The organism is Staphylococcus auricularis (genome assembly GCF_051172115.1).
GTDB lineage: Bacteria > Bacillota > Bacilli > Staphylococcales > Staphylococcaceae > Staphylococcus > Staphylococcus auricularis_A.
Window position 1 is genome coordinate 1 of record NZ_JBPIZN010000003.1, and the last position, 57671, is coordinate 57671.

Annotated in this window: 66 protein-coding genes and 2 pseudogenes (1 of these 68 running past the window's edge); 7 read left to right on the forward strand and 61 right to left on the reverse strand. The window is 37.3% G+C overall.

Translation table 11 applies throughout. From position 1 onward, the window contains the following. Positions 1-573: 573 nt before the first annotated feature. The 7 genes from ACSBRB_RS06370 to ACSBRB_RS06400 all read right to left on the reverse strand — a co-directional run bounded on the left by ACSBRB_RS06370 (position 574) and on the right by ACSBRB_RS06400 (position 8171). The gene (locus ACSBRB_RS06370; RefSeq protein WP_435032104.1) at positions 574-1638 is read right to left on the reverse strand and encodes an Mrp/NBP35 family ATP-binding protein; all 1065 of its coding nucleotides are present in this window, start codon (positions 1636-1638) and stop codon (positions 574-576) included. A 200-nt stretch (positions 1639-1838) separates the two neighbouring features. Beyond that, positions 1839-3284 carry an MDR family MFS transporter gene (locus ACSBRB_RS06375; protein ID WP_435032106.1) on the reverse strand — a complete coding sequence of 482 codons (1446 nt, stop codon included), beginning with the start codon at positions 3282-3284 and terminating at the stop codon, positions 1839-1841. A gap of 80 nt (positions 3285-3364) precedes the next feature. Next, a complete protein-coding gene (locus ACSBRB_RS06380) occupies positions 3365-3817 on the reverse strand; it encodes a SepA family multidrug efflux transporter (protein WP_435032107.1) in 453 nt (150 codons plus the stop codon). A 72-nt stretch (positions 3818-3889) separates the two neighbouring features. Next, complete coding sequence (gene sdrM, locus ACSBRB_RS06385; RefSeq protein WP_435032108.1) at positions 3890-5251, reverse strand: multidrug efflux MFS transporter SdrM; 1362 nt, start codon at positions 5249-5251, stop codon at positions 3890-3892. Positions 5252-5498: 247 nt separating this feature from the next. After that, positions 5499-6188, reverse strand: a complete 690-nt coding sequence (trhA, locus tag ACSBRB_RS06390; protein WP_435032109.1) for a PAQR family membrane homeostasis protein TrhA — start codon at positions 6186-6188, stop codon at positions 5499-5501. Between the two features lie 15 nt (positions 6189-6203). Beyond that, on the reverse strand, positions 6204-7328 hold the full coding sequence (locus tag ACSBRB_RS06395; protein ID WP_435032343.1) for a UTP--glucose-1-phosphate uridylyltransferase: 1125 nt from the start codon (positions 7326-7328) through the stop codon (positions 6204-6206). A gap of 336 nt (positions 7329-7664) precedes the next feature. Next, entirely contained in the window at positions 7665-8171 is a 507-nt protein-coding gene (locus tag ACSBRB_RS06400) for a metal-dependent hydrolase (protein ID WP_435032110.1), read from the reverse strand. A gap of 174 nt (positions 8172-8345) precedes the next feature. Here ACSBRB_RS06400 and ACSBRB_RS06405 point away from each other — a divergent pair, with 174 nt between their 5' ends. Continuing rightward, entirely contained in the window at positions 8346-8606 is a 261-nt protein-coding gene (locus ACSBRB_RS06405; protein WP_435032111.1) for a SunI/YnzG family protein, read from the forward strand. A gap of 219 nt (positions 8607-8825) precedes the next feature. Here the strand turns inward: ACSBRB_RS06405 and ACSBRB_RS06410 are convergent, their stop codons facing one another. From ACSBRB_RS06410 to ACSBRB_RS06440, 7 genes and pseudogenes are all read right to left on the reverse strand, one after another. Beyond that, positions 8826-10199: a YjiH family protein gene (locus ACSBRB_RS06410; RefSeq protein WP_435032112.1), complete on the reverse strand. Its 1374-nt coding sequence runs from the start codon at positions 10197-10199 to the stop codon at positions 8826-8828. 220 nt (positions 10200-10419) lie between these two features. Next, the gene (locus tag ACSBRB_RS06415; RefSeq protein ID WP_059107609.1) at positions 10420-11382 is read right to left on the reverse strand and encodes a FecCD family ABC transporter permease; all 963 of its coding nucleotides are present in this window, start codon (positions 11380-11382) and stop codon (positions 10420-10422) included. Next, entirely contained in the window at positions 11379-12407 is a 1029-nt protein-coding gene (locus tag ACSBRB_RS06420) for a FecCD family ABC transporter permease (protein ID WP_435032113.1), read from the reverse strand. Before ACSBRB_RS06420 ends, ACSBRB_RS06415 begins: the two co-directional genes overlap by 4 nt. A 13-nt stretch (positions 12408-12420) precedes the next feature. Beyond that, a complete protein-coding gene (locus tag ACSBRB_RS06425; protein WP_435032114.1) occupies positions 12421-13434 on the reverse strand; it encodes an ABC transporter substrate-binding protein in 1014 nt (337 codons plus the stop codon). 78 nt (positions 13435-13512) lie between these two features. Beyond that, complete coding sequence (locus ACSBRB_RS06430; protein WP_435032115.1) at positions 13513-14586, reverse strand: alanine racemase; 1074 nt, start codon at positions 14584-14586, stop codon at positions 13513-13515. Between the two features lie 4 nt (positions 14587-14590). Further along, a pseudogene (locus ACSBRB_RS06435) lies at positions 14591-16345 on the reverse strand (IucA/IucC family protein). Beyond that, a pseudogene (locus ACSBRB_RS06440) lies at positions 16335-17474 on the reverse strand (MFS transporter). The pseudogenes ACSBRB_RS06435 and ACSBRB_RS06440 overlap by 11 nt, the downstream one beginning before the upstream one ends. Positions 17475-17626: 152 nt before the next feature. Here ACSBRB_RS06440 and ACSBRB_RS06445 point away from each other — a divergent pair. Then, on the forward strand, positions 17627-19588 hold the full coding sequence (locus tag ACSBRB_RS06445; protein ID WP_435032116.1) for an IucA/IucC family protein: 1962 nt from the start codon (positions 17627-17629) through the stop codon (positions 19586-19588). A gap of 147 nt (positions 19589-19735) precedes the next feature. On the opposite strand, the gene ACSBRB_RS06450 is transcribed toward ACSBRB_RS06445, so the two are convergent. The 6 genes from ACSBRB_RS06450 to ACSBRB_RS06475 form a co-directional block, all read right to left on the reverse strand. Beyond that, entirely contained in the window at positions 19736-20236 is a 501-nt protein-coding gene (locus ACSBRB_RS06450) for an Asp23/Gls24 family envelope stress response protein (protein ID WP_435032117.1), read from the reverse strand. Between the two features lie 49 nt (positions 20237-20285). Beyond that, the gene (locus ACSBRB_RS06455) at positions 20286-20525 is read right to left on the reverse strand and encodes a DUF2273 domain-containing protein (RefSeq protein ID WP_059107601.1); all 240 of its coding nucleotides are present in this window, start codon (positions 20523-20525) and stop codon (positions 20286-20288) included. 12 nt (positions 20526-20537) lie between these two features. Continuing rightward, a complete protein-coding gene (amaP, locus tag ACSBRB_RS06460; RefSeq protein WP_435032118.1) occupies positions 20538-21074 on the reverse strand; it encodes an alkaline shock response membrane anchor protein AmaP in 537 nt (178 codons plus the stop codon). Positions 21075-21238: 164 nt separating this feature from the next. Continuing rightward, on the reverse strand, positions 21239-22774 hold the full coding sequence (locus ACSBRB_RS06465) for a BCCT family transporter (protein WP_435032119.1): 1536 nt from the start codon (positions 22772-22774) through the stop codon (positions 21239-21241). Positions 22775-23004: 230 nt separating this feature from the next. Continuing rightward, positions 23005-24021, reverse strand: a complete 1017-nt coding sequence (locus ACSBRB_RS06470) for a zinc-binding alcohol dehydrogenase family protein (protein ID WP_435032120.1) — start codon at positions 24019-24021, stop codon at positions 23005-23007. A 21-nt stretch (positions 24022-24042) separates the two neighbouring features. Then, positions 24043-25050, reverse strand: coding sequence for an NADP-dependent oxidoreductase (locus ACSBRB_RS06475; protein WP_435032121.1), 1008 nt, complete (start codon positions 25048-25050; stop codon positions 24043-24045). 272 nt (positions 25051-25322) lie between these two features. On the opposite strand from ACSBRB_RS06475, the gene ACSBRB_RS06480 reads away from it, so the two are divergent. Then, positions 25323-26327: an LLM class flavin-dependent oxidoreductase gene (locus ACSBRB_RS06480; RefSeq protein WP_435032344.1), complete on the forward strand. Its 1005-nt coding sequence runs from the start codon at positions 25323-25325 to the stop codon at positions 26325-26327. A gap of 74 nt (positions 26328-26401) precedes the next feature. Here ACSBRB_RS06480 and rpsI read toward each other — a convergent pair whose 3' ends face one another. From rpsI to rpsJ, 35 genes are all read right to left on the reverse strand, one after another. Further along, positions 26402-26794 (reverse strand): 30S ribosomal protein S9, encoded by a 393-nt coding sequence (rpsI, locus tag ACSBRB_RS06485; protein WP_059107596.1) that lies wholly within the window; start codon positions 26792-26794, stop codon positions 26402-26404. Between the two features lie 19 nt (positions 26795-26813). Continuing rightward, a complete protein-coding gene (gene rplM, locus ACSBRB_RS06490) occupies positions 26814-27251 on the reverse strand; it encodes a 50S ribosomal protein L13 (protein ID WP_059107595.1) in 438 nt (145 codons plus the stop codon). A 204-nt stretch (positions 27252-27455) separates the two neighbouring features. Next, a complete protein-coding gene (truA, locus tag ACSBRB_RS06495) occupies positions 27456-28259 on the reverse strand; it encodes a tRNA pseudouridine(38-40) synthase TruA (protein ID WP_435032122.1) in 804 nt (267 codons plus the stop codon). 6 nt (positions 28260-28265) lie between these two features. Further along, positions 28266-29072, reverse strand: coding sequence for an energy-coupling factor transporter transmembrane component T family protein (locus ACSBRB_RS06500; protein ID WP_435032123.1), 807 nt, complete (start codon positions 29070-29072; stop codon positions 28266-28268). Beyond that, on the reverse strand, positions 29062-29925 hold the full coding sequence (locus ACSBRB_RS06505; protein WP_435032124.1) for an energy-coupling factor transporter ATPase: 864 nt from the start codon (positions 29923-29925) through the stop codon (positions 29062-29064). The genes ACSBRB_RS06500 and ACSBRB_RS06505 overlap by 11 nt, the downstream gene beginning before the upstream one ends. Beyond that, a complete protein-coding gene (locus ACSBRB_RS06510; RefSeq protein WP_435032125.1) occupies positions 29922-30731 on the reverse strand; it encodes an energy-coupling factor transporter ATPase in 810 nt (269 codons plus the stop codon). Before ACSBRB_RS06510 ends, ACSBRB_RS06505 begins: the two co-directional genes overlap by 4 nt. Before the next feature lie 308 nt (positions 30732-31039). Continuing rightward, entirely contained in the window at positions 31040-31408 is a 369-nt protein-coding gene (rplQ, locus tag ACSBRB_RS06515; RefSeq protein ID WP_059107590.1) for a 50S ribosomal protein L17, read from the reverse strand. A gap of 21 nt (positions 31409-31429) precedes the next feature. After that, positions 31430-32374, reverse strand: coding sequence for a DNA-directed RNA polymerase subunit alpha (locus tag ACSBRB_RS06520; protein ID WP_059107589.1), 945 nt, complete (start codon positions 32372-32374; stop codon positions 31430-31432). Between the two features lie 82 nt (positions 32375-32456). Further along, positions 32457-32846, reverse strand: a complete 390-nt coding sequence (gene rpsK, locus ACSBRB_RS06525) for a 30S ribosomal protein S11 (RefSeq protein WP_059107588.1) — start codon at positions 32844-32846, stop codon at positions 32457-32459. Between the two features lie 23 nt (positions 32847-32869). After that, the gene (rpsM, locus tag ACSBRB_RS06530; RefSeq protein ID WP_059107587.1) at positions 32870-33235 is read right to left on the reverse strand and encodes a 30S ribosomal protein S13; all 366 of its coding nucleotides are present in this window, start codon (positions 33233-33235) and stop codon (positions 32870-32872) included. A gap of 22 nt (positions 33236-33257) precedes the next feature. Beyond that, the gene (rpmJ, locus tag ACSBRB_RS06535; RefSeq protein ID WP_059107586.1) at positions 33258-33371 is read right to left on the reverse strand and encodes a 50S ribosomal protein L36; all 114 of its coding nucleotides are present in this window, start codon (positions 33369-33371) and stop codon (positions 33258-33260) included. 32 nt (positions 33372-33403) lie between these two features. Then, on the reverse strand, positions 33404-33622 hold the full coding sequence (gene infA, locus ACSBRB_RS06540; protein ID WP_059107585.1) for a translation initiation factor IF-1: 219 nt from the start codon (positions 33620-33622) through the stop codon (positions 33404-33406). A gap of 99 nt (positions 33623-33721) precedes the next feature. Next, positions 33722-34372 carry an adenylate kinase gene (locus tag ACSBRB_RS06545; RefSeq protein WP_059107584.1) on the reverse strand — a complete coding sequence of 217 codons (651 nt, stop codon included), beginning with the start codon at positions 34370-34372 and terminating at the stop codon, positions 33722-33724. A gap of 17 nt (positions 34373-34389) precedes the next feature. Beyond that, positions 34390-35682 carry a preprotein translocase subunit SecY gene (secY, locus tag ACSBRB_RS06550; protein WP_059107583.1) on the reverse strand — a complete coding sequence of 431 codons (1293 nt, stop codon included), beginning with the start codon at positions 35680-35682 and terminating at the stop codon, positions 34390-34392. Continuing rightward, on the reverse strand, positions 35682-36122 hold the full coding sequence (gene rplO / locus ACSBRB_RS06555; protein WP_059107582.1) for a 50S ribosomal protein L15: 441 nt from the start codon (positions 36120-36122) through the stop codon (positions 35682-35684). Before rplO ends, secY begins: the two co-directional genes overlap by 1 nt. Before the next feature lie 21 nt (positions 36123-36143). Continuing rightward, positions 36144-36323, reverse strand: a complete 180-nt coding sequence (rpmD, locus tag ACSBRB_RS06560; RefSeq protein ID WP_435032128.1) for a 50S ribosomal protein L30 — start codon at positions 36321-36323, stop codon at positions 36144-36146. Between the two features lie 16 nt (positions 36324-36339). Then, positions 36340-36840, reverse strand: a complete 501-nt coding sequence (gene rpsE, locus ACSBRB_RS06565) for a 30S ribosomal protein S5 (protein ID WP_435032129.1) — start codon at positions 36838-36840, stop codon at positions 36340-36342. A gap of 21 nt (positions 36841-36861) precedes the next feature. Beyond that, on the reverse strand, positions 36862-37224 hold the full coding sequence (rplR, locus tag ACSBRB_RS06570; RefSeq protein ID WP_059107579.1) for a 50S ribosomal protein L18: 363 nt from the start codon (positions 37222-37224) through the stop codon (positions 36862-36864). 31 nt (positions 37225-37255) lie between these two features. Continuing rightward, entirely contained in the window at positions 37256-37792 is a 537-nt protein-coding gene (rplF, locus tag ACSBRB_RS06575) for a 50S ribosomal protein L6 (RefSeq protein WP_059107578.1), read from the reverse strand. A 24-nt stretch (positions 37793-37816) separates the two neighbouring features. Then, entirely contained in the window at positions 37817-38215 is a 399-nt protein-coding gene (gene rpsH / locus ACSBRB_RS06580) for a 30S ribosomal protein S8 (RefSeq protein WP_059107577.1), read from the reverse strand. A gap of 30 nt (positions 38216-38245) precedes the next feature. Next, on the reverse strand, positions 38246-38431 hold the full coding sequence (locus ACSBRB_RS06585) for a type Z 30S ribosomal protein S14 (RefSeq protein ID WP_059107576.1): 186 nt from the start codon (positions 38429-38431) through the stop codon (positions 38246-38248). Positions 38432-38454: 23 nt separating this feature from the next. Beyond that, positions 38455-38994, reverse strand: a complete 540-nt coding sequence (gene rplE, locus ACSBRB_RS06590) for a 50S ribosomal protein L5 (RefSeq protein WP_059107575.1) — start codon at positions 38992-38994, stop codon at positions 38455-38457. Between the two features lie 24 nt (positions 38995-39018). Next, the gene (rplX, locus tag ACSBRB_RS06595) at positions 39019-39336 is read right to left on the reverse strand and encodes a 50S ribosomal protein L24 (protein ID WP_107392551.1); all 318 of its coding nucleotides are present in this window, start codon (positions 39334-39336) and stop codon (positions 39019-39021) included. A gap of 38 nt (positions 39337-39374) precedes the next feature. Next, entirely contained in the window at positions 39375-39743 is a 369-nt protein-coding gene (rplN, locus tag ACSBRB_RS06600) for a 50S ribosomal protein L14 (protein ID WP_059107573.1), read from the reverse strand. Positions 39744-39771: 28 nt separating this feature from the next. Next, positions 39772-40035, reverse strand: a complete 264-nt coding sequence (rpsQ, locus tag ACSBRB_RS06605; protein ID WP_002509268.1) for a 30S ribosomal protein S17 — start codon at positions 40033-40035, stop codon at positions 39772-39774. A 25-nt stretch (positions 40036-40060) separates the two neighbouring features. After that, positions 40061-40270 carry a 50S ribosomal protein L29 gene (rpmC, locus tag ACSBRB_RS06610; RefSeq protein ID WP_059107572.1) on the reverse strand — a complete coding sequence of 70 codons (210 nt, stop codon included), beginning with the start codon at positions 40268-40270 and terminating at the stop codon, positions 40061-40063. Then, positions 40260-40694, reverse strand: coding sequence for a 50S ribosomal protein L16 (gene rplP, locus ACSBRB_RS06615; protein WP_107392552.1), 435 nt, complete (start codon positions 40692-40694; stop codon positions 40260-40262). Before rplP ends, rpmC begins: the two co-directional genes overlap by 11 nt. Before the next feature lie 2 nt (positions 40695-40696). Continuing rightward, the gene (rpsC, locus tag ACSBRB_RS06620; RefSeq protein WP_059107570.1) at positions 40697-41350 is read right to left on the reverse strand and encodes a 30S ribosomal protein S3; all 654 of its coding nucleotides are present in this window, start codon (positions 41348-41350) and stop codon (positions 40697-40699) included. 23 nt (positions 41351-41373) lie between these two features. Continuing rightward, positions 41374-41730 carry a 50S ribosomal protein L22 gene (gene rplV, locus ACSBRB_RS06625; protein ID WP_059107569.1) on the reverse strand — a complete coding sequence of 119 codons (357 nt, stop codon included), beginning with the start codon at positions 41728-41730 and terminating at the stop codon, positions 41374-41376. 32 nt (positions 41731-41762) lie between these two features. Continuing rightward, complete coding sequence (gene rpsS, locus ACSBRB_RS06630; protein WP_435032130.1) at positions 41763-42041, reverse strand: 30S ribosomal protein S19; 279 nt, start codon at positions 42039-42041, stop codon at positions 41763-41765. Between the two features lie 67 nt (positions 42042-42108). Next, the gene (gene rplB, locus ACSBRB_RS06635) at positions 42109-42942 is read right to left on the reverse strand and encodes a 50S ribosomal protein L2 (protein WP_059107567.1); all 834 of its coding nucleotides are present in this window, start codon (positions 42940-42942) and stop codon (positions 42109-42111) included. Between the two features lie 32 nt (positions 42943-42974). Continuing rightward, positions 42975-43250, reverse strand: a complete 276-nt coding sequence (gene rplW / locus ACSBRB_RS06640; RefSeq protein WP_059107566.1) for a 50S ribosomal protein L23 — start codon at positions 43248-43250, stop codon at positions 42975-42977. Continuing rightward, the gene (gene rplD, locus ACSBRB_RS06645; RefSeq protein ID WP_435032131.1) at positions 43250-43873 is read right to left on the reverse strand and encodes a 50S ribosomal protein L4; all 624 of its coding nucleotides are present in this window, start codon (positions 43871-43873) and stop codon (positions 43250-43252) included. Before rplD ends, rplW begins: the two co-directional genes overlap by 1 nt. 26 nt (positions 43874-43899) lie before the next feature. Continuing rightward, entirely contained in the window at positions 43900-44562 is a 663-nt protein-coding gene (rplC, locus tag ACSBRB_RS06650) for a 50S ribosomal protein L3 (protein WP_435032132.1), read from the reverse strand. A gap of 27 nt (positions 44563-44589) precedes the next feature. After that, a complete protein-coding gene (gene rpsJ, locus ACSBRB_RS06655; RefSeq protein ID WP_059107563.1) occupies positions 44590-44898 on the reverse strand; it encodes a 30S ribosomal protein S10 in 309 nt (102 codons plus the stop codon). A 381-nt stretch (positions 44899-45279) separates the two neighbouring features. Here rpsJ and ACSBRB_RS06660 point away from each other — a divergent pair, with 381 nt between their 5' ends. Further along, positions 45280-45669 carry a hypothetical protein gene (locus tag ACSBRB_RS06660; protein WP_435032133.1) on the forward strand — a complete coding sequence of 130 codons (390 nt, stop codon included), beginning with the start codon at positions 45280-45282 and terminating at the stop codon, positions 45667-45669. A gap of 98 nt (positions 45670-45767) precedes the next feature. Here ACSBRB_RS06660 and ACSBRB_RS06665 read toward each other — a convergent pair whose 3' ends face one another. Both ACSBRB_RS06665 and ACSBRB_RS06670 read right to left on the reverse strand, forming a co-directional pair. Next, positions 45768-47102, reverse strand: coding sequence for an NCS2 family permease (locus ACSBRB_RS06665; RefSeq protein WP_435032134.1), 1335 nt, complete (start codon positions 47100-47102; stop codon positions 45768-45770). Between the two features lie 107 nt (positions 47103-47209). Next, positions 47210-49345, reverse strand: a complete 2136-nt coding sequence (locus ACSBRB_RS06670; protein WP_435032135.1) for a DNA topoisomerase III — start codon at positions 49343-49345, stop codon at positions 47210-47212. Positions 49346-49466: 121 nt separating this feature from the next. Between ACSBRB_RS06670 and ACSBRB_RS06675 the strand changes: the two genes are divergently transcribed. Then, positions 49467-50345, forward strand: coding sequence for a GNAT family N-acetyltransferase (locus ACSBRB_RS06675; protein ID WP_435032136.1), 879 nt, complete (start codon positions 49467-49469; stop codon positions 50343-50345). A gap of 59 nt (positions 50346-50404) precedes the next feature. Here ACSBRB_RS06675 and ACSBRB_RS06680 read toward each other — a convergent pair whose 3' ends face one another. Beyond that, positions 50405-51313 (reverse strand): AEC family transporter, encoded by a 909-nt coding sequence (locus ACSBRB_RS06680; protein ID WP_435032137.1) that lies wholly within the window; start codon positions 51311-51313, stop codon positions 50405-50407. A 137-nt stretch (positions 51314-51450) separates the two neighbouring features. On the opposite strand from ACSBRB_RS06680, the gene ACSBRB_RS06685 reads away from it, so the two are divergent. Beyond that, the gene (locus tag ACSBRB_RS06685; RefSeq protein ID WP_435032138.1) at positions 51451-51630 is read left to right on the forward strand and encodes an SE1832 family protein; all 180 of its coding nucleotides are present in this window, start codon (positions 51451-51453) and stop codon (positions 51628-51630) included. Positions 51631-51689: 59 nt separating this feature from the next. Continuing rightward, entirely contained in the window at positions 51690-52007 is a 318-nt protein-coding gene (gene mspA / locus ACSBRB_RS06690; RefSeq protein WP_059107557.1) for a membrane stabilizing protein MspA, read from the forward strand. A gap of 203 nt (positions 52008-52210) precedes the next feature. Here mspA and ACSBRB_RS06695 read toward each other — a convergent pair whose 3' ends face one another. The 3 genes from ACSBRB_RS06695 to ACSBRB_RS06705 all read right to left on the reverse strand — a co-directional run. After that, entirely contained in the window at positions 52211-55405 is a 3195-nt protein-coding gene (locus ACSBRB_RS06695) for an efflux RND transporter permease subunit (protein ID WP_435032139.1), read from the reverse strand. 178 nt (positions 55406-55583) lie between these two features. Next, a complete protein-coding gene (locus tag ACSBRB_RS06700) occupies positions 55584-56840 on the reverse strand; it encodes a lipid II:glycine glycyltransferase FemX (RefSeq protein WP_435032140.1) in 1257 nt (418 codons plus the stop codon). A 176-nt stretch (positions 56841-57016) separates the two neighbouring features. Then, a protein-coding gene (locus ACSBRB_RS06705; RefSeq protein ID WP_435032345.1) for a VOC family protein crosses the window boundary here: on the reverse strand, positions 57017-57671 show its 3' portion. Its footprint extends 101 nt past the window's final position; 655 of the gene's 756 nt are visible here — the last part of the coding sequence; its start codon lies beyond the right edge, outside the window — the gene reads right to left on this strand; the stop codon is at positions 57017-57019.

Sequence of the window (57671 nt, forward strand, 5' to 3'; positions counted from 1 at the left end):
TAGGCACGCCGCCAGCGTTCATCCTGAGCCAGGATCAAACTCTCCATATAAAATATATGATGTTTGATTAGCTCATATTTGCTAAATGTGTTTCTTCAACACTTGTTCAATCAACGATTGAATCGTTGTTTATTGGAATTAACGTTGACATATCGTCATTCAGTTTTCAATGTTCATTTCTTCAAGAAATCGCTAATTCATTTTAACACATCGTTTATGTCATGTCAACAAAAACTTTATGTTCTTAACAATCAATTAACAATACTTTAATAATGATAAATTATTAATCAAAAATTATCAAGTATAACTTTTACACTTTATAATTATTATTTAATAATGCATCGCCGTTTAAAAACGACATGCTATATCATATCAACTCTCTAACCCTTTGTCAATACTCTTTTTTACTTAATGTGCAAAACAGTATTCTGAAGTTTTATCTGTTTTGCTCACAAAATATTATTCTACCATCTTATCTCTAAAATGCAAGAGAAAACGCACAAAAAATCTAATTTTTGTGCGTTTAAAAATGGATGATTTACACATTCATATTACTTTATACTTTAGATAGTATTATTTACTCGTTTTATCTATAATTTGTTGCGCCATAGATTGATAGATTTTACCTAAACGATCATCAGGTTGATAGATTGAAGGAGAAAAGTCTTTAGGGTCCCATGAAGGTTGTTCTAAAGGTAACTCGCCTAATAGATCGGTACCGAGTTCTTGAGCGAGTTTCGCACCGCCACCTTTACCGAATACATATTCTTTGTTACCTGTTTCTTTGCTTTCAAAGTAAGACATATTTTCAATAACACCTAAAATAGAATGCTCTGTATGTTTGGCCATCGCCCCAGCACGAGCAGCGACAAATGCAGCTGTCGGATGCGGTGTTGTTACAATTAATTCTTTACTTGAAGGTAACATCGTATGTACGTCTAGCGCTACATCACCTGTACCAGGTGGTAAATCAAGAATTAAGTAGTCTAATTCTCCCCATCTCACTTCTACAAAGAAATTGTTAAGCATTTTTCCTAACATAGGACCACGCCAAATAACCGGTGCATTTTCCTCTACAAAGAATGCCATAGAAATGACTTTAACACCGTGACGTTCTACAGGAATAATTTCTTTACCTTCTACTCCTGGTTTGACATCGATGCCCATCATATCTGGGACACTGAATCCATAAATATCAGCATCTACCAATCCTACTTTTTTACCTTCTCTTGCTAATGATACGGCAAGGTTAACCGCTACAGTAGATTTACCTACCCCACCTTTACCAGAGGCGATAGCGATAAATTCTACTGGATTATCTTTAGAGAGTAACCCTTCGATTGTTTGAGGTTTTTTCTTTTGTGGACCTCTATATTTTTCAATCACGCTCGGTGGTAATTCTTCAAAACGGATACCTACTGTATGTGCCCCATTATCTTTTAATTTTTGAACAACAGCCATTTGTAAATCGAGTTGAGGTTTTCCTCCAAGTTGTGCCATCGCAAGTTTTACGCTGACATGATCGATTTCTTCTTTTATGGAAACATTAACGATACCGTTTGTTTCTTTTAGTGGTGCATCGATAATTGGATCTTTGATCTCACCTAATAATTCTTTTACTTCTTCTATCGATAACACGACGAATCCCCCTCAGTTATGCTTATTATTTATCAATAATCGTAAATTTCGCTCTTCTTTCACTTACTTTTAAAGATAGTATACGTTTTATTATAATACAAAAAAAGAAGTTAGCTCAATGACTACATGAGCAAACTTCTCTATTATCAGAGCCGTTTAGCCTTTTTATTTTAAAATTACAGATACGTACCACAAATAATTCATAGTTCGCGTGCGTTGGGTTGTTTCGGGCTGCGTTGTTCTTTAATAAATAATGCGACGATAAATGCTATGGTCACTAATACTGAAACGACCATAAATGACAGGTCTACACCATTCGCAGTAGCTTGGCGTTCTACCATTGTCGCGCTCGCATGCTGATTGGGATCTGGTTTAAATAATTCTGAACCAATCGTCATTAATGTAACCATTAACGCTGTACCTAATGAGCCTGCAGTCACACGAGCAAAGTTACCGATAGCTGTTCCATGAGAAATATTTTCATTCGATAACGCATTGATACCCGCTGTATTTAACGGCATCATGATGAACGATATTGATACCATTCTTAATGTGTAAATCACAAGTAAATACCAATAAGGTGTATCGGCACGTAAGAAACATAGCGCAACAGTAAATGTGATTAACATCGTGAAACCAACTAAAATGAGTGGTTTCACCCCATAGTTATCAAAAATTTTACCTGTAACGACCGACATCATCCCATTAAGTAACGCCCCGGGCATGATCACTAAACCTGACAACAACGCAGATAAACCTAATACATGTTGGACGTAAATCGGAATAATCAATGCTGGGCCGACCATTGATAACATGACTAGCATGGTTGAAATAGTGGTTAACGCAAACACTTTATTTTTAAATACGACTAAATTCAATAAAGGGTTCGGAATTGTTAATTGACGACGAATAAATGCGGCGATGATAAACAAGCTGACGATAAGTGCAATAATGACGATTGGATGTGAAAAACCGACGCTACCTGCACTACTAAATGCATATAACATTAACCCGAATCCTAATGTTGAATAAATCACAGAACGAATATCTAGTTTCGTATCTTTAGTTTCGTTGTAACTTTCTATGTGTCTCATTCCAAAAATAAAGACAACAGAAGCCACGGCTACGATGATGAAGAACGGTACTCTCCAACTTGCGATATCCACCACAAATCCTGAAATCGTTGGACCGATCGCAGGTGCAAACTGAATGACTAATCCAGCTAATCCCATCGCAAAACCACGTTCACCTTTCGGGAAAAGCATGAACAAAGTGAACTGCATGAGTGGCATGATAATCCCTGCACCCATCGCTTGAACGACACGCGCAAACATTAATAAACCGAAGTTCGGGGACAGTGCCGCGATGATGGAACCCACTAAAAAGATTCCCATAGCCATGAGGTATAACGGTCTTGTTTTAATTCGCTCAATTAAAAATGCAGTCAACGGTATCATCACACCATTGACTAACATAAAACCGGTAACTAACCATTGAGATGTATTCTCTGTAATATTTAAGCCTTCCATGATTGAGGGTAAGGCTGTATTTAATAATGTTTGATTTAAGATTGCCATGAAAGCACTAATTAACATAGTTACGACAATCATCATTTTCGTTGATTTTGGAACGACGCTTTCAGACATGAAGCCACTTCCTTTAGTTGTAGTAACACATTATTAAACCAAAGCACGTACATCAAAGCAAATATATTGCCTATAATATTTTATTTTTTGTTTAAATTTTCACCGTCTGGATAGAACACTTCTTTACATACATAGAGCACCACAACAATCAACATAACGACCCAAAAGTCGATTTTAATATTCGTAAAATGTATATGTACGATGCTATAAAAGAGTAATACAGTGATACCACAAGAAATTAAATGATACGTCATCCCATTAAAATACGCGTTATTGGGCACCTTTTTACGTAAAAAGTCCATTGTATGTTCAACGAAAAATAGCACGAAATACCCTAAGATAATATAGCTGCCATAATAAACTAAATTATTAAAAAAGCCTTTATCATAGGTGAAATCTGCTAAATTTAAATACAGTAAGATTCTACTTAACCCGTATAAACCAAAACCAAGAAACACGAGGAATGTGGCACCGGATAAAATAAAAATTGAGAGTACAATAAATCTTGTTAAAATATATCTGACATATTTCACTGCTTATTTAACCTCCCAATTTATATATTTATGATTTCACTGTGTACTAATAATCTTATCTTAAGGATAACATCATCTTTCCGTGTTACTAAATATACCCGTATGTTTGAAACGAATCAGCCATAACACGATCAATAATGTAAGCATAATGAACGTCATTAATACGATATTTTGTATTTCTGAAGACGTAAATACGACAGAAAGTGTATAGATATAGCCCATAACTGTAGCACCTACCGAGCTGCCTAAACTTTTTGTGAGGGCATAGAGAGACATCATCCGCTTCATGTTCGCCTCTGAAGATTCTTCTTGTATAATCACACTGTCTTTCGTATAAATCGTACCAAAGCTAAAGCCTGCCAATAATAAACTCAACGCGATAAATAATGGCGCTGTTGCACCGATAAATACGAGTGCCCCACATACATAAAGCAGTGTGAATGCAAAGATATAAATCCCTTTGCGTGTAAAATGAACCTCTATCTTGTCGAGCGTCATATTTAAAATGAGCCATGCGAATGAGAGTGGAAAGACGGTGAGACCACTTTGAAGTGGAGATAATCCGATTTCCTCCTGAAGATACACATGCATATATAAGTTATAACCCATCAACATGAAAGCATAACAAAAATCAGTGAAAAATATTAAAGTCGCTGTTTTGTTAAATTCAACAACCGGTATAAAGGGTTTAGTCTGACGATGTTCAAAGCGATATAAAATATATCCGACCACGAACATGAGTATCAATGCTATAACATTGATTACCAAGTGTATCTGATTCATGACCGCAAACAAGAAGCATGCAATCATAAGATAGAATAACATCATACCACGCATATCTAGTTTTGATTCTGCTGTGGTAGATTCATTTTCAAAATGGAACGTCGCAAAAACAAGAATCAATGCGAGCATCGCAATAGGTACATTGACAAAAAAAAGCCAATGCCAAGTCGCAAATTCTAAAATGCCACCACCAAGGAGTGGTCCGATAATACTAGCTATACCCCATACACTACCGACAATACCCATCACTTTGTATCTGAGAGGAATTTCAAATGCCAGTTTAGGCACAATCTGTCCGAGCGCCATCAAAACACCTGCACCTAACCCTTGAAGGAAGCGTGAAATGATCAATATCGTGAAAGTTGGACTCAAGCCAGAAAACAAGCTCCCTATCGTAAATAAGATCAATCCAATAACTGATAGATAGATAATTTTCGTGCGTTCTAACAATTCACCTACTATAGGCGTCGCAATAACGATTGCAATGAAATAGACAGAGAAAATAAGTGAAACTGAGCCTTTCACATGCAAATCATCGCTAATCGTTGGAATGGCTAACGACACAATAGAAGACTCAATCGCTGCCATAAACATGCTTAATACAAGTGCAGTAACAATCCCTATCTCTTTTAACCCGAGTCTATTCGTCATGTTATGTATAACCTCCTCTAACATCATTATCTGTATATATGGTTTTTGTACGGAAGCTCTCATGGATCATATCAAATCTATCAGACCATTTTTATATGTATATGGATTTAATTGAAATGATAAAAGACTGCGACGTTTCTCCTGTCCCAGTCTCATTGCATCATTCCTCATTGCGCCACATATCACTATACAACAGTATTTACCGCTTCAGGGGTTGATCTAACCCCCTACACCTTCATTCTGTAGGTTAATAGATGAAATAAACGATAGCGATAAAATGACATATAGAAGCACCGATAATAAACAAGTGCCATATCATGTGGAAATACGGTTTATGTTTTTGTGCATAGAACCACGCCCCTATGGTATACGCCACGCCACCGAGTACGATAAATAGTATAAAAGCAAATGACGTATCTCTAATAATAATAGGCACAAATAGCACACCTATCCAGCCCATAACTAGATACATGACGAGGCTCAATTTAGGGTTAACATTTTTCGATAATGCTTTATATAAAATACCCCATATCGTAATCCCCCACAGTAATATCATGGTGCCCCATCCGATCCAGCCACCAACAACAATCATACACACCGGTGTATATGTCCCGGAGATTGCTATATAAATCATGCTGTGATCAAGGATCCTTAAGATGTATTTATGCGCTGATTGATTCGCCATTGAGTGATAAACCGTCGATGTAATAAACATCATAAAGATACTGATCACAAAGATGGATACACTAATGGATGCCATTGCGCCCCCATGGATAAAGCTGTAGACGGCCGCATAGGGCAGTGCACACAACGCTAAAAATGCTGCTGCGCCGTGTGAAACTGCATTCCCGATTTCTTCTCCAAAAGATAACGGAATGATTTCTTTAAACGAATGTACGATATGCTTCTTATTATTCACACCTTGGGCATGGCTCATAAACAACCTCCATCTTTAGATTAAATTCATGCGTTTTAGATCAGCTGTTGCTGTTTCGACGCTATCTTTACCTTCTTTATTCTTGAGTGGTGAAAACTCTTCTTCTCTATCGACTTGGAGTGTGATAAAGCTTGATGCGCATTGGAAAATATCGAAATAAAAAAGTTCGAATTTCAATGTAGGTCTTTCGATCACACCAAAATCATCATCTAATTGTTTCATTGTTTTAACAGCCAAGTGATATGACAACGGTTCATTGACCACTTTTCTAATAAAGGAAAGTTTAAAGGCATGAATACCAATATTTGCGTTATGGAATTGGTTCGCTGTTGCTTCTTCTAGCTCAGAATATTCGAGCACTGTATCTTTTTCATCTTTGCTTACGAGTCTGCCTACACTCTCTCCTTCATTTGGTTCGATTGATTTTGTTGTCACGTCTTTACTATGGTGGTATGTAAATCCTGCAAACATTAAATCTAACACTTTGACGAGCACATTATCGACGTTATTTAAGAAAATGTACTCTACCCCATTGTCTTCCATTTGTTCTAAATAACCGGCGTCATCCAACGCTTTAAAAACACCACCGTTACCGTTTGGAATTTCAAGAATATTACTATCTTGATCTAAAACAAGTCTGCCTTCTTCATTTAACGCAACCATGTTTTCTTGATTGAAGAAATGAATGTGTGAAGCGTCATAGCCAAAGTAATCTTTTTCTTCAAAGTACAATTCTGTTTCTCGCTGATTGATATCACTCGTCATGATATACCAATCGACGGGCTGACCAGTCAGTTCTTTCAATTGAAGGAGTTGTTTGGCTTGGAGTTCAAACAAACTCGTTTCTTCAATTTCGAACGTTCCTTTTGGACCTTTGAAACCTAGACGTGTCCCTTGACCTCCAGCTAATAAAACCACCGCGAATTTTCCTTTTTCTATCGCTTCTAGACCAATCTTTTCATATCGCTCTATGTCTTCATCTGACTTGTCTCTTTTGACTTCATAATTAATTTCTTGTACATCTGGTACTTCCGACATTTTTTCTTTATTCACATATAAATCTTGATAAAGATTATGGATGGCTTCGAGATCTAACGTTTTAAGTTTTTCTTCGAGTTCTTCTTTTTCGTTCGTACTCATTAACTTCTTAAATTCTATAAGATGATGCTGATTATATTTCTCTAATTCTTTATTATTCAATGTAATTCTCTCCTTAATATTCAAAGAATTAACTTTTGTTCGTGCTTTGTCCCATTTATATATATAGGAAACGGTATGATTCACGTTCAACGATGACCACTTATTTTAGCTCGATATCAGTTTCTTTAATCAACACGAGCCAGCAATAACCTTTACATATTCATCATGAACGTCGAATGTTTTCCTTATTTACTACCCCAAAATTTAATACTTACTATGTACGCTGTTCACTTTTCTATACTGTGAAGCGTTATAAGGATATATCATATTCTCCATTTAATTTACTATATAATCAACAATACGTACAATATAAGGCTGAAAAAGTACATAAATCGCACCGATGAATAAAGCTGAAGCTAGCGACAAATCAACCATACCACCCGTTTTAAAATGAATTGGAAAGCGAATCGTTATCGGCAACGGATATAAGAACTTCACGCCTCGGGGTGTCAACATATCAAGTATAACATGTGACAACATCGCAAGGATAATCACAGTAAAATAAGGTATAGGTGTTTGTATAAAATATAATAAAATAGCTATTAATACCATGAATATGAGTGAGTGGGTAAATGTCCTATGTCCAAATAAAATACGTACGATCCAACTCACGACTTTAAACCGCCGCCCGAATTTACTTTTCGTATGACATATATCAGGTAGTAAACTTGCCATAACGGCTAAAATAATGACCGTGATTGAAGTGAACAAGTCGGTTTGATAATAATCTGTACATAATGTCCCAATCAGTAACCCGCACGTTGCATGTGTCTTACCAATCATAATATTACTCCTTTATGTAATGCCCATATTCTAGCACATTCTAACTAAAAACGCGAACATACTTTCGTATAGATTGAGTATAGCACATATTAAAAAAGTATCACATAATGCTTGAAAACGATTGCACATTGTTATATGATGAGGGCACAAAATATTTTAAGGATGTGTTCATATATGGCAATGACAGTTAAGAAAAATGAAAACGAAGTAAATATTCAATGGCGAGTTGCTGATATTAAAATTCCAACTAACCAAATTAAAAACATCTCACAAGATCAAGACATCCATGCCGTACCGGATTTAGATGCAAGTAAAGTATCACGTATCGGCTCAACTTTCGGTAAAACAAACCGTGTCATCATCGATACTGACAACCATGAATACATTATTTATACACATAATGATCAAAAAGTATACAACGAATTAACAAAATAACGTTACACATAGATAAAGCCGCTAAACCTTCGTAGAATACGAAAGTCTAGCGGCTTTATTATATGCACACAAGATTATAACAATGCTCAAACAGGCTGAGGTCGCATACATTTGACCTCAGCCTGTTTCTTATTTTATTAGCAGAATCATTCAATTTCTTAGACTCAGCTGCTTAGTTAATCTTATTTCACTATAAAAATATCAAAACATGTATCTCTATTAACCGAAGTATAGATGAGCCATAAGTGAAATGATTGGTAATGCGATAATCGTTCTGACTAAGAAAATCACGAATAGTCTAAAGATGCTTACAGGTATTTTAGAACCTAGAATCACGCCCCCCACTTCAGATAAGTAGATGAGCTGCGTAATACTTAACGCACCTACGATAAAGTAAGTAATTTCATTGTTCACACCATCAATCAAAATCGATGGTAAGAACATATCCGCAAAACCAATGAGTACGGTTTCTGATGCTCTAGCTGCTTCTGGTACTTGCAGTAATTCAAGGAATGGTACAAACGGTTTACCAATCCACATAAATATTGGTGTGTAGTTTGCAATGATCGTCGCAATGGTACCGATACTCATAACGACAGGAAGAATAACGAACCACATGTCTACAACCGTTTTCAATCCTGATTTAAAGAACTCAACAATACCTGGTGCTTTAATCCCTTGTTCTGTCGCTTGTTCAAAGCCATGTTTCATAGCAGATTTACCTTCAGGCAGTTTCTCTGTTCTCGCTTCTTCAGGTACATCTTTCGCATATTCATCAGGCACTTTATTCAATGGCCAAATACGAGGTAATATCACTGCACAAACAATACATGAAACAATCACCGTTAAGTAGAAATAAAAGAAGTGATTACTCATATGCACTGTATCAGCCACGACGATTGCAAATGTTAAAGATACCACACTAAACGTCGTCGCAATGACTGTCGCTTCACGTCTTGAATAAAAGCCACCTGTATATTGTTTACTCGTAATAAGTACCCCTACTGTGCCATCACCGATGAATGAAGCTAAGTTATCAACCGTTGAACGGCCCGGTAAGGTAAACAAAGGTCTCATAATTGGTCTGAAAATCGGTCCAAGTAATTCCAATAATCCGTATTCCATTAATAACGGTAAAAATAATGCTGCAAATAAGAATACAGTCACTAAAGTTGGTAATAAACTTGAAAATACTAAGCCACCTGTATCTTCGGAGTAGATGACCTCTGTACCTAATTTAAAGTAAACCATCCATGCAAAGACAACAGCAAGTAATCTTAAGATGAGCCAAACCCAGTTGACTTTAAAAGCGCTCTCCATTAAAGAGTTGGGTTTGATTTTATCCTTTAAAATCGTTGAACAGACTAACGTTAATATTCCGGACACTGTGACAATTGCTAATATAATGATAGGCATCCCGTCGCCTATCGCATTTTTAAGTAAATTGGCGAGATATGCAACCGGTAAAGTGGCTTGCTTTTCTCCATCTTCTACAACCGGTACAGGCGTTAAAAACAAAATGATACCGAGTAAAGACATGGTGATGAATTTAATACGCCCTTTGATAATCTCGCTCTTAGAATAGTTATTCATTTACATACACCTCTCAGGTGGCTACACAGGAATATAACCGCGTTTAATAATATAGCCATAATTATAACTCATTATGTATAATTATGTAAATTCGCGGCTTATATTAAATTTGTGTCATCCTACATTTATTGTGAATTATTTAACTTATAATGGCGTTTATCATTTATTTCACTTTATATGAAAGCGTTTGCAAATGCAATAGCTAATCTCATTTTTAAACTTACATTTTTCTGAGTAAGAATAAGAAGTAAGGAACCCCAACGATTGCAACGATTACACCGACTGGAATATCAAGTGGTGGATGAATACCACGAGATAAGCTATCACTGATCAATAGGATAATCGCACCTACCAAACCTGACATGCATATGACATGAATATATTTGTGTCCGACGATTGATCTCGCAATGTGTGGTGATATAAGTCCAAGGAAACTCAATCCCCCAACGACAGCAATCGAAGAACCAGCGAGCACGACAGCAAGGAATAGGAGTAACATTTTAATACCTTGTACTTTGGCACCTAATCCTGTCGCAACGTCATCCCCTAGTGCGAGGATATCTAGTTTTCGACTAAAGTAAATGATAAACGGTAAGACGATAATAAACCATGGTAGCACAATACCTACGTCAGCTAAGTCATGACCATAAAGACTTCCTGTTAACCATACAAGTGCGGTATTCGCATCCATAGGGTTACGTATGAGTAAAAATTGAACAATGGCCGTACAAATTGCACCAATGGCTAATCCGATCAGTGCTAGTCTTGAGCCCTTAACGTTAAATTTTGAAATGAGTATAGTTAAGAAAATACTGATGATGAGTGCACCAATGAATGAACTAAACGGTAGTAAAAAGAGTGGTGCTGAAGGGAATAACATGATGACGATAACCGCAGTTAAGCTCGCCCCTTTTGTAATACCGATGACATCTGGAGACGCAAGTTCATTTTTAACCACACCTTGAATCAACGCACCTGAGACGGCTAAGCTCACCCCTACGATAAATCCAAGTAACATCCGAGGTAAACGATACTCAGTCAAAATAAAATCATCTAACGTAAAAATATGACTTAAAATATGTGAAGGTGTTAAAAAGACTGTACCTACAGATAAACTCGCGAACGCAGCTACGATGAGTAGGATGACTGCGATGGTGTACTTCATCGTTAGATGTCTATTCATTCTTGTCTCACCCCTCTAACTGTAATAAATAAGAAGTATGTTGCACCGAGAAATGCAGTAACGATCCCTACAGGTGATTCAAATGGATAAGTGATATAACGACTCAACACATCTGATACGAGTAACAAATCAGCACCGATAATCATCGTTAACGGTACGCTATACATGTAATTACGTGGTACATAGTGCTTAACGAGATGCGGTACGATTAATCCAACGAACCCAATCGGACCTGCTATAGAAGCCGAACTACCAGCTAATATCACAACGAGGAGACCGATGATAATACGAATAAACGTAACATTTTGTCCTAGACCACGTGCCATCGTATCACCCAGTTCTAAGATAGATAACTGACGTGACATTAAAATCGTTACGAAGAATGCGAGAATCAGCCATGGGATAATGCTCAATACAGCAGTCCATTTTAATGTAGAAAGTGAACCAACCAACCAGAACATGACTCTCGTTGTTGAATCTTCGTTAAGTAAGATGATCCCTTCTGTTAAACTTGAGAAGAAGAGATGGATGGCCATCCCTGCTAATGCAAGCTTCACAGGCGTAATGGCTTTTGTAGATCCTGATAACAGGTAGACCACTAAGCCACCTAGAAATGCTCCGACAAATGCGAATAATGTATCCCATGGTGCAAGCGCCGGAACAAGCATCGTAATAAGGACTATCACAAACGATGCCCCTGCGTTAATCCCAAATATTTGTGGTGATGCGAGTGGGTTGCGTGTCATGATCTGCATGAGTAGCCCTGCGAGACCGAGCGCCGCCCCGATGACAATCGCACCAATCATACGCGGCATACGTACATTATGGATAATAAAGGTTTGTTTGGTATCAGTGCCTTGCAAAATATAATCAATCACATCACGACTAGAAATAGATGAAGAACCTAATACTAAACTTAAGAAAGCTGTTAAAAAAAGAACGCATACACTCACTATAAAAGTGAGTGTGATGCGCGTGCTTGATTGTTTTTTCAATTGTAAATCTTGCTTATTTTTATGTCCCATAGATCAAGTCACCTTATTTTTGTTGACCGCTATCTTCATTGTTTTCTTTAGAAATCTCTACTAATTCTTTAGCGATTTCTTCTGAAGATATCAATCCACGAGCACGTGCCCAAGTATTACGATCTACTGTGTTAACACGGTCATTTTTAACAGCATCTAAATCTTGCCAAACTTTGCTTTCAGTTTGTTTTTTGTAGTCAGGATCGTCGTCGCCTTTATCTACCATGATGAACATACGACCAGGATCGATATCAGAAAGGACTTCTTCATTGATTTGTAAGTAAGGTCCTTGGAGATATTTAGATAAGTTTTCAGTTTCTGTTTTATCTAAGGCGTTATTGAAACCAAGTTCTTTTAAGAATTGGCCCACATAAGAACTTTCAGGGTGACCAAGTAAACCTGATTTAGAAGCAACTGCTGCAAGTACAGGGTCATCTTTATCTAACTTAATTTCTTTTTTGTATTTGTCTATTTTATCGTTGTGTTCGTCAAGGCGTTCTTGACCTTCTTTTTCTTTACCTACTGCTTTAGCAATTGTTTCGAAAGCGTCTAAGTTTTCTTTGTAGTCACTGTCAAAACTTGGAAGCACTAGGGTTGGTGCAATTTTTTCTAAATCTTTTTTGATGCCTTTGTGACGGTTGTTATCAGCGATGATTAAATCTGGATTTAAATCACTGATTTTTTCTAAACTTGGTTGTTTACGTGCACCGACTGATGTGTAATCACCAATTTTGTCACGAATTGGTTCTAAGATACGAGATTTATCGTCATCATCTGCAACACCGACTGGTTTAATACCTAATGCTGCTAATGAATCCACAAATGAGAACTCAAGTGCTACAACACGTTTAGGGTTTTTCTTAACTTCTGTTGTACCATCTTTTGTCTTAATTGTTACTGTATCTTTAGATTCTTTATCATTATCAGAATCTGATGATTTACCGTCATTACCATTACCACATGCAGTTACAAGTACTAATGATAAGGCTAAAAGCAAAATACCGAAAAATTTTAAATTTTTCTTCATAACCTTCACTCCTTAATATGTATCGCTTTCATGATAAGTATAGCGATAATGAATATCATTGTCAATTAGAATATTATATTATTTTCGAGCTTTATTTAGTTCACATACATTAAAATGTTTATTGAGTAAATCGATGGCTTTATCGTTTTGATATATTTTCTCCATCTGATTAATATACATCGTTTGTGCAAGTGCATTGTAGCCCAGTCTAAAGGTGATGGTATCACCCACTTGATACTGGTCGTGATTTTTCAAATCAATCATCAAGTGGTCACTCGTTGCTCCTAACACATCGACATCATGGCCTAAAGGATAAACATCTTTTACCTCAGTATCCAACTTACCTATATCTACGATTGCTTGTAAATATTGTCTGCCACTATTCACTTCAATACGTGGTTTAATTTCAATGATACTCGTTTCTAACGTGATTGCATCTTGATAGAGTAAAGGAATCGGTACGTTAGAAGTGGTATCTACACCACGGAACAATGACTCCCCTACGCGCAAATCATTAATGCGTCCCAAATCGTTATACATCATTTGAGGGATCATGCTCGAATTGCCACCTGAAAAGATACCAAAACGATAATGTGTTTCTTTTTCTACTGACGTAACAAAACGATTAATCAGCTCTATATCCGATTCTGACGGTGGAATCTCATTGAAACACATAAAGTTAAAGGCGATGCCTCTCAAACAGATATGACTGAGATGCAAAATTTCCTGAACATAATCTACGATATCATATGTCAGTACACCTTCTCTAGCATCTTTCCAATCAACCATTAACATGATTTGATGTTTCTGGTTGAGAGATTTGGCTACGTCGTTTAATTGACGTATTGTTGTTAACTCAGTTTGAATACTCATGGTTGTATTTAACACGACTTGTTCTAACTCTTGAAGGTGTGGTGCACGAATTAACGTAAACGTATTGGCCGCTTCAACTTCTTTTGCTTTATTTATATTTTCTAAGCGTGCATCCGCAAAGTGCGTGAATCCCAATTGATTCAACGCACGGATGATTTTGGAATCACCCGCAATACATTTAATCACAGGCGTGAATTGAACGTGATGCGTCGCTAACAATTGTCTTAACACATTGGCATTATATTGTATTTTGGACAAATTGATATGAATCTGTGCCAAATTTTCACACCTCTCTGATTGGATTATCTAATACAATCGTTAAATATTGTTTAACTTTACTTTCCATTCTCATTCGCATCAATGCTTTGACCGTAATAGTTGGGCCAAATAAGATACGTCTTAATGCTTCTGCGTGTGGTTTCGCATCATCGATACTATCTTCAATCACTTGTTTGACGATACCATACAAGGTTTCTTCAGTGACCTCATCATACTGACTAAAATGATGAATCAGTTCAGCAAATTGATTTTGTACCACTGCATGTTGGAATTTTTGAATGACTGCATCAATATCTGATGCTAATAGGCTTTGATTGGTCACTTCAATACCAGAACGGCGTTGTTGTAAGGTTGATAAATCAATTCGAGCACCACCTAAATCTCTAATCATAAATTTCATATCGAAGTTCTGATCTAGGTTGACGATGGTGTTTTGCATATGTGCTTCTAACGCAATCCCACATGTTTGGATATAATCGATTAAAGGTGGAATGAGCGCTGTAGCATAGGCTCGAATGAAATGTTTAATCGTTTTATTAGTGATGCCTCCACCTGTCCATTCCAAGTAACTATCGGCAATGATGCGATTGTCCACTGGGTTACGATTCACTAAGCTCGCAGTAACGATAGACATGCCATTTGCACGTATGACAGGTTTTTCTCGAACGATATTAGACAAGTGTTTCGCTTCTTCTTCATCCGCTTCTGCATATATACCGTAAGGCTCTTGTGCAACTTGAACGTCATTACTTTGCGCTAAAATATCTTGCAATGTGTAACTTAAATTGGGTCCATCAACTGTTGTGACTGGTCCTACTGTACGAATGGCACTCGTCGCTTGTACATTCACTGGTAACTTCACATGGAATGGCTTTCTAATGAGATCCATCGTTCTAAATGATAACGTCGCATGTGCATCCACCGTATATGGTGTAGGAATTAATTTACTTGCTTCGATCCACGCTTGTTACATCGATGTAATCGTATGTTCATATTGCCAAGGATGAACGAGTATCGCGTAATAGTCTTTCAATTTGAGTCCTAAGGGTTCTAAATACGCGCGTAACTTATGTCGATATTCAGGTATCACTTCATTGATGAGAAATTGTTCATCACCTGTTACAGAGGTCACGTGCGCAGCTTGTTAATGAATGAGCATCACTTTAAGTGGAATAACCTGTTCAAACTCAGGTGCATAAGCGCGTATCTCGGCTTCTGTTAGTGGTAACTTCGTCTTAGATAATGGATGGGTCGGATGCCCTTCTGTTACTAAGCTTTCGGAATAAAGTAACGGATCTTGCTGTCCAGTTTCACCCATATGCGAAAGCCATGTAAAAAAGTTCAACGCAACTGGCATGCGTGAGAACTTCATACTTTGTTGAATGTTTGCGCTACGGGTTTCAAACTGTTCATAGCTCAATTTAAAACCATCTCGTCCTGCGATCAATTCCTCACGTAAACGTGTAGAAATAGGTATATTAAATTGATCATTTAAGATATCGAGTAACTGTTCTACCGATTCAACCTCTGTCATCTGTTGTTGATATTCATATTGAATTGGCCCAGAAAAAACATATCTCGACATGGCTGATTTACGTGCAATATTAACCGTTAAGTAATGTGCATGATATTGTAAGGCACAGTAATCTGCTTCATCACTCACGATGGTGTCTTCGTCATATAATCGCTCTTTGAGCACAGCATTTAAAATGCGATATTGTTGATTACGATCTGCAAGCTGGCCTATCTTATGATTCATAGCTACGACCTCCGTCATTTGTCTTTCTACTTAATAGTCCAAACACAATGGATACAATCAGTGTAATGAGTCCCATCGTTACGAATGTGTAGACAATACCTACAGTTTCTGAGAGCACACTCAGTACCATCGCACCTAACGGGATCATCCCTCTATCCATCATGATGACACTGAGGATTTTACCTCGGTTTTTCGGATCGACATCATATTGGAAATAAATACGATTTGTCGTTCTTGACCACTGGCTAAATAAGCCAATAAAGAATAACACAATAAACAACATAATTGAGTTTGCGATGATGGTGCCGATTAATGCCACACCAAAGAGTAACGAACTCAAGTAATACGTTGCTGTTACAGAAAAATGTTTAAGTACATGTGGAATGATTACTGTTGCTAAAATGCCCCCTACTGCACTAAATGTCATGGCAATACCAAAGATTTGTGCCTGATCAGGGAAATTGTAATCTGTCAGAACGGGTAGTAATGTAGTGTAACAAAATCCAGTTGCCATAATGACAAACGAAGTAATGACGATCCGTCTACTATTCGTATTCGATCTGAGATAATCAAAAACGACTTTAAGTGTGAATTTGCTATTATCATCATCTTCATTATCCGGTGTTTGATGTTCAAACACTAATTTGAGACAGAATAAGATAGAAATCCCATAACAAATACTTTGAAGTAAAAATCCATATTTGGAGCTAAATGACGCAATGACAAATCCAGCTATAGCCGGTCCGATTGAACGGCAGATATTGATGATAAATGAATGGTATAAGACTGCTTGAGCAATCGACAGTTTATCGGAAATATCTGGCAGCACAGCTTGTCTAACCGGTGTTTCCACTGCACTAAGTATCCCACGTCCGATAGAGTATACGACAAAGACGGCGATAGGAAGTTTACCAAAACTGAAGATTAATACTGTTAAAATCGCAGTAAGAGAAAATGAAGAAGTAATAGTAGTCCTTAAGAGCGTCCCTCTATTATACTTATCAGTTATTTTCCCTGCTCAAACACTGATGAATAAAATTGGTATTAACCGAAAGAAATTAATTAATGCTAAGTGAACCGCATTATGGTAAAGGGTAAACACATACCAATTTAATGTAATTTGGCCAATCTAATTTCCAAGAAATAGTAAAAATGAACTTGGAAAAAAATATTTTGCCATTATAATCCTCCTATGCACCTATTGATAACCATTATCAATAACGTTATTATAGATTATACAAATATTATATCTTTTTGTAAAATAATTATCCGAGGTGTTATATGAGTAACCAAATAAATATAAATGACTTCCCACTCGTTTTAACTACTGAAGAACAAGCAGCACTTGATTATTTAACACAACACCACCTTACGTGGGCTGATCATTTTAAACAGCAGATTTTAACGAGTCGTGACAAGATTTCACAGCGCTTAATTACCTCTATACATAGAGAAAATCTCGTAGGGAGTCGTGATCACAGTCAGATCGTGACTAATGATGCGCTGCCTCAACGTTTAAATACAGAACATCGTGATATTTTAGCGATAGAATTCCCTCACAGTGCGGTTACCCTTTATGCACCTATCACAGGTCAACATGCTTTTGATCGCATCGATGTTGAAGGCCCTTTCTATATTTCAACTGAACAACAAACAGAACGATTATTACACCCAAATCAAGTATTAAATTTTATTCTTGAAGCAGATCCAGAATTAGATAACGCAGCGAGTCAACAATTTAGTGAAGACATGGATAATAGTATCGCGAACTTGGCGCTTGCATTGAGTTATCAAACGTTAACCATGAAAGACGAATCTGCACCACTATGGCAATTAATCAAGCAAGCAGAAGATAGTTATTTACGTTCAGAACAAGCAGTCGTCGAAGGCCACCCGCTTCATCCGGGCGCTAAGTTACATAAAGGCATGTCCCCCGATACAGTAATTGCTTACTCTTCTGAGTTTGCTCAACCTATAGAGATGCAATTTATTCTCGTACGTCGTGATTTAACACGTCTCCAAGGATTAAATGAGGACTATAATACGATTGTCTATGACCTTTTTGAAGGGCTCAAAGAAGCAGCTGAAAATGCAGTAGGCGCATCACATATTAATGATTATATTGTGATGATCGTACATCCTTGGCAATATGATCACATTTTATTAAATGAATATCAGGCTGAGTTATACAGCGGTGCAATCGTGCCTTTAAGCTATCAACTCGATTACTTTGCAGGGCTATCATTTAGAACATTAATGCCTAAATATCCTAAACGTACCCCGCATATTAAACTTTCTACAAATGTTCATATTACAGGTGAAATACGCACACTCTCTGAGCAAACAACCTACACTGGCCCACAAGTGACACGTATTCTAAATGATATATTAGCGAACGATGCACTATTCCAAGATTTGAGTGCGAGCACGATTGATGAACGTGCAGGGGCTCATTTTTACAATGACAGTGATTCATCTGAAACACAAGTTCAACGCAGTGAACAGTTAGGCACACTCTATCGAGATAATATTTATCAATTAATTGAAGATGACGATATTCCTATGATTCCTTCTAGTTTAGTCGCGCGTTATCCGTTCAATGATGAAGCACCTATCGTTACGATTTTAAAAACATTTATAGCTCAATATGATGCTGAACATCCGACTGACGCCATTACACGATGGTTTAAAGATTATGCCGAAGCATTACTCGGCCTTGTCGTACCATTATTTGTCAAATATGGTATCGCAATGGAAGCACATCTACAAAATTCAATTGTAACCGTCAAAAAAGATGGACGTTTCAACCATATGTACATCCGTGATTTTGAAGGGTTACGTATCGAAGCGCCTCAACTCAATCAAATGGGTTATGATACAAGTCATTTCCATGAGAAATCATTGATCTTAACAGAGTCATCACATACCGTATTCAACAAAGCATTCTATTCTACAGTCCAAAATCACTTAGGTGAACTCGTCTTAACAGCAGCAAAAGCCTTTGATATAGACGGCTTAGAAGATACCATTTGGGATACAATCAAAGACGTGATGGTTACACAATTAAGAAATATTCGCGAAACCATGCCGACACAACAAGCACGTTTAGATGAGATTGAACGTACAATGTTTGCGGCACATATCGATTATAAATGTGTAACAACGATGCGTTTGATTGATGAAGCGGATGTATATACGTACATTAAAGTCAACAATCCATTACATGATTCATCTCATGAATAATGATGAGTTGATAATGTAAAAAGACGAGCGCCTGAATGAGGTGCTCGTCTTCTTTAATATGTATAAAAAAGGAGTCGATTGAAACCCACACAGTTCCAATCGACTCCTTTTTTATTTATACATCAAACGTGTGCAAGATTCACTCAATTATTGTAAGTTTTTGTTTGAGTTGTCTTGGTTATCGTTTGAGTTTTTTTCATTTTTTTGTGCCCATTCTTTTTTAGTCATTACATCTTCGACTTGCATGTTAACTTCTACAACTTCTAAGCCAGTGATGTATTTAACTTGTTCTTTAACGATATCTTTTACTTTACGGAAAATTTTAGGTGCAGATTCACCATATTCTAAGATAACTTTTAAGTCTACAGCAGCTTGTTTTTCGCCAACTTCAACGCTAACACCTTGTGTTACGTTGTTGCCTGAGCTAAATGAATTAGAAATGCTGTCGACAAAGCCGCCTTTCATTTCTAAGATACCTTTAACTTCGCGAGCTGCAATGCCAGCGATTTTTTCTACAACTTCGTCAGAGAAAGTTAATTTGCTGTCGAATTGATTTTCTTGTTGTTCTTTTCTGTCTTGTTTTTCTTGTTCATTAACTCCAGTTTGGTTATTGTAATCTTGTTTTGCTTTGTTGTTATCTACTGCCATAATACATTCTCCTTTTTAATCAATTTTTATTTTGAAATCTTACTACTTACTAACTCCATCGATTCAAGAAGTTTAAGAAATCTTGTTTCCGGTCTTTAGTATACCCGATACCTATACCGATTAAACATAAAACAATAAGTAAGATTGTTTTCCAGAATCCTAATGTAAAGAATAAAATAGCGATAATAAGAAACGCTAAGAATCCAATAATACGCCATTTATAATCTTTTAACATTTCTACCAATTCTTGAGTGTTATCTTGTTCGTTTTGGTTATTATTGTTAGCCATAATTACCCTCCCTTACAACACGCGTTGACCTGAGGCTTTTTGATCTCTAACATTAACCTCTAGTTTTTTCACTGGAATTTCTGCAAAGTACTCAACATTTTGTTTCACATCGTTGCGGATTTGTTCCGTTAACGATTTGATTTGTACATCACCAGGAACAAAGAAATCGACTTTCAATGATATGGAAGAGTTCTTTTTCTTGTTATAAAGTTTTGCAACAACGTTAGGTTGTCTGATGTTATCATATTTAGCCACTGTGTCGTATGCTGCTTTTTCAACTGCTCTGCGTGAAACGTAAATATGTCCATCATCAAAATCTTTATAAAGTCCAGGTTTGCGATACGTAGGTTTAAACAAGCTCAATACTAATATAATTCCTATGAGTATTAATAGTATGGATAAACCGATTAATAATGGTTCAAACCAGTTGAATTGCAAGAAGTAATCTTGGTATTGAGAGATTCGTGAATCGTCAATGTACATGAACAATAGGAATCCAACAATCGCAACTATTAATAAACCTAGGATTAAGTTTTTAAGTCGTTTCACCTCGTACAACACCTCCTATGCGCTTAAATAATAATGTTTTCACATTTGTACATACCCCACTTTAAATTTTCAGAAACATGATTCATTCAATTTTTTTAAAATATTCTTTTAAATACATTAAGCCACTACTAAACTCATTTCGTTATACTACTCAAATAACATATTTATTCCGATTTACTGTCGTTGAGTGGTTCACTCTTGCGCTTTTTCTGTTTGTAACGCGGTTTTTCAAAACCAAGTGCTTTAAACAGTGCCCAGATCATCAGAATAATGACGACTGAGAATGGCAACGCCGCAATAATCAATAGGTTTTGTATGGATTGCGTACCACCTGTGTATATCATGATCATCGCAAATAATGCGAGGATAATACCCCAGCTCACTTTGACAAATGAACGTGGATTGATATCACCTTTAGAACTCAACATACCTAATACATATGTGGCTGAGTCGGCAGACGTTACGAAGAAAATCATGATGACAACGAGCGTAATAATGCTCAATACCGTGCCAAGTGGGAAATGTTCTAATGTCGCAAACGTCGCTGTTTCTGTCGCTTCTTTTGCAATATCAGCAATACCGTTTTGTTGTAAGAAGATTGCTGAAGCACCGAACACTGCAAAGAAGAAGAAGCATACGAGTGCAGGCACGAATAATACACCTAGGATAAACTCTTTGATCGTTCTACCACGTGATACACGTGCGATAAAGATACCTACGAATGGTGCCCAAGAAATCCACCATGCCCAGTAGAATATCGTCCAGTCTTGGAGCCATTGGAATTTATCGTCATCATGTGGGATACGTAAACTCATATCAAAGAAGTTTGCAATGTAACTACCTAGACTGTTTGTAAATGTATTTAAAATTTCGAGTGTAGGTCCTACAAAGAATAGTGCAATGAGTACTAAGAAAGCTAAGAACATATTGATGTTACTTAAATTTTTTATCCCATTATTGATCCCTGACCAAGCTGACCATGTAAATAGTGCTGTAGCGATAATAATGATGATGACTTGAACACCAAAGTTAGAAGGAACGTTGAATAAGAAGTTCAATCCTTCATTAATTTGTAATGCACCAAAGCCTAATGTTGCTGCAACACCTGTTACTGTCGCAATAATTGCGAGTACATCGATTGCACCGCCGATTGGGCCAGCCATCGCTTTTTTCCCAAAGATAGGAACAAGGGTCGCACTTACTAAACCTTTATATCCTTTATGGAAACTGAAATAAGCAAATACGAGTGCAACAATGCCATACACAGCCCATGCATGTACACCCCAATGGAAGAAAGAAAATTGCATGGCTTCATTGATGGCTGTTTGTGTACCTGCTTTATGTATAGGTGTCTGCGTAAACGCATGACTAATCGGTTCTGCAGTGGTCCAAAATACTAATCCGATCCCCATACCTGCACTAAATAACATCGCGAACCATGAAGGTAAAGAAAACTCAGGATCTTCCCCTTCTTTACCTAACGTGATGGATGAATATCTAGAGAATAATAAATAGACACAAACGATTAAAATAACTAGTACAAGTAATAAATAATACCAACCGAAATGTACGGCGATAAATGAGGTTACTTCTGTTGTAACCGCCTCAAGTTGTTTTGGAAATAGTGCCCCATAAACAACGAACAGCGTACAAATAATTAAGGCAATCCAAAATACGACTGTTAATTTATTTTTCCGCATGTCAAAATACACCCCCTGTAAATTGATATAAAACACATACCCTATCTAAGTATTATCAATCATATATACTTACTTTTTGTACCCTCACAATTTAACAGTGCACAACTTTGGTATATTTAATTAATTTTATACAATATTTATTTGATCACAAAAAAGAGCTAAGTTCGCCACTCTATTTCAGTGTGAACTTAGCCCTTTGATATGAGACTATTGATTCGTTGCTTTCAAATTTATTGTTCGTCCAATTCGATGACGAGTTTACCAATCATTTGATGCGCTTCTAATTTTTGATGTGCTTCAAATAATGTGTCAGGTGTTAAACCTTTGATCGTTTCAGATAAGGTTGTTTGGTAATGACCTGCTTCCATTTTTTCAGTCACATCTGTAAGGTAGTCGTGGTGACGTTGTAAGTCATCCATGTCACAGATTGGACGTGTATACATAAATTCATGTGTGAAAGTAATACTTTTATCTTTTAAGGCATTTAAGTCTTGATTATTGTCTAATTCAACAAGTGTTGCGATATGGCCTCGTGGTCTTACGAGTTCAACCATTTTTTCATAGTACATATCTGTACTGAATGTGCATAAGATGAAATCGACATCTTGAATGCCATATGCTTCAAATTCATCAGCTAAATCATTTTTGTGGTTGAGTACGACATCAGCACCCATTTTTTCTGACCATTCTGTTGTTTCAGAACGAGATGCTGTTGTGATTACTTTAAGACCATAATATTTCGCAATTTGTGTGGCGATACTACCAACACCACCAGCACCATTGATGATTAATAAAGATTTACCTTTATTATCTTCTGGTTCATGAGAAATATTAAATACGTCGAATAATACTTCTGATGCTGTAATGGCAGTAAGTGGTAAACTTGCAGCTTCATTGTTAGATAAGTTAGCTGGTTTGCGTCCTACCATACGTTCGTCAACAAATTGGTGTGTCGCATTTGAACCATCGTTATCAGGTGTACCTGAGTAATAAACTTCATCGCCTTCAGAGAAGAATTCAACACCTTCCCCAACCGCTTCAACGGTACCTACTGCATCAAAGCCTAGGATACGTGGCGCATCAGATACAGGAGATTGTCTCAATTTTGTATCTACAGGGTTTACGCTGATTGATTTCACATTGACAAGTAATTCTCTTTCACCTGGTTGAGGTGTTTCTTTTTCAACTTCGTAAAATTGATTTCCATCATCTAAACTAAATGCTTTATCTGCACCGATTGCTTTCATTATTATCAACCTTTCGTTTTGTTAAAATGCTTCCGTATTCTTAACGACTTGTTTACCAAAATTATCACCAGTGAATAACTGACGGAATGCTTCAGGGATATTTTCAAAGCCGTCTACTACGGATGTTTTTGTTTTAATTTTATCTTCTTGAACCCATTGTGCAAGTTGTTTAGTTCCTTCTTCAAAATGATCACTAAATTGCGCTACAACGAAACCTTGCATAAGTGCTTGGCTTTTAATCAATGTAGATTGAAGACGTGGGCCTTGATCTTGTTCTTTATCATTATAGTTAGAGATTGTACCGCACACAGGGATACGTGCGAATGTATTTAAATGTTTGAATACTTCATCAGAAACAGGGCCTCCGACGTTTTCATAATAGACATCGACACCATCTGGTACTGCATTCTCAAGTTGTTGTGCAAAATCATCTGCTTTATAATCGACACCTTCATCAAAATTAAGTTCTTCAGTAAGGTAGTTGACTTTTTCAGGGCCACCTGCAATGCCGACGACTTTGGCACCTTTGATTTTGGCAATTTGACCGACGACTGAACCTACAGCACCTGAAGCAGCAGATACAACAACGGTTTCGCCTTCTTGTGGTTTACCAATATTTAATAAACCTTGATATCCAGTTTGCCCTGGCATACCTAACACACTTAAATAAAGATAAAGTGGTACATCTGTATTTGTAATTTTATTTACTTTATCTGCAGCGATATTGATCATTTTCATCCAAGGCATTTGACCGACAACCATATCACCTTCACTGTAGTCGTCTGATTGAGATTGTACGACTTTAGCTACGATATGACTTGTTAATGGTTCGTCTAATTTGAAGGGCTCTACATATGATTTCGTATCATTCATGCGCCCTCTCAAATAAGGGTCCACTGAAATATATAACGGTTGTACTTGTAATTCATTTGCTTGTGGATCTGACAATTCTACAGTTTCTGTACGAAACGTCTCATCTGAAGGGACACCTTCTGGACGTTCGGCTAAAACAATTTGTTCTGTTTCCATGTCGATTCCTCCTCAAAATTCAAATATATTAAGATTGATTTTAATATATTCAATATCTACACACTTTATATTCACTTATTCATGCATATCAAACATAGATTTTATTTTTCAAACTATTCCTAACAGTATTTAATTAACTGTAGAAAAGCTCAAATATTTAGACTCAACATTAACTTCACTTCATTTTATAGTCTTAAGCAAGCCAATCGCACCCTACACGTGAACATGATAAGCTGAATTTAAAGAGATATCGTAAAGAAGGTTGTTAAATGATGAAATTAAGCATATTAGATTATGCCCCGATATTCGAAGGTCGTAATGCCACAGATGCGCTTTCACATACGATTGCATTAGCACAATCTGCAGATCGACTCAATTATCATCGCTACTGGGTCGCCGAACACCATCAAGTCTTATCCGTCGCATCCAGTGCACCTGAAATGATCATGATGTCTATATTAGAAAATACATCAAATATGCGTATTGGTAGTGGTGGTGTGATGTTACCTCACTATAGCAGTTACAAAGTGGCAGAGCTCTTTCGAATTATGGAAGCGAGACATCCTCATCGTGTAGATCTCGGACTGGGCCGTTCCCCAAGCTTTAAAAATGTCAAAGAAGCTTTAAATGAGTTTAAGACTAAACAGCCTGATTTTGAAACACAAATCAATGATCTACAACTTTACTTTAATGATGCGACTACTCCTTCACATCGCTTCCACCAGTTAATTGCGACACCTCAAATTGAAACACAACCGGACATGTTCATACTCGGCTCAAGTATGAGAAGTGCCACGCTAGCAGCTAAGAAGGGCTTACCATTCGTCTTTCCATATGTCGGTCAAGATGCGCATACTTTAGCTCAACTGACCGATCGGTATAAAACGTTATTCAAGGAAAATCACCCAGATCGTCAACCTTACATCATGATGTCTACATTTGTAATCACAGCATCGACACCACAACATGTCGATGATTTAGCACTCGCTTTTCATTTATGGTTGTTACGTATTCGTTATGCCAACCAGCCTAAAAGCTATCCTTCTATTGAATTTGCGAAAAAACGCGGCTTTTCTGAACGGGAGCAACAAAAGATCGAACAAAATAAGAAACGTGTCATCTCTGGTTTACCTGAAGCAGTCATTGCTCAACTTCAAGAGTTGATCGAGCAATATCCAATCGATGAAGTCATGATACTTCCACATGTATACGGTGAAACAAACAGACAACAATTAATCGAATTATTGGCCAAAGCGAATCAATCATTATCTATTTAAAAACGCAAAAAAGCACGCTCCACAGGGGAGCGTGCTTTTGTCTGTGTTTTATCGTACTTCTGATAAGAAATCGATTAACGTTTTGAGAATTGTGGTGAACGACGTGCTTTTTTAAGACCTGGTTTTTTACGTTCTTTCATACGTGGGTCACGTGTAAGCATGCCAGCACGTTTTAAAGAACTTCTGTATTCAGGGTCTGCTTCTAATAATGCACGAGAGATACCATGACGGATCGCTTGTGCTTGTCCTGTGAAGCCACCACCATGTACGTTAACTAATACATCGTAGTTACCTTTAGTTTCAGTAAGATCGAATGGTTGGTTAATATCTAAAATTAATGATTCAAATGGTAAGTAGTCACGCACGTCACGGTCGTTAACTGTGATGTTACCTTCACCTGGTACTAAGCGTACACGTGCTACTGAGTTTTTACGACGGCCTGTGCCTTTATATTCAACTTGTGCCAATGTAATTTCCTCCTTCTAATTAACCACGTAACTCGTAGTTTTCTGGTTGTTGTGCAGCGTGTGGATGTTCAGCGCCGCCATATACGAATAATTTTTTACCTTGTTTTTCGCCTAAACGAGTGCTTGGTAACATACCTTTAATTGAAGTTTCTAATAAGCGTCTTGGATTTTTATCTCTTAATTCGCCAGCTGAGATTGATTTGATACCACCTGGGTGATTTGAGTGGTGGTAGTATTTTTTGTTTAATTCTTTTGTACCAGTAAATTCGATTTTGTTTGCATTAATGATGATGACATAGTCACCTGTATCAACGTGTGGAGTGTAAGTTACTTTATTTTTACCGCGTAAAATAGCAGCTACTTCTGATGATAAACGACCAAGTGTTTGACCTTCAGCATCAATAACGTACCATTTGCGCTCAATGTTTGATTCATTAGCCATAAATGTTTGACGCATAGTTATTGTCCTCCTAGTAAATAAGTGGTTCTTATATTAAATGTTGTTACGATTTAAAGCTTCGATTTCATTTATTCATTAACTTTGTAGTTCTACCTGCTTCTATATCTTGTAACACAATAAGTTTCCGGGGCTTATCGTGGGGTGATATAAAACAATACCGTTTATAATCGTATAATTTATAAGCCTTTTTGTCAATGTAATTTAATCATTTTCCAACGATTTTTTTCGATGAATTTTAATGTCTTCCCCAAAGTCAGAGATTAATGCTTCAGGTGATAGATAAACCTTTTCTAAATAAAGTCCTTCAGCAGGCGCAGTAAACGGCACTTCTTTACGATCCTTCGCTTCTAATAAACGTGGCACGTCTTCGGGTTGGCGTTTGCCTCTCCCTACTTCTATTAAAAATGCGACGAGAACACGAACCATGTTGTATAAGAAACCTGAACCGGTGACCACGTAGTCAAACCCTTCGTCAGTCGGTACAATCTCACTTTGGTATAACGTTCTTACCTTGCTTACGACTTCTGCTTTTTGTGAACAGAATCCCGTAAAATCATGCGTACCGATAAAGTGATGGGCCGCTTCTTGCATGCGTTCATAATCAAGTGTGCGTGGCTCATAAGCCTTCAATCCGTATTGGAAAGGATCACGATGTGTACCTTGATACACACGATAGCGATAGCGTTTACCTACACAATCATAGCGACAGTGGAAATCATCGTCCACGACCCGCACATCATGAATATAAATATCATCTGGCAACGCGCTGTTTAACGCATATTGCCATTGATCTGTAGAAATATTTAACGGTGTATCAAAGTGAAAATATTGTTCTAACGCGTGTACCCCTCGATCTGTACGACTGGTTGGATGAATACGCACATGCGTCTTATGCATGCGTTTTAACACCTTTTCAAGTTGTTGTTGGACAGTTCGGCCTTGTTGCTGGATTTGGAAGCCTAGAAAATTAGTCCCTAGGTAGGACATTTTCACTAAAATTCGCATCTGTGATTACACTCCTAAATATTTTAACCCGAATAATACGACAGCGATAGGAACGAGTAGCACTAATGCCCATATATCTTGAGATTTAAATTGTAAACGACGATAACTCGTCCGTTCTGTATCTGGATTATAACCTCTCACTTCCATTGCGACAGCTAAATCTTCAGCGCGTTGAAAAGCTGAGATAAACAGTGGAATCAACAAAGGGACAAATGCTTTAACTCGATTAGGAATCGAACCTGAACTGATTTCAGACCCTCTTGATTTTTGAGAGAGGATAATTTTATCTAATTCTTCCATCAATGTCGGAATAAACCGCAATGCAATGGACATCATCAAGCTCAACTGATGCACAGGTAGTTTGACCACTTTTAAAGGTGAGAGCAACCGCTCAAGTGCATCGGTCAATTGAATTGGGCTCGTAGACAGCGTCATAATGGTTGAAACCATGACGATAAAGGCCAATCTCAGAACAATGTAAATCCCTTCAATAACGCCGTTTGAATCAATCGTAAATAACCGGAAATCAACTAAGGTTGTGCCACCTTTAGTCAAAAATAAATGCATAATAAATGTAAAAATCATAAAAAACCAAATCGGCGTGAGCCCTTTCACTATGAACCATAATTTAATCCGAGATAATTTTAAAAAGATCATAATCAAAAGAAAGAGCCACGCATAGGTTGCAACGGAATGCGCAAAAAAGATAATAATGATAAAGAAAAATACAAAAATCAATTTCGCACGTGGATCTAAACGATGGATGATAGAGTCCAAAGGAAGATAACGTCCAATTATAAATTTATCTTTCATGTTGACGCCACTCCTTATACATCTCTACAAATGATTCTTCCGTTAAAGCAAGCTTTGGTAATCTCATCCCGTATTTAGCTTCAACATCCCGTTGTAATTGCACGATATCCGGCTGGGCCAAGTGAAGTTCATTCAAATAGCGATCATCGCTAAACAATTCAGCTGGAGACAACCCGTTAACGACCTTGCCTGCTTTCATGACTTTCACTTCGTCTGCATAGGCTGCCACATCATTCATTTCATGGGTAATGAGTATGATCGTTTTCCCTTCGCCTTGCTGGAGATGTTTAATGAATGACATCACTTGTTGCTTACTTTGAGGGTCTAAACCCGCTGTCGGTTCGTCTAAAATAATGACATCTGGATCCATCGCCAATATAGATGTGAGCGCAATTTTTCTCATCTGTCCACCAGACATTTGAAATGGCGATTGCTGCATCACATCACGAGAAAATCCAAATTGTAACAGCATATCTAACGCACGTTGCTTCACTCGGTCTAAATCCATTTGGAAATTTTTAGGACCAAAAAGTATCTCCTGTTCCACACTATCTTCAAAGAGTTGTGCTTCTGGAAATTGGAATACCATACCAATTCGTTTACGTAAATCTCTCATTGCTTTATCTTTCGTTTTAGCTGTCACCGTGACATCTAACACTTGCATCGTACCATTCGTAGGTTTCAGTAACCCGTTCATATGTTGGATGAGTGTAGACTTACCTGAACCTGTTTGTCCAATAATCGCATAGTATTTTCCTGCTTCAAAAGATGTGACCACCTCGTTGAGCGCTTGGTACTCATAAGGGGTTCCTTGTTGGTAAACGTAATCTACTTGGTTAAATGAGATGATCATAACTTACGAATCAACCCTTCATACGTGATGTATGTGTTAGAATAGCCAAGCATTTGATGGATACGCATACTAAATGGAAGATCCAGCCCAATCTCGGTCAACGCTGCAGCATCTTCAAAGATTTCCTCTGGTGAACCTGTTTTAAAAACGTGACCTTGATCCAACACGACTAAGTGATCTGCTTCAAGTGCTTCTCTTAAATCATGGGTAATAGATATGATGGTTACTTCTTTTTCACGATTTAACTCCCGAATCAATTGCAATAACGCATTACGTCCTTCTGGATCTAACATCGATGTTGCTTCATCTAAGATAATCACATCTGTATTTAATGCAAGGACCCCAGCAATGGCGACGCGTTGCTTTTGCCCACCTGATAACGCAGAAGGCTCGTGAGAGATATAATCTGTCATTCCGACTTGATCAAGTGCTTGCCAGACAATCTCGTGCATCGCTTCATAAGGAACCGCTCGATTCTCTAAGCCAAAAGCCACATCATTTTCTACAGTAGAACCGACAAATTGATTTTCCGGATTCTGAAATACAATACCGATATGATCATTCAATGTAGCGAGTTGATCATCGTTGATACGCTCACCATTTAATGTGATATAACCCTCAGTTGGACGTTCAATCCCAACCATTAGTTTCGCTATTGTAGATTTGCCTGAACCATTATGCCCTACGATGCATGTCCATTTACCTTTAGGAATTGAAAAAGATACCTGGTCTAACGCAGGTAACTGATCAGACTTATATTTAAATGTAACATCTTCCAACGCAATCATGGACGTTGCTGTAGACATAAGTGACCCTCCGTACATTTTCGTTACTCCTTATTTTACACGATTTTTAATATGATGTATATCTGGTTAGCTTTAAAGTTAACGGAATTGTAAATACATTATTCAAAAAGGTTAACATTAACTACATACAAAAAAGCCATAGCGATACACTACAGCTTAAATAAAAAAGCGCGCACCCCATCCTTAGAGTTCACGCTTATTCAATATTAAATTGGATGGGGCACTCTGAGCTAGACAATATTTGTATGTGGCAAACATTATCGTTGCACTCATTTGCTTTATAAATAGTAGTTAGTGTATTTATATCATTATACTAATTCGATAATTACTGATTCAGCTCCGTCTCCGCGACGAGGACCTGTTTTAAGGATACGAGTGTAACCACCTTGACGTTCTGTGTAACGTTCAGCAATTTCACCGAATAATTTTTGAAGTGCTGATTGTGTAGATTCATCTTCATTTAAGATTTCTACATGACGTAATGTTTTAGCAGCATTACGACGAGAAGCTAAGTCGCCTTTTTTACCTAAAGTGATTAATTTTTCAACAACACTACGAACTTCTTTTGCACGTGCTTCTGTAGTTTCGATACGTTCACTTACGATAAGTGCAGTAGCTAATTCGCGTAACATCGCTTTACGCTGATCAGAAGTACGGCCTAATTTTCTGTAACCCATGAGTGAACCTCCTTTTTTGTATTAATCTTCTTTTCTCAAGCCTAAGCCTAAATCTTCGAGTTTGTATTTAACTTCTTCTAATGATTTACGACCTAAATTACGCACTTTCATCATATCTGCTTCAGATTTATCAGCTAATTCTTGTACAGAATTAATACCAGCGCGTTTCAAGCAATTATAAGAACGTACAGATAAGTCTAGTTCTTCGATAGACATTTCTAGTACTTTTTCTTTTTGATCTTCTTCTTTTTCGATCATGATTTCCGCATTTTGTGCTTCATCAGTTAATCCCACAAAGATGTTCAAATGTTCAGTCATTATTTTTGCAGCTAATGATACTGACTCTTGTGGTGTAATAGAACCATCTGTCCAAACATCTAATGTTAATTTATCAAAATCACTACTTTGACCTACACGTGTGTTTTCAACTGTATAGTTTACACGTTCAACCGGTGAATAAAGTGAATCTACAGGAATTACACCAATAGGTAAATCACTAGTGTTATTTTTTTCTGCTAATGCGTAACCTCTACCCTTGTTTGCAACGAGACGGATTTTAAGATGACCGTTTTTAGCTACAGTTGCAATTTTAAGTTCAGGATTTAAAATTTCTACATCACTGTCATGTGTGATGTCACTTGCAGTTACTTCGCCTTCATCTTTTACATCGATTTCTAATGTTTTGTCTTCTTCAGCATAGATTTTTAATGCTAAGTTTTTAATGTTCATAATAATTGTTGAAACATCTTCAACCACATTATCAATAGCTGAGAATTCGTGTAGTACGCCTTCGATTTCGATATATTTAACGGCTGCACCTGGTAATGAAGATAGTAGGATACGACGTAAGGAGTTTCCTAGTGTAGTACCGTAGCCACGTTCTAGTGGTTCAACAACGAACTTACCGAATTTAGCATCGTCACTAATTTCAATTGTTTCAATTCTAGGTTTTTCAATTTCTATCATTTGTTAATATCCTCCTTAGATACGTCGACTTAATCAAACTGTTACTTGCAATGATTAATTACAATGATTGCTCTATTCGTTATTATACACGACGACGTTTTGGTGGACGACAACCGTTGTGTGGGACAGGAGTAACGTCACGGATAGCAGTTACTTCTAATCCAGCAGATTGTAATGCGCGGATTGCTGATTCACGACCTGGTCCTGGTCCTTTAACTGTTACTTCTACAGTTTTTAAACCATGTTCCATTGCTGATTTTGATGCAGTTTCAGAAGCCATTTGTGCTGCAAATGGTGTTGATTTTTTAGATCCTTTGAAACCAAGTGCTCCTGCTGATGACCATGATAAAGCATTACCGAATTCATCAGTGATAGTTACGATTGTATTATTGAATGTTGAACGGATGTGAGCCACACCGTTTTCAATGTGTTTTTTCGCTTTACGTTTACGTGCTACTTGTTTACGTGCCATTTATATTTTGCCTCCTTTACCTATTATTTTTTCTTATTAGCTACAGTTTTAACTGGGCCTTTACGTGTACGGGCATTGTTTTTAGTTTTTTGTCCGCGTACTGGTAATCCACGACGATGACGCATACCTCTGTATGAAGAAATTTCCATTAAACGTTTGATGTTTAAGTTTTGTTCACGACGTAAGTCACCTTCAACTTTGAAACCGTCAACGATTTCACGGATACGACCTAATTCGTCATCAGTTAAATCTTTTACACGTGTATCTGGAGATACGTTAGCTTCTTCAACAATTTTTTGAGCTGTAGAAGTACCGATACCGTAAACGTATGTTAATGAAATAACAACGCGTTTTTCACGTGGAATATCAATTCCTGCAATACGTGCCATAATTGTTTACACCTCTCTTTTATTATCCTTGTTTTTGTTTGTGTTTAGGATTGTCACAAATTACCATTACTTTACCTTTACGTTTAATCACTTTACATTTTTCGCAAACAGGTTTTACTGATGGTCTTACTTTCATTATTTATACCTCCCTAACTAATCTACGACAAATTATTTATAACGGTATGTGATTCTGCCGCGTGTTAGATCATATGGTGACATCTCAACTGTTACTTTGTCGCCAGGTAAAATACGAATATAATTCATTCTAATTTTACCACTTACATGTGCTAAAATTTCATGATCATTTTCTAATTCTACTTTAAACATTGCATTCGGTAAAGTATCTAATACAGTACCTTCTAATTCGATAACATCTTGTTTAGCCATCTTTCTTCCTCCTTTTATACCGTTGTATATCGTCTAAGGTTTATCCATTATTATACAATTATCATAGCATTTCAACAGTATGATTATAAATCATAATAATTAGTCTAAGTTATTCAAGATATTAATGACATCTTCAGAGACTTCATTAATATCTTTAGCGCCATCAATGTTTTTCAAAATACCTTCTTTTTCGTAAAACTCTAAGATAGGTTTAGATTGTTTCACATTGACATTCAAACGATTTGCAACTGTTTCTGGATTGTCGTCTTCACGTTGGTATAATTTACCGCCGTCAAGATCACAAATACCATCAACTTTCGGAGGATTAAATACAAGATGATATGTTGTTCCACAGATTTCGCAAATTCTACGACCAGTTAAACGATTCATTAACTCTTCTTCAGGCACCTCAATATTGATAACTGCATCAATATCACGATCAAGCTCTTGCATGATGTCCTTAAGTGCTTCAGCTTGTTCTATTGTACGAGGAAATCCATCTAATAAGAATCCTTTTTTAGCATCGTCTTCAGAAATTCTTTCTTTTACAATGCCTACTGTTACTTCATCTGGAACTAATTCTCCACGATCAGTATAAGATTCTGCAATTTTACCTAACTCAGTTTGATCTTTAATCGCTTTTCTGAACATATCACCAGTTGAAATGTGTGGTATTGGAAATTGCTTAACAATTTCTGCTGCTTGTGTACCTTTACCAGCACCAGGTAATCCCATTAAAATGATATTCATAAGTATCCTCCTAAGATTTATCTATTCCCAAAGCCTTTATATTCTTTTTGATTCACTTGTGCTTCTAGACTCTTCATCGTTTCAATTGCAACACCAATTACGATAAGTAAGCTTGTACCACCAATTTGTAGTGATTGAGGTAAGTTCATTACTTTTGTCGCAATGATAGGCAAGATCGCAATCACTGCTAAGAAGATTGAACCCACAAATGTCAATCTATAAAGTACTTTAGTAATATATTTTTTGGTTTGTTCACCAGGACGAATACCTGGAACATAACTACCTTGTTTCTTAAGGTTGTCTGACATCTTTTCAGGATTAACTTGAACGAACGCATAGAAATACGTAAATGCAATGATTAAGATAACATAAACAATCATACCATACGTATTTGAAGGGTTAGCAGCATCTGCGACTGTCTGAGCCCATTCCTGATCAGGGAAGAATAAAGTTAATGTTCTAGGCAATAAGAAAAATGCCATCGCAAAGATTACTGGAATAACCCCTGCTGAGTTAACTTTCAATGGTAAGTAAGTTGCACGTGTACCTAAACGTTGTGCAGATTGTTTCTTCGCATATTGAATTGGAATTTTACGTACGGCTTGTAGTACGTATGTTGCTCCAATGATTAGAAGAATTAATCCAACTGCTAACGCTGCCACTTTCAACCATGCTAACGTCGTATCATCTTGGCCAACAAATGTTTGTTGGAAGAATTGTACGAGTGATGATGGAAGTGATGATAAGATACCGGCAAAGATAATTATTGATATACCATTACCTACACCAAATTGTGTGATTTGTTCACCCAACCACATTAAGAATGCTGTACCTGTTGTTAGAACAACTGCGATAAGGATATAGCTTGCAACTGATTTATCTTCAATCAATTGTCCTTTAAAGTAGTTGTTAAACTGGAATGACATCCCAATAGATTGGATAAAAGCGAGAATGATTGCAAAATAACGTGTGACGTTATTTAGTTTTTTTCTACCTGTTTCACCTTGTTTCGCCCATTCAGTGAACTTAGGAACAATATCCATTTGCAATAATTGCATTACGATCGATGCCGTAATGTAAGGCATTATACCCATGGCAAAAATCGAAAAGTTCTTCAAGGCTCCGCCACCGAATGTATTTAATAAGTCAGTGACACCTTGAGAACCTTGATTCTGGTCAAAGACGGCTGGATTTACCCCAGGCGCTGGGATATAAGTACCGATTTTATAAATAACTAACATTGCGAGAGTAAAAAAGATCTTGTTACGAACTTCTTTTGTTTTAAAGAAGCCCACAAGCGTTTGAATCATTAGATCACCTCGTGTACTCCGCCTTTGGCATCAATAGCTTCTGCTGCAGATGCAGAGAATTTATGAGCTTTTACTGTTAATTTTCTTTCTAGTGAACCATTACCTAAAATTTTAACACCAGATTTCTCGTTTTTCACTACACCAGATTCTACTAATAAAGCAGGAGTTACTTCTGTACCATCTTCAAATTTATTGAGTTGGTCTAAGTTAACAATAGCATAATCTTTACGGTTAATGTTAGTGAAACCACGTTTTGGTAAACGACGGAATAATGGTAATTGACCACCTTCGAAACCTGGTTTGATGTTGCCACCTGAACGTGCTTTTTGACCTTTTTGACCACGTCCACTTGTTTTACCGTTACCTGTAGCAGCACCACGACCTACGCGGTTGCGTTCTTTACGAGAACCTTCAGCTGGTTTTAACTCATGTAATTTCATTTTAATTCGGCACCTCCTTAATTATTTTTCTTCAACAGTCACTAAATGACTGACTTTGTCGATTTGCCCACGAATTGCTGGGCTATCTTCAACTACAACTGAAGCGTTAGTTTTTTTCAAACCTAAAGCTTCTACTGTTTTGCGTTGTGTTTCAGGACGACCAATAACACTACGAGTGAGGGTAATTTGTAATTTAGCCATAACTTATTTTCCCTCCTTAATTATATAATTCTTCTACTGAAACGCCACGTAATTTCGCAACATCTTCAGCATTTTTTAGATTTTGTAAACCATTGATAGTTGCACGAACCATGTTGATTGGTGTATTTGAACCTAAAGATTTACTTAGGATATCAGTGATACCTGCTAATTCTAATACGGCACGAACTGGGCCACCTGCGATAACACCAGTACCTGGTGCAGCTGGTTTTAATAGTACGCTTCCTGAACCATAACGACCAGTGATCGTATGAGGTGTTGTTCCTTCAACACGTGGAACGACTACTAAATCTTTTTTAGCTGCTTCTACAGCTTTTTTGATTGCTTCTGGTACCTCTTGTGCTTTACCTGTACCGAAACCAACACGTCCATTTTTATCTCCTACAACAACAAGTGCTGTGAAACGGAAACGACGTCCACCTTTTACAACTTTTGCAACACGATTAATTGTAACAACGCGTTCTTCGAATTCTTTCGTTTCTTCTTCTCTACGAGCCATGTAATTTGTCCCTCCTTTAAATTAAAATTCTAATCCGTTTTCGCGAGCAGCATCAGCTAAAGCTTTCACACGGCCATGGTATAAATAACCTCCGCGGTCGAATACGATCGCTGTGATACCTTTATCTTTAGCTCTGTTAGCTAATACTTCGCCTACTTTTGTAGATAATTCTACTTTAGAACCTGATTCATTTGCAAGTTCGCTATCTTTAGTTGAAGCCTGTGCTAAAGTTTCGCCTTTAACATCATCAATGATTTGTGCATAGATGTGTTTGTTGGAACGATAAACATTTAGACGAGGTTTTTCAGCTGTACCAGATAATTTAGAACGAACACGTGCATGTCTTTTAAGACGTACTTTGTTTTTATCGATTTTGCTGATCATTGTCATACTCCTTTCTATAGAGTGTTATTTATTATTTACCAGTTTTACCTTCTTTACGGCGAACGTATTCACCTTGATAACGGATACCTTTACCTTTATATGGTTCTGGAGGTCTTACCGCACGAATATTAGAAGCATAAGCACCTACTAGTTCTTTAGAAATACCAGAAACTGTTACGGTAGTATTTTTCTCTACAGAAAAGCTGATGCCATCTTCTGCTTTGATTTCAACTGGGTGTGAATAACCAACGTTAAGTACTAAGTTTTCACCTTGCATTTGAGCACGGTAACCAACACCAACAAGTTCAAGTGATTTTTCAAAGCCTTTTGAAACACCAATAACCATGTTGTTAATTAACGCACGAGTTGTACCATGTTCTGTTCTATCTTCTTTTTCGTCTGTAGGACGTACAACTTCTAAAGTATTTTCACCTTGTTTGTAAGTCATTCTATCATTTAATGTTTTGCTTAATTCACCTTTTGGACCTTTAACAGAAACTGTGTTTCCATCAACTGTTACTGTTACGTCGCTAGGGATGTCAATTAATTTTTTACCAACACGACTCATGTTATCGCACCTCCTTTTATATTATTACCAAACGTATGCTAGGATTTCTCCGCCGACATTGCGTTTTCTAGCTTCTTTGTCAGTGATAACACCTTCAGATGTTGATACTAATGCAATACCTAAACCGTTAAGTACTTTAGGTACTTCGTTTGCTTTTGCGTAAACACGTAGTCCTGGTTTTGAAATACGTTTTAAGCCAGTAATAACACGTTCGTTATTTTGACCATATTTAAGGAATAAACGGATAACACCTTGTTTGTCATCTTCTACGTATTCAACATTTTTGATGAAACCTTCATTTTTTAAGATTTCAGCGATTTCTTTTTTAATATTTGATGCAGGTAATTCTAATCTTTCGTGACGAACCATGTTTGCGTTTCTCACGCGAGTTAACATATCTGCAATTGGATCTGTCATTGTCATTGAATTTTGCCTCCTTTCAGTGTCTTTGTCTTACCAGCTAGCTTTACGTACGCCAGGAATTTGTCCTTTATAAGCTAATTCTCTGAAACAAATACGGCATAATTTGAATTTACGATATACGGAATGTGGACGGCCACAACGTTCACAGCGAGTATATTCACGAACTTTAAACTTTTTGTTTTGTTGCTGTTTAGCAACCATTGAACTTTTAGCCACTTAATTAGTCACTCCTTTAGAGATTATTTTTGAAATGGCATACCGAATTGACTTAGTAATTCGCGAGCTTCTTCGTCTGTGTTAGCTGAAGTAACAATAACGATATCCATTCCTCTTACTTTACTTACTTGATCATAGTCGATTTCTGGGAAAATTAACTGTTCTTTAATACCTAATGTGTAGTTACCTCTACCGTCGAATGCTTTTTTAGAAACACCGCGGAAGTCACGTACACGTGGTAATGATACAGCGATAAGTTTGTCTAAGAATTCGTACATTCTTTCACCGCGAAGTGTAACTTTTGCACCGATTGGCATACCTTCACGTAAACGGAATGTAGCGACAGATTTTTTAGCTTTTGTTACTAATGGTTTTTGACCAGTGATAGCTTGTAATTCCTCAACAGCATTGTCTAGTACTTTTGAGTTTTGAACAGCATCACCAACACCCATATTCACAACAATTTTTTCAATTTTAGGTACTTCCATTACTGAACTATAGTTAAAGTTTTTAACAAGACTTTCAGTAATCTCAGAGTTGTATTTCTCTTTTAAACGGTTCACAGTGGATCCTCCTTTCAATAGTTATTAGTTATTAGATTTGATTTCTTCGCCAGATTTTTTAGCGATACGAACTTTTTTACCATCAACGATTTTGTGTCCTACACGTGTAGGTTCGTTTGTTTTTGGATCTAATAATTGTACATTAGAAACATGGATGGCTGCCTCTGTTTCTAAGATTCCACCTTCAGGATTAAATTGTGTTGGTTTTTGGTGTTTTTTCATTACGTTAACACCTTCAACAATGACACGGTCTAATTTAGGTTGAGTTTCAAGAACTTTACCTTCTTTGCCTTTGTCTTTTCCTGCGATAACTTTTACGTTGTCACCTTTTTTAATATGCATGTGTGGCACCTCCTTAAATAATAAGATTTAATCAGTTATTATAATACTTCTGGAGCTAACGATACAATTTTCATGAAGTTACCTTCACGTAACTCACGTGCAACTGGTCCAAAGATACGTGTACCACGTGGGCCTTTATCGTCACGAATAATTACACATGCATTTTCATCAAATTTGATGTAAGATCCGTCATTACGACGTACACCTGATTTCGTACGTACAACAACAGCTTTAACGACTTCGCCTTTCTTAACAACGCCACCAGGTGTGGCATTTTTAACAGTAGCAACAATTACATCGCCGATATTAGCTATTTTACGACCAGATCCACCTAACACTTTAATAGTAAGAACTTCACGAGCACCAGAGTTATCTGCTACTTTTAAACGTGTTTCTTGTTGAATCATGGATTAAACCTCCTTTATCTTTTGTTTGTTAAATTATTACAGATTCTTCAACAATTTCTACTAAACGGAAACGTTTTGATGCTGATAAAGGACGTGTTTCTTGGATTTTAACAATGTCTCCTAATTTAGCTGAGTTGTTTTCATCATGAGTTTTGTATTTTTTAGAGTATTTTACTCGTTTACCATATAATTTGTGTGTTTTATAAGTTTCAACAAGTACTGTTACAGTTTTATCCATTTTATCTGAAACGACTCTACCTACATAAACTTTACGATCATTTCTTTCGCTCACTTTTGTAACCTCCTCTTTCATTTAATTATTGATTAGCCTTTTCTTGTTCAATTTCTCTTTCACGAACTACAGTTTTCAAACGTGCGATTGTTTTTCTTACTGTGCGGATACGTGCAGTTTCTTCTAATTGACCTGTAGCTAACTGAAAGCGTAGGTTAAAAAGCTCTTCTTTTGAAGATTTGATTTGTTCTTCGATTTCTGAAGTGGTTAAGTCTCTGATTTCCTTAGCTTTCATTTGATTCACCACCCAATTCTTCACGTCTTACAAATTTCGTTTTAACTGGAAGTTTATGACTTGCTAAACGTAATGCTTCACGAGCTACTTCTTCGCTTACGCCTGCGACTTCGAATAAAATTCTACCTGGTTTTGCTACTGCAATCCAGCCTTCTACTGCACCTTTACCAGCACCCATACGTACTTCTAAAGGTTTTTTAGTATAAGGTGTATGAGGGAAGATTTTGATCCAAACTTTCCCGCCACGTTTCATGTAACGTGTCATTGCAATACGAGCTGATTCAATTTGACGAGATGTGATCCAAGACGTTGTAGTTGCTTGTAAACCATACTCACCAAATGTTACGTAGTTACCGCCTTTAGAACGACCAGTTGTTTTTGGACGATGTTGACGACGATATTTTACACGTTTTGGTAGTAACATTATTATTTTCCTCCTTTACCAGAATCTTTAGTAGGAAGAACTTCTCCACGGTAGATCCATACTTTGACACCAAGTTTACCGTAAGTAGTGTCTGCTTCAGCATGTGCATAACCGATGTCTGCACGAAGTGTATGAAGTGGAACAGTTCCTTCAGAGTATTGTTCTGCACGAGCGATATCAGCACCGCCTAGACGACCTGATACTTGTGTTTTAATACCTTTAGCGCCTTGTTTCATTGCTCTTGAAATGGCTTGTTTTTGTACACGACGGAATGAAGCACGGTTTTCTAATTGACGTGCGATATTTTCAGCAACGAGACGAGCATCTAAATCGATTTTTTTGATTTCGACAACGTTGATGTGTACTTTTTTGCTAGTTAATGAGTTTAATTGGTTACGAAGTTTTTCAATTTCTGAACCGCCTTTACCAATGACCATACCAGGTTTACCAGTATGAATTGCGATGTTGATACGGTTAGCAGCACGTTCTATGTCTACGTGAGAAACTGATGCTTCTTTTAATGCGTTATCAATAAATTTACGGATTCTTAAATCTTCGTGTAGTAATGATGCGAAGTCTTTGTCTGCATACCATTTAGCTTCCCAATCGCGGATTACACCAACACGAAGTCCGATTGGATTAATTTTTTGACCCACAGTGTTCCCTCCTTAAATTGTTATTAAGCTTCTTGAGCTTCTTCTTCATTGCCGTCACTAACGACGATTGTAATGTGGCTTGTACGTTTGTTGATCGCACTTGCACGACCTTGTGCACGTGGACGGAAACGTTTTAATGTTGGTCCTTCGTTAGCATAAGCTTCTTTGACAACTAATTCATCTGTATTCATGTCGTAGTTGTGTTCAGCATTTGCTAAAGCGGACATTAATAATTTCTCAACAACTGGTGATGAAGCTTTGTTTGTTAATTTTAAGATAGCAATAGCTTCTCCAGCGTTTTTTCCTCTGATTAGATCTAGAACTAATCTAACTTTACGAGGTGCGATTCTTATTGTTTTAGCAACCGCTTTTGCTTCCATCAGGATTTCCTCCTCTACTTATTAGAATTTATTTATCTTCTTGTTTTTTTGTCATCTGCTGCGTGACCTTTGAAAGTACGAGTTGGTGCAAATTCACCTAATTTATGACCTACCATATCTTCAGTTACATAAACAGGTACAAGTTTACGGCCATCATACACTGCAAAAGTATTGCCGATGAAATTAGGGAAGATCGTTGAACGACGAGACCAAGTTTTGATTACTTGTTTTTTCTCGCTATCGCTTTGCGCTTCCACTTTTTTCATTAAGTGATCATCGACGAAAGGTCCTTTTTTAATACTACGAGCCATAGTGGCGCCTCCCTTCTTATTGTGTGCGTGCAGCGTTTAAGCCGCACACCCAAATAAGTTATTAGATTTATTTTTTCTTACGTCCACGAACGATAAATTTATCAGATGATTTTTTACCGCGGCGTGTTTTCTTACCAAGTGTAGGTTTGCCCCATGGTGACATTGGAGATGGTCTACCGATTGGTGCACGTCCTTCACCACCACCGTGAGGGTGATCGTTAGGGTTCATTACAGAACCACGAACTGTTGGACGGATACCTTGCCATCTTGAACGTCCGGCTTTACCAACATTGACAAGTTCATGTTGTAAGTTACCAACTTGGCCTACTGTAGCACGGCAAGTTGAAAGGATCATACGAACTTCGCCAGATCTTAATCTTACTAATACGTATTTACCTTCTTTACCAAGTACTTGAGCACTTGCACCTGCTGAACGAGCAAGTTGTCCACCTTTACCAGGTTTAAGTTCGATGTTGTGGATAACAGTACCAACTGGAATGAATTGAAGTGGTAATGCGTTACCTACTTTAATATCTGCGTTTTCACCGCTTTCAACTTCTTGACCTACTTTTAGTTCTCTAGGAGCGATGATATAACGTTTTTCACCGTCTGCATATACTAATAATGCGATGTTTGCTGAACGGTTTGGATCGTATTGAATTGAATCAACTTTTGCAGTGATTCCATCTTTGTTACGTTTAAAATCAATTGTACGGTATTGACGTTTGTGTCCACCACCGTGATGGCGTACTGTCAATTTACCTTGGTTGTTACGTCCCGCTTTTTTCGGTAGCGGTTGTAATAATGACTTTTCAGGTGTTGATTTCGTAATTTCTGCGAAATCTAATGTAGTCATATTACGACGACCATTTGTATATGGCTTGTATTTTTTAAGAGCCATTGTCGCTTACCTCCTTATTGGTAATGTTTTAATTAGTTGAATAAATCAATTTGACCTTCTTTTAATGTCACGATTGCTACGCGGCGTTTGTTTGTATAACCTTGATAACGACCCATGCGTTTTTTCTTAGGTTTGTAGTTGATGATGTTCACACTATCAACTTTGACATCAAAGATTTTTTCTACTGCGATTTTAACTTGTGTTTTATTCGCACGAGTATCTACATCAAATGTGTATTTGTCTTCTGCCATTGCTGCAGATGATTTTTCAGTGATTACGGGGCGCTTAAGAATATCTCTTGCATCCATTATCCGAGCACCTCCTCAACTTTTTTAGCAGCTGCTTCAGTGATTACGACACTATCAGCGCTTGTGATATCTAATACGTTTAATCCTTGAGCTGTTGTTACTTGTACGCCAGGAATGTTACGTGCTGATAACGCAACGTTAACGTCTTCTGATTCTGTAACAACTAATACTTTTTTAGGTTGTTCTAAATTAGTAAGGATTGTTTTGAATTCTTTTGTTTTTGGAGCTTCAAGAGCTAAGCTATCTACTACTTTAAAGCCGTTTTCTTGTACTTTAAATGATAGTGCTGAGCGTAAAGCTAAACGACACATTTTCTTAGGCATTTTGTATGCGTAACTTCTTGGTGTTGGTCCGAATACAACACCACCACCACGCCATTGTGGCGCACGGATTGTACCTTGACGTGCACGTCCTGTACCTTTTTGTCTCCATGGTTTACGTCCACCGCCTCTTACTGCTGAACGGTTTTTAACAGAGTGAGTACCTTGACGTAATGAAGCACGTTGTAAGTTGATTGCTTCGAAAAGTACATCATTGTTTGGTTCGATTGCAAATACTGCATCACTTAGTTCAACAGAACCTGCTTTAGTTCCGTCTACTTTTAACACATCATAATTAGCCATTATGCTTTTCCTCCTTTCATCTCTTATTATTTATTACCTTGTTTAATAGCTGTTGTAATTTCTACAAGACCTTTTTTAGGACCAGGTACGTTACCTTTTACTAAAATAACGTTGTTATCTGTATCGATTTGAACAACTTCTAAGTTTTGTACAGTTACTGTGTTGCCACCCATACGGCCAGGCATTTTTTGTCCTTTGAAGACTCTTGATGCATCTGATGCCATACCTACAGAACCGGGAGCTCTGTGGAAGTGAGAACCGTGTGCGCTTGGTCCACGTCCTTGGTTATGACGTTTAATGGCACCTTGGAAACCTTTACCTTTAGATACGCCTGTTACATCAATGATATCTCCAGTTTCAAATTTATCTACTGAGACTTCTTGACCTACTTCGTATTCATCCACGTTTACGTTTCTGAATTCACGAATGAAGCGCTTAGGTGCTGTGTCTGCTTTTTTAGCATGACCTTCAGCTGGTTTATTTGCATATTTGTTTGATTTGCTACCTTTTCTGTAACCTTGTTTGTCTTCAAAACCTACTTGGATAGCATCGTAACCGTCAACTTCTGCAGTTTTCTTTTGTAATACTACGTTTTGTCCTGCTTCTACTACTGTAACTGGGATTAATTCGCCGTTTTCACCGAATACTTGAGTCATCCCAATTTTTATTCCTAAGATTCCTTTGGTCATCGAAAGTCCACCTCCTAATTTTGTCTATTATAATTTAATTTCGATGTCTACACCAGATGGTAAGTTTAAGCCCATAAGAGCATCTACTGTTTTTGGTGTAGGGTTAACAATGTCGATTAAACGTTTGTGTGTACGTTGTTCGAATTGTTCACGTGAATCTTTGTACTTATGCACTGCTCGAATAATTGTATAAACAGATCTTTCTGTTGGTAATGGAATTGGTCCTGAAACTTCAGCACCAGAACGTTTTGCAGTGTCAACAATTTTTTCTGCTGATTGATCAATTACTCTGTGATCATAAGCTTTTAATCTGATTCTGATTTTTTGTTTTGCCATGATTTTCCCTCCTTATACGTCTACATTTAAGTGATAGACTTCTCCACGAAAACTATCTCACACAACGCCATGGCAAAGCGGCCGGGTGTGTCAGTAACCTTTCGCTTCATCGCGTTTGTAAAGTCCAACATGATTCATACTACATGATTTACGTTGGATAATCAAGGTCTTTGTATAAAATTCCTCTTTGTCTAACACATACTTTATTATTGTAATGGATTTGAGGACTGACTTCAACCCCTTTGTAAATATTTTGTTTAGCTTGTTATGACTTTTTTAATTTTTATTTTCCTACATTAAAATACTTCATAAGTTAATCCTTTATTTATTCCTCTATAATTCGATATACTAGATATAAATCGGTGAGGTGGTGAATTAATTTTGAAACGAAATATGAGAACAATTGCTATCGTCCTTAGCATTGTACTATTAATATGTGAATTTATTTATGGCATTCCATTCTTAGGTGGCAGTATCATACTCAGTTTTGGCTGGCAGCCACTCATTATCAACATTATATTGTATGCCGTACTGATTGTTATGTTTGCTGTCGATAGTCAAAATACCATTCGTCCCATGATTGTCATACCTATCATTGGTGCAATCGGAACATTACTCGCGTTTATTCCAATCGTCGGTATGATCGTACACTGGGTCTTATTCTTCTTATTAATATTCTTCACAGTTACAATATTTGCCGCACCAACGTATATACAGAATTCTGAAGCTAAAACAATATATAATGAAGAAAATGATCACGACAAACAATAATTTCATATTATAGATATCAAATAACACATTAAAACGCCTTCTCGTATAGTTACGTTTTCTATACAAGAAGGCGTTCCTTTTATAATGAAGATTTTAAATCAACCATGAACGAAAATGAAATACAAGATAAATAAGATCATTAATGCATACATAATCGGATGAACTTCTTTATGTTTTTTCGTAATGAGCATTGTGATCGGATAGAAAATAAATCCGCATGCGATACCTGTAGCGATGGAATAAGATAACGGCATCATTATAATTGTAATGAATGAAGGTACCGCTACTTCGAATTTCGTCCAGTCTATTTCAGCAAAGTTCGCTGCCATCAGTACCCCTACGACAACAAGTGCGGGTGTGGTTACTGCACTTGTGACGACTTCTAATAGTGGACTGAAGAAGACTGCCAGTAAGAAACAGATACCGGTGACGATACTCGCAAACCCAGTACGTGCACCCACAGCAACGCCTGAACTTGATTCTATGTATGAAGTCGTTGTTGTTGTACCAAAGATGGAACCAACAATTGTAGCGAGTGAGTCAGAGAATAATGCGCGACCTGCTCTTGGCATCTTATTATCTTTCATGAAACCAGCTTGGTTTGCGACAGCCATTAATGTACCTGCAGTATCAAAGAAATCAATAAATAAGAATGTGAGTATGACAATTAAAAACTGAACCGTAAACAATTGACCTGGATCTTTGAAAGCTTCAAATGCTGCACCAAATGTTGGCGCAATACTAGGTGCCTTACTTACCACACCATTCGGTACGTTGATTAAACCAGTTACCATACCTGATATAGCAGTGAGGACCATACCTATAAATATGGCACCTGGCACTTTAATTGCATATAAAATTACAGTAATAATAATACCAAAAATCGCCAATAATACCGGGCCATCAGTCAATTTCCCTAATGTGACTAATGTTTCACTATGTTCGACAATGATGCCTGAACTTTGTAGACCGACAAATGTGATAAACAACCCGATCCCAGCGGACACGGCCATCTTCATTTGATGTGGAATCGCGTTAATAATAATTTCCCTTAGACCTGTTACCGTGAGTAAAGTGAAGATCACCCCTGAAAATAGGACACCAGTTAAACCGACTTGCCACGGGATGCCCATCGTAAGGACAACAGTAAAGGCGAAGAACGCGTTTAGTCCCATTCCTGGCGCTAATCCAATTGGATAGCGCGCGATAATCCCCATAAATAAACAACCTACGAATGCTGCGAGTGCAGTTGCTACAAAAACAGCACCTTGGTCCATTTTCATATCATCTGTCGCACCATCTACACCTGCTAAACTCAAGATTTGCGGATTGACGGCTAGGATGTAAGCCATTGACAAGAATGTCGTTATACCACCTAGGATTTCACTCTTATAACTTGTCCCATGCTCATCAAATTTGAAATATTTTTTCACAGCAAGTTCTCCTTTTCTAAAAATACTTTCCCATTTTAATACTATTTCCTTAAAAACACAAGATTATCCGAACATAAACTGAAAGTATCTGCTATAGGTTCGGTTATTTACAATTTCAAATCTTTCAGAGCGTCTTTGAATGGATTGTTTTCCAACCCATCATCTTTCATGTATTTCTTCATTTCTTTCTTAGTTACTTTACCTGATTTTTTATTTTTGTGGCGTTCATCCATCTGTGCTTGAGTTTCAGTGTGACCACAAACACAGAGATAGACTGCATCTTTTCCTCTGCCAAATAACGTCATTTTCTTATGGCAGTTTGGACAACGTGCATTAGTCTTACGCTGTTCGTTTTTCTTCGTCTTACATGTAGGATCAGGACAGACGAGCATTTGCCCATTTTTCGTTTTGACTTTAATCATGAACTTACCGCACGTCGGACATTCTGTCGTCGTGAGGTTATCGTGTTTATACTTCTGTTCACTTGCTTTGATTTCATCCACGATGTCATGCGTAAATTGTTTCATCTCTGACATAAATTGTTTCGGATTATATTTTCCACGTTCAATGCGATTCAGTTTGTCTTCCCATTCAGCTGTTAATAAGGGTGACGTCAATTTTTGAGGAGCTAAATCTAAGATTTGTTTACCTTTGCCGGTCACTTTAATTTTATTATCTCTAGCTTCAATCGCATTGATGTTAAACAGTTTATCTATAATATCTGCACGCGTTGCAACTGTGCCGATACCACCTGCTTGTTTTAAAGTCTCTGCATGTTTTTTATTATCGATGTCAAAGAATTTTTGTGGGCTCTCCATCGCTTTGAGTAGTGAACCCTCATTAAAGTATGGAGGGGGCGTCGTTTCATGTGCTTTGATTTGTGACTGTTGGACCTTAAATTGGTCACCTTGCTTCCAGTGATGCACAGATGTCGTCGTCTTCAATTGGTCTTCATGCAATACTTGATATCCAGGTGAAGTCGTGATTTGATATTTAAATACAAACGTATTATCCCCTATTTTGAGGTGTACGGTAGTCGCATCATATTCATGGGGTGGAAGCGTATTTTCTAAAAATCGTTCAGCAATTAGTGTATAAATCTTACTTTCTCGTTGACTGAGTGACGATAAATCCGCTCTCATCTCTGTAGGTAATAACGCATGGTGGTCAGATACCTTGCGATTATCGATGAATTTGTAGTGTTTCTTTAATGGTTGCTGAAGCAGCAGTTTGATATGCGGTTTGAATGTAGTGCCCATCATTGCTTGTAATCGGTCTTTCAACGTATCTTTCATATCTTCTGTTAAATAATTTGAATCTGTTCTTGGATAGGTCACAAGCTTGTGGCGTTCATATAGATTTTGTAACGTATTGAGTGTTTCTTTAGTGCCCATATGGTAACGATGATGAGCTTCTTGTTGTAAATCAGTTAAATTAAACAGGCGTTGTGGGTAGGACTTTTTGTGTTTTTTATCAATTGACGTAATCGTTGCCGTTTGACCCTTAAGCTGTTGTTCAATTTCTTCATATATTTCGCGTTTTCGATGTGATTGTGGTGAGACACATTGGAACGTTTCACCCTGAATCTGAACTTCAAAGGTATAATACGTCTCAGGTTTAAAATGATTGATTTCCTCTTGTCGCATTTGCACTAATTGAATCGTCGGTGTCTGTACGCGACCGAGTGAGAGTTGTGCATCGTATTTCGTTGTCAATGCACGCGTCGCATTAATCCCTACGATCCAGTCCGCTTCACTACGTGCAAGCGCCGCTTGATACAAGTGTTGATACTGACGCCCATCTTTTAAATGTTTAAAGCCTTCTTTTATCGCCTTAGGTGTGACCGAACTAATCCATAAACGTTTGATTGGTTTTTGATTATGTACTTTATCTAATATCAGTCTTGCTACGAGTTCCCCTTCTCTTCCTGCATCCGTTGCAATGATAATTTCTTTAACGGAGGATTTTGTCATCAACATTTTAACTGTGTTAAATTGCTTTTTCGTTTTAGGGATGACGACGGTTTTCATTTTTGAAGGAATAATCGGTAAGTCTGATAACTGCCAAGTTTGATACGACTTATCATATTGTTCTGGTGTTGCATTGGTAACGAGGTGCCCTAACGCCCACGTCACGATGTAGCGTTGATTTTCAAAGTAACCTTGTCGTTGCTGGGACACATTCATTGCACTCGCAATATCTCGTGCCACAGAAGGTTTCTCTGCTAAAATTAATGATTTCATAGTTTCGCCCTTTCTTTCCTTGCTCATTGTTTATTGTAACACGTATATTTCATACTTAACTTCCATTTCTAAAGGAAAATCCATATAATTAAAGCATAAAGCACTGACGATGGGGGATATTATGGAGATTATAAAATTATCTAAACCACAACACATCTTATCATTTATTGACACGGCACAGTATCACACCGCTTCCTACTTATACAAACTGCCACAAGCACATAAACAAATCGAGTCGTTTATAGCTCAAGCTGCTGAAGAACCTGGTGTCTTTGCGTTCGTAAATGAATCGAATGACATCCAAGCTTTGATACTCGCATTTAAATACGATACAGATCGCTATAAAGTTATCGGGCCGTTTATACATCCCGACTTTGAATTTGAGTCTCACCACTTTAAACAACTATTCCATGCGATGACTGAAAACCAACCGGCCCATGCTAATTTTAATTTTTCATTCGAAGAGCACGTCCAACGTTATGAGGATTTAATGAAAGCGATTCAAGCTGGCTATTACTTTACAGATTATCATTTATCAGCCACACAAGACGTCGGCACAGTCGAACGCAAACAAAATATAACGCCGTATCGACCAGCCTATTATCATATGTTCAGCAAGTTACACCATGAAACCTTTAAGCACGATGCTATGACGGCACAACAGGTCGTAGATTCACTAGACTCAGACCATCACTTATTCATATTTATGTCTGAAGGTATCTTAAAGGGTTACGTTTATTTAACGTTTCATCCATCGAATCACACAGCTGAAATTAAATATTTTACTTCGCATACCGATTATCGTTTTAAAGGGATTGCGTTTGATCTTTTAAAATATGCGCTGCATTTTGCCTTCGAGCGTGATGATTTAAACACGATCTATTTTAAAATTCGCAGTAAAAACTATCGTCTCGTTGAACGTTTCAATGAACTGGGTTTTCATGTGAATCACAAATACGATAAATACAAATATGTGGCATCACATTTACAACAGCGTTAATGTCCATCGGCCACATACAAGAAGGACAGCAACACGTCAGCCGTAAAGCTGTCCCTTTTTTAAACAAAAAACATTTGATATAAGTAGATGGCGACAATACTAATCATTATCGAAATGTTCGTCGTCATGGCGACAAATGGCAATGTCTTGTATCTAAACTGGATCGTATACTGGATAATGGCCACGCCCACCGGTAATAACCAAGCCACTTGTAACGTAGTCTTGATCATTGGATCGTCTACAGGTAACAAGAATGCCACTAACAAACCACCGACAATCGCAAAGCCATAATGTAAACCTAAGTATTTCAATACGAGTGGCAACCATTTGCGCTCGAGGGTAAAATTAAGCGTTAAACCTAATAAAATCATTGAGAGTGGCATATTCGCTTGAGATAAAATATTAAAGAAATTTTCAACCGGTTCAGGGAAATGTATGTGACTAATGTTCAGTGTAAACATGACGATGTAAGTCATTAGTGGCACAGATTTCACTAGAGATAAGAGGATGGCGCTAAAGTTTAGTTGCTTAGGTCCATCGCTAAAATAACTACCGATGATGTAAGTCACACCAAACATCATGATGGAAGCACCAACGTCAGCCATTCCAAAATAAATGAGTCCTTGTTCGGGCCAAATCGCTTCAACGAGTGGATAAGCAAATAAACCGATGTTAAGTGATGCGGTCATCATACCTACTGTACCACGGATTTGATTGTCATATTTTAAAAAGCAAAGTATCGCAATGAATTTCGTAATAAAAGCATACACAATCATCATAATAGGTAAGATGGAAAGTGATAAATCTAACTCAGCACTGTTTAAATTTACTATAATAAGTGATGGCAGCGTCACATTGAACACGATGGTTGAAAGCACTTTGCTGTCGGACGCTTTTAAATAATTTATTCTCTTTAAGAAATAGCCTAAAGCAATTAATAGAATAATAAATATAAACTGTTCCGTCACAACGATTCCCTCTTCCTAACTATGTATTTATCTGAGTCCATAAGTGTTTTTGAACTTTGATTTTAGAAAATGTCACATCATGTTATAATTCAACTAATTTAATATGCTTCATCCACGTGACGACAAGGAGGACGTTCATGGATTTAAAACAACAATTAACTGAACTCAAACAAGATTATGTCAGATTACAAGATGACCTAGATAAACGAGAATCTACTGGCCAGGATGTGGATCCACTCATACGACAATTGGAAGCCATTGAACAACAAATCGCTGAGCTCCGTTCAGAAATTCAACAAAAAGAGAAGCGCTCATAATCTAGTCAGTTGATCTCTGAAATGCTAAGATTAGAATCGTACGAGAAAGGATGTCATTCATGCAATTATATCTTATATTATTGCCTATTTTGTATCTCATAGTAAGCTACATTAGTATATTTAAGATGAATACCATCTTTACAATCATCTTACGTATTATAATGTCAGTCTTATTATTATTTGTAGTTGCCCTTTCTACATTACCATTCCCTCTTGTAAACTGGTGGGTATTTGTCGTTCTTGTATTATTAGTTGGTAATGTTGAAATCACCAATTTCAAATATATCAAACAAGACAAAAAAGGTGTCAATATCTTAAATATGATTAGTGTAATCATTTTTGTAATCTATCTTATTTTAACATTGGTATTATACTAATCCTATATTTTAAAAATAATGATTGGGCTTCAGTTCACAGGAATTTTAAATTTCTAAACGGACTGAGGCCCTTTTTTATGCTTATTGCTATGACGAGGTGCCACCGTACGTTTAATTTTTGTTTAAATTTATAAGCACCTATATAGAAACATAAAAACTGCCAACAAAGTCGTTTACTTTATTGGCAGTCTCTTTTTATGACTTTAATTCTTTTGACGTGAGAATAGTCGTGTCACTTTATCTTTCAATGTAAAGATGACTTCGTAAATCACTGGCACCACGATAAGTGTTAATAGTGTACTAGAGACGAGTCCCCCAATCACTGTTGCAGCAAGTCCTTTAGAGATCAGTACAGAATTGTCTTGTCCAAAGAGCATTGGAAGCAACGCACCAATCGTTGCAAGTGCTGTCATGAGAATAGGTCTAATACGTGTCGTACCCGCTTCTAATAATGCTTCTTTCATTGCTAAGCCTTCTTGTTGTTTATTCACTACACGGTCGATGAGTACAATCGCATTCGTCACAACGATACCGATTAACATCAACATACCAATCATCGTTGGCACAGAGACCGTTTCTCCAGTAATGAGTAAGGCAGCAATAACCCCAATAACTGTATAAGGTAATGAGAACAGAATAGTAAATGGCGCAAGTGCACCTTTAAATGTGAGGACAAGTACAAGATATACAATGATGACCGCGGCAAGCATTGCAATAGACAGTTGTTCAATCGCATCATCTATATCATCTGTCGCGCCGCCCACGCTGACACTTACATTTTTCGGTGTGTCAATGGCATTTGCTTTTTCAATGACATCCCGGGATGTGCCCCCTACATCTTCATTTGTTACTTTACCTGTGACAGTAGCTGTATAATCTCCTGCTTTTGTTTCTATCTTATTCGGCGTGGATGTGTGTTCTAATGTCGCGATATCACTTAATTTAACTGAATCGCCGGTTGGTGATGGGAATGACGTGTTTTCTAATTTTTCTTTAGACCAGTCGTTCTCTTTATCTTGTTTCACTTTTACATCGATAGATTGTCCGTGATCTTTAACTTTTGTAATCGTTTGTTCTGGCATATTTTCATTTAATACCAGTGCTAACTGTGCGGCAGAAATCCCTTTTTCAGTCGCTTTATCTTGATCTACTTTAACATCGTATTGTTCATAAGTTTGAGATAGATCTGATTTCACTCTAGCGATACCGTCTTTCTCTTTCATCATGTCTTCAACTTTGTTCACCGTACTACTAATAGCTTTTGTCGAAGGACCTGTGACTCTGACTTCGACATTGTCATTTGAAGATCCTGTACCGAGATCTTGATTATTCCAATCACCAGGATGATGATAATCTTCTAAATCAGCTAAGACCTTATCTGGTTCTTCATCAAAATTAGGTGTATCTTTATCGTATTCAACCATGATGGCCATACTATTGCTACTACCAGTCGGGTCATTCGGTGAGGCACCACCTACAGAGTATTGCACAGTTTTTACTTTGTCTTTGTCATTTAAATAGTGTTGCACTTGATTTGCATGGTCTAATACCGCATCTTCTGTTTCTCCTGGTTCTGGTGTATACGTTAAGGCCATGAATTTATCTTCGCCGGTAGAGATAAAGCTTGTACCAATTTTAGCACTTCCTACACCGATACTTACGATTAAAATCAATGTCGAAACAATCATGACAATCCATTTATGATTTAAGCTCCAATTTAAGATGGATTTGTAAGATCTTCCCACAACACCCAGTTTTTCTTCTTTCTTATTATTTTTAACACCATGTTTAAAGAGTGTTGCGCCTAGACTTGGCACGACTGTAATAGATACGAGTAGTGATGCGAGTAAACTAAACGCAATAGCTAAAGCGAAAGGTCTAAACATCTCACCGACTGCCCCTGAAACAAACGCAAGAGGCAAGAACACGACGATGGTTACAATCGTAGAAGACATAATCGGTTTAAACACTTCACTTGTCGCGCTAACAACTAATTTATCTCCACTCAACTGTTCATTTCGATCTGTGAGACGTCGATAAATATTTTCGACTACCACAATGGAGTCATCAATGACACGTCCAATTGCTACGGTCAATGCACCTAATGTCAGGATATTTAATGATACATCTGACAGTTTTAATGCAACCATTGCAATAAGGAGTGATAATGGAATGGAAATAATAGAAATCGCTGTCGTTTTAATATTTCTTAAGAAAAAGAGAATGACAATGACAGCTACAATCGTTCCGAGTATCGCTTTTTCGACCATAGTATAGAGCGAATCTTCGATTGGTTTAGCTGTATCCATCACTTTTGTATGGGTGAGTTTTGGATGGCCATCCGTGAAATCTTTCATTTTCTCTTTGACATCGTTCGCCACTTGTACCGTGTTTGCATCTTGAGCTTTCGTAATTTGAACAATGACAGCGTCTTTACCGTTTGTTTTAGAAATCGATTCACGTTCATCACCTACGGACACGTCTGCGATTTCTGACAGTTTAACGGGTTTTGAACTTGTACTACTACTCAATGCAGCTGAGGAAGCAGCCGATGCACTGTCACTACCTCCAGATGATGTGCTTCCTTCACTATCGGAACCATCAGAGCTTCCGCTATCTTCTTGTTGTGAAGCATTTGCATTGCCCTGCGCCACTTGTGGTGGAATTTGCATATTTTTTAATGCGTTAACTGACTCAAATTCTCCATCGATAATAATTGATTTTTCGGTATTATCAAATTGGAATAATCCTAGTGGTGTTTTGCCCGAAGCATTTTTTATGTATTGTTGGACATCATCTTCAGTTAATCCATTTTCTCTTAAAGCAGCTTTATCGAATTTCAAACTTACTTCTCGATTCGTTTGGCCGTTGAGCTGTGCATTTTGTACACCTTTAATTGTCTGTAATTTAGGGATGAGTTCGTCGTTAATTTTTTGAGTCGTATCTTTTAAGTCTCCATCTTTATGTGTCAGAGAGTAAGCTACGATTGGGAATTCATCCATCGAACTACGCATCAATTCAGGTTCTTGTACATCGTCGCTAAAATCAATCTTATCTAATTCTTTCTTTAGATCGTTTTCAGCTTTGTCCATGTTGGTTTTATCTTCATATTCAATTGTGACTAACGACGCATTTTGAACAGATTGCGCATTCACACTACTTACATTTGCCATCGACCGCACTTGATCATCGATTTTATCGCTGATTTCATCCTTCACCGTTTCAGGTGTCGCACTCGGCATTGTAGTTTGTACTGTTATCATTGGCGGCTCTACGTCCGGTAAAAGTTCTAATTTCATCTTCACGCTCGCGTACATGCCACCTAGAATGACTAACACTGTCATGAGGAAAATGGCGAATTTATTCGCTAGTGAGAATTGCAATAATTTCTTTATCAACGTTTGCGCCTCCTTTCATAGGTTTGGTTCTCATTTAACTTATCATAGATTGCACAAGAATGGCATATTAATTTTGAAAGTCCTTCCATTTTATTTGCGAAAGATTTTAAAAAGCGTAATACATAAATGAAGAGGCTGAGACAATGTTGTGCCCCAGCCTCTCTTAAGATATATCATCTTAATTACGACGTTGTTTTAGTTTTCTAGATAATGCAATTTTGGCTTTCGTTAATTTTGGTTTTACATTTTCAATCGCCATGTAGAGAGGACGATTTAACACATAATCAAATTCACCAATTTTTTCACTTAAATATGTGCCCCAAGATTTTTTGAACGCCCAAAGTCCGTAGTGTTCTGAATCTTTATCTGGTGCGTTATCTGTACCACCGAAATCATATGTCGTTGCACCATTGTCTCTCGCATATTGCATCATGTGAAATTGCATATGATGGTTTGGTAAGTAACCTCTATATTCATTAGAAGATGCTCCATAGAGATAATATGCTTTTTCACCACAGAACATTAACAACGCGCCTGAAAGATAAATACCATTTGGTTGTTTTTGTTGTAAGTCTTTCATTTCATCATAACGTTGTTGTGCTTTATCTAATTTCGTTTTGTTATCGTTTAATTTATTAATTGTGCGTTTATCTTCTTTTTTCTCTTTTAATTTTGCTCTTTCATCAGTTAGTGTCGCAATTTCGTTTTCAATTGTTTCGAGCGTTTCGTTCGGATCTAATTTTACGAGGAATAATTCGGCATCGCCATCAGGATGTAATGCATCATAGATCGTTTCAAAATAGCTTAAATCACGTGTTAAGAAACCATCACGTTCACCTGTAATCTGCATTAAGTTTGCGAATGTTTTAAGTCCTTCACGATCAGAACGTTCTACAGTAGTACCGCGTTTCAATGATGAGCGCACTTTAGAGCGGTTACGACGTTCGAAACTTTGAATGATTTCATCATCCGGTTTATCAATTGGAGTAATCATTGCCATACGTGGTTGAATGTAGTCTTTAGAGAGCCCTTCTTTAAACCCTTTATGTTTAAAGCCTAATTCGTTTAAGTGTTCTAATGCTTCTCCGCCCTCTTCTACTTCAACATATGGATCTATTTTAATCGCGTAAGCTTTTTCTGCTTTCGCAACTTTTTTTGTTTCTTCTAATAGAGCTTTGAGGGCTTCTTTATCTGAGTAATCGGTCACAAACCCTCTGGATACGTAACAAAGCGTATATGGAAGCTTAGGTACCTTTTTAAAGAGTAGTTGTCCTACGCCTTTAATCTTTCCATGTTCACCTACAGCAACACGTCTTGAATACCAACCAGTCAGTTGCTTTGTTTCAGCCCATTTCGTTAATTGTAATAAATCTCCCTGTGGATGAGATTTAACAAAAGCATCGTGCTCTTGGTTCGTGATATTCATTTTCTCCATAAAATTTGTATCTCCTTTTTCATTACAATATCTATATTATACAAGCTCATATCCAATCTTTCACGTTGAAACGTCTGTGAAGAATAGTTACATTTCTAATCACAACACCGTTACTTACAGGACGTCATACATCATAATCTATGAGCTTTAAAGCGTCATTTCTCGTTTGGTTAAAATTAAACTTCGAAACGATATTGCGCCCGTCGGATATTAATCGTATATGGATCAGTCGCATTTGTATCTTGTAACACAACAGTCTGATAACCTGAATGATCTGCGACAAAGATACGGAAGATGATGTCGTCATTATTCAGTTTCAAGTCAGTATATTGCTCGTTTTCTTCTACCACTTGCATATCAAACCACGTTTGCCATTTCGCAACGGTATGAGCTCTTTCTGAACTGTTAATGCCAATCATGCGAATGTTAAAGTTGGTCTGTCTTAATTGACTGAGTTGTTGCTCTCTGACTTCGTTGGGCTCATTCCATTGGATAAAAAAGGGCGGTTTAACTCGGTAATCTGGATCAGCTAAATATAATAATCTCCATTTAATTTTCTCACCTTTTTTATTTACCCGTTCCATATTCACGGGACCAATGACGTCGACTTGTCTCGCTTCTAAATCTGCTTTCACTTGGTCAATATCATCCGTTTGAAATGCGATTGATTTAAATCCTTGGTGGAAATGGTCTTGCACGATTTGTGATGGAAATGTCACTCGTCCTTCTTCGGTTTTGACTATCTTTTGCAGTTGCTCTGTTCTATATACATCTAACAACTCTAAATATGCATTTTCGACATAAACTAAACGATTAAATGTTCCGAGCTGC

Excerpts from the sequence above, each read along its gene's own strand:
- ACSBRB_RS06375 (WP_435032106.1), bottom strand. The coding sequence starts at position 3,284 with ATGTCTGAAAGCGTCGTTCCAAAATCAACGAAAATGATGATTGTCGTA.
- sdrM (WP_435032108.1), bottom strand. The coding sequence starts at position 5,251 with ATGACGAATAGACTCGGGTTAAAAGAGATAGGGATTGTTACTGCACTT.
- trhA (WP_435032109.1), bottom strand. The coding sequence starts at position 6,188 with ATGAGCCATGCCCAAGGTGTGAATAATAAGAAGCATATCGTACATTCG.
- ACSBRB_RS06395 (WP_435032343.1), bottom strand. The coding sequence starts at position 7,328 with ATGAGTACGAACGAAAAAGAAGAACTCGAAGAAAAACTTAAAACGTTA.
- ACSBRB_RS06400 (WP_435032110.1), bottom strand. The coding sequence starts at position 8,171 with ATGATTGGTAAGACACATGCAACGTGCGGGTTACTGATTGGGACATTA.
- ACSBRB_RS06405 (WP_435032111.1), top strand. The coding sequence starts at position 8,346 with ATGGCAATGACAGTTAAGAAAAATGAAAACGAAGTAAATATTCAATGG.
- ACSBRB_RS06410 (WP_435032112.1), bottom strand. The coding sequence starts at position 10,199 with ATGAATAACTATTCTAAGAGCGAGATTATCAAAGGGCGTATTAAATTC.
- ACSBRB_RS06415 (WP_059107609.1), bottom strand. The coding sequence starts at position 11,382 with ATGAATAGACATCTAACGATGAAGTACACCATCGCAGTCATCCTACTC.
- ACSBRB_RS06420 (WP_435032113.1), bottom strand. The coding sequence starts at position 12,407 with ATGGGACATAAAAATAAGCAAGATTTACAATTGAAAAAACAATCAAGC.
- ACSBRB_RS06425 (WP_435032114.1), bottom strand. The coding sequence starts at position 13,434 with ATGAAGAAAAATTTAAAATTTTTCGGTATTTTGCTTTTAGCCTTATCA.
- ACSBRB_RS06445 (WP_435032116.1), top strand. The coding sequence starts at position 17,627 with ATGAGTAACCAAATAAATATAAATGACTTCCCACTCGTTTTAACTACT.
- ACSBRB_RS06450 (WP_435032117.1), bottom strand. The coding sequence starts at position 20,236 with ATGGCAGTAGATAACAACAAAGCAAAACAAGATTACAATAACCAAACT.
- ACSBRB_RS06455 (WP_059107601.1), bottom strand. The coding sequence starts at position 20,525 with ATGGCTAACAATAATAACCAAAACGAACAAGATAACACTCAAGAATTG.
- ACSBRB_RS06465 (WP_435032119.1), bottom strand. The coding sequence starts at position 22,774 with ATGCGGAAAAATAAATTAACAGTCGTATTTTGGATTGCCTTAATTATT.
- ACSBRB_RS06470 (WP_435032120.1), bottom strand. The coding sequence starts at position 24,021 with ATGAAAGCAATCGGTGCAGATAAAGCATTTAGTTTAGATGATGGAAAT.
- ACSBRB_RS06475 (WP_435032121.1), bottom strand. The coding sequence starts at position 25,050 with ATGGAAACAGAACAAATTGTTTTAGCCGAACGTCCAGAAGGTGTCCCT.
- ACSBRB_RS06480 (WP_435032344.1), top strand. The coding sequence starts at position 25,323 with ATGAAATTAAGCATATTAGATTATGCCCCGATATTCGAAGGTCGTAAT.
- rplM (WP_059107595.1), bottom strand. The coding sequence starts at position 27,251 with ATGCGTCAAACATTTATGGCTAATGAATCAAACATTGAGCGCAAATGG.
- truA (WP_435032122.1), bottom strand. The coding sequence starts at position 28,259 with ATGCGAATTTTAGTGAAAATGTCCTACCTAGGGACTAATTTTCTAGGC.
- ACSBRB_RS06500 (WP_435032123.1), bottom strand. The coding sequence starts at position 29,072 with ATGAAAGATAAATTTATAATTGGACGTTATCTTCCTTTGGACTCTATC.
- ACSBRB_RS06505 (WP_435032124.1), bottom strand. The coding sequence starts at position 29,925 with ATGATCATCTCATTTAACCAAGTAGATTACGTTTACCAACAAGGAACC.
- ACSBRB_RS06510 (WP_435032125.1), bottom strand. The coding sequence starts at position 30,731 with ATGTCTACAGCAACGTCCATGATTGCGTTGGAAGATGTTACATTTAAA.
- rplQ (WP_059107590.1), bottom strand. The coding sequence starts at position 31,408 with ATGGGTTACAGAAAATTAGGCCGTACTTCTGATCAGCGTAAAGCGATG.
- ACSBRB_RS06520 (WP_059107589.1), bottom strand. The coding sequence starts at position 32,374 with ATGATAGAAATTGAAAAACCTAGAATTGAAACAATTGAAATTAGTGAC.
- rpsK (WP_059107588.1), bottom strand. The coding sequence starts at position 32,846 with ATGGCACGTAAACAAGTAGCACGTAAACGTAAAGCGAAAAAACACATT.
- rpsM (WP_059107587.1), bottom strand. The coding sequence starts at position 33,235 with ATGGCACGTATTGCAGGAATTGATATTCCACGTGAAAAACGCGTTGTT.
- rpmJ (WP_059107586.1), bottom strand. The coding sequence starts at position 33,371 with ATGAAAGTAAGACCATCAGTAAAACCTGTTTGCGAAAAATGTAAAGTG.
- infA (WP_059107585.1), bottom strand. The coding sequence starts at position 33,622 with ATGGCTAAACAAGATGTTATCGAATTAGAAGGTACTGTATTAGATACT.
- ACSBRB_RS06545 (WP_059107584.1), bottom strand. The coding sequence starts at position 34,372 with ATGAATATCATTTTAATGGGATTACCTGGTGCTGGTAAAGGTACACAA.
- secY (WP_059107583.1), bottom strand. The coding sequence starts at position 35,682 with ATGATTCAAACGCTTGTGGGCTTCTTTAAAACAAAAGAAGTTCGTAAC.
- rplO (WP_059107582.1), bottom strand. The coding sequence starts at position 36,122 with ATGAAATTACATGAGTTAAAACCAGCTGAAGGTTCTCGTAAAGAACGC.
- rpmD (WP_435032128.1), bottom strand. The coding sequence starts at position 36,323 with ATGGCTAAATTACAAATTACCCTCACTCGTAGTGTTATTGGTCGTCCT.
- rpsE (WP_435032129.1), bottom strand. The coding sequence starts at position 36,840 with ATGGCTCGTAGAGAAGAAGAAACGAAAGAATTCGAAGAACGCGTTGTT.
- rplR (WP_059107579.1), bottom strand. The coding sequence starts at position 37,224 with ATGATCAGCAAAATCGATAAAAACAAAGTACGTCTTAAAAGACATGCA.
- rplF (WP_059107578.1), bottom strand. The coding sequence starts at position 37,792 with ATGAGTCGTGTTGGTAAAAAATTAATTGACATCCCTAGCGACGTAACA.
- rpsH (WP_059107577.1), bottom strand. The coding sequence starts at position 38,215 with ATGACAATGACAGATCCAATTGCAGATATGTTAACTCGCGTGAGAAAC.
- rplX (WP_107392551.1), bottom strand. The coding sequence starts at position 39,336 with ATGCATATTAAAAAAGGTGACAACGTAAAAGTTATCGCAGGAAAAGAC.
- rplN (WP_059107573.1), bottom strand. The coding sequence starts at position 39,743 with ATGATTCAACAAGAAACACGTTTAAAAGTAGCAGATAACTCTGGTGCT.
- rpmC (WP_059107572.1), bottom strand. The coding sequence starts at position 40,270 with ATGAAAGCTAAGGAAATCAGAGACTTAACCACTTCAGAAATCGAAGAA.
- rplP (WP_107392552.1), bottom strand. The coding sequence starts at position 40,694 with ATGTTACTACCAAAACGTGTAAAATATCGTCGTCAACATCGTCCAAAA.
- rplV (WP_059107569.1), bottom strand. The coding sequence starts at position 41,730 with ATGGAAGCAAAAGCGGTTGCTAAAACAATAAGAATCGCACCTCGTAAA.
- rpsS (WP_435032130.1), bottom strand. The coding sequence starts at position 42,041 with ATGGCTCGTAGTATTAAAAAAGGACCTTTCGTCGATGATCACTTAATG.
- rplB (WP_059107567.1), bottom strand. The coding sequence starts at position 42,942 with ATGGCTCTTAAAAAATACAAGCCATATACAAATGGTCGTCGTAATATG.
- rplW (WP_059107566.1), bottom strand. The coding sequence starts at position 43,250 with ATGGATGCAAGAGATATTCTTAAGCGCCCCGTAATCACTGAAAAATCA.
- rplD (WP_435032131.1), bottom strand. The coding sequence starts at position 43,873 with ATGGCTAATTATGATGTGTTAAAAGTAGACGGAACTAAAGCAGGTTCT.
- rplC (WP_435032132.1), bottom strand. The coding sequence starts at position 44,562 with ATGACCAAAGGAATCTTAGGAATAAAAATTGGGATGACTCAAGTATTC.
- rpsJ (WP_059107563.1), bottom strand. The coding sequence starts at position 44,898 with ATGGCAAAACAAAAAATCAGAATCAGATTAAAAGCTTATGATCACAGA.
- ACSBRB_RS06670 (WP_435032135.1), bottom strand. The coding sequence starts at position 49,345 with ATGAAATCATTAATTTTAGCAGAGAAACCTTCTGTGGCACGAGATATT.
- ACSBRB_RS06675 (WP_435032136.1), top strand. The coding sequence starts at position 49,467 with ATGGAGATTATAAAATTATCTAAACCACAACACATCTTATCATTTATT.
- ACSBRB_RS06685 (WP_435032138.1), top strand. The coding sequence starts at position 51,451 with ATGGATTTAAAACAACAATTAACTGAACTCAAACAAGATTATGTCAGA.
- mspA (WP_059107557.1), top strand. The coding sequence starts at position 51,690 with ATGCAATTATATCTTATATTATTGCCTATTTTGTATCTCATAGTAAGC.
- ACSBRB_RS06700 (WP_435032140.1), bottom strand. The coding sequence starts at position 56,840 with ATGGAGAAAATGAATATCACGAACCAAGAGCACGATGCTTTTGTTAAA.